Below are 53,614 nucleotides of genomic sequence, written 5' to 3'. Positions count from 1 at the left end.
AAGCTGGGCGCCACGGGCACGGAGTACCTCGTCGACTTCTACGGCCCCATGGCCGACGGGGTGAACGACGGGGACGAGAGCGACCGACTGACGGTGACCTGGGAACTGGGGGCGCCGACACCCTCGTACCCCTCGTACCCCTCACACCGGGAGATCACGGACCGCGAGACGGCCCCCGCCACCCGCACCGCCCCCGACGGCGGCACCCTGGCCTTTCGTGATCGCGCCGGCCGGCACGTCTGGTGCCGGGTCCCGCAGGACATCGTCGGCCTCCGCGCCGCCGACCCCGGCCTCGCCCTGCGCTGGCGGCGGGCCGTGCGTGAGGTCTTCACGGAGGCCTTCGCGGCGGGCTTCACGGCCACGGGGATGTCCCGTGACGGCTGGTACACGCTGACCCGGAAGGCGGCCGCGGAATGAAGCTCGAACGCGTCGAGATCGTCCATGTGGCGATCCCCCTCGTCACCCCGTTCCGTACCTCCTTCGGCACGATGACGACGAAGGACACCTTCCTCCTCCACGTCGTCACGGACGCGGCCGAGGGCTGGTCGGAGTTCGCCGCGGACCCCGAGCCGCTGTACTGCTCGGAGTTCACGGCCGGCGCGGAGCTGGTCCTGCGGGACTTCCTGCTGCCGAGGCTGGCGTCCCTCCCGGACCTCACCACCGCCCTTCTGGCGCCCGCCCTGGCGAAGATCAAGGGGCACGAGCTGGCGAAGGCGGCACTGGAGACGGCGGTCCTGGACGCCGAACTGCGGTCGTACGGCATGCCGTTGGCGAGGTATCTGGGCGCGGTACGGGAGCGGGTGCCGGCGGGCGTCTCGGTCGGCATCAAGGAGTCGATCCCCGCGCTCCTGGACGACGTCGAGCGCTACCTCGCCGAGGGTTACGTCCGTATCAAGCTGAAGATCGAACCGGGCTGGGACCTCGATCCGGTACGGGCCGTCCGCGACCGCTTCGGCGACGAACTGCCCCTCCAGGTCGACGCCAACACGGCGTACACGCTCGCCGACGCGGAGCACCTGCGGCGCCTCGACGAGTTCGGTCTGCTGTTGATCGAGGAGCCGCTGGACGAGAACAACCTGCACGCCCACGCGCAGCTCCAGAAACGCCTGCGCACCCCCGTCTGCCTGGACGAGTCCCTGCACAACGCCCGCGACACCGCGTCCGCGATCGCCATGGACGCATGCCGGGTGGTGAACGTGAAGCCCGCCCGCGTCGGCGGCTACCTGGAGGCTCGCCGCATCCACGACGTGGCCCACGCGCACGGCGTGCCGGTGTGGTGCGGCGGCATGCTGGAGACGGGAATCGGCCGCGCCCCCAACCTCGCCCTGGCCGCCCTCCCCGGCTTCACCCTCCCCGGCGACACCTCGGCGTCCAGCCGCTACTTCGCCGAGGACATCACGGAACCGTTCGTCCTGAAGGACGGCCACCTGCCGGTCCCGACGACACCGGGGATCGGTGTCGAACCGCTGCCGGAGGCGCTGCGCCGCTTCACTTCGGCTCGGCGAGACTTGTACGTGCGCCAACCGGCGCCTGGCCGGAAGTCACCGTCACGTTAGATTGATCCCGTGCTCTCTCGCCTCACACGCCCCCAGGCCCTCGCCGTCTGCGCCGCGCCCGTCGTGGCGCTGCTCGCCACGGCGGTCTTCGCGCCGCTGCCGTTCTCCCTGGCGCAGCCCGGGATGACGGCGAACGTGCTGGCGGACAACAAGGGCACCCCCGTGATCACGATCTCGGGGGCGCCGGTCCGGAAGACGACCGGACAACTGCGCATGACGACGATCGAGGCGACCAACCCGGACACGCGGGTTTCGCTGGGTGATGTCCTTTCGGCGTGGTTCGCCACGGACAAGGCGGTCATGCCGAGGGACTCCGTCTATCCGAGCGGGCAGAGCACGAAGCAGATCGAGGAGCACAACACCGCACAGATGAAGGAGTCCCAGGACGAGGCCACCCAGGCCGCGCTGGACTACCTCCACCTGAGCGACGAGAAGGTCAAGGTCACCCTCAAGCTGGCCGACGTGGGCGGGCCGAGCGCGGGGCTGCTCTTCACCCTCGGCATCATCGACAAGCTCGACGGCAACGGCAGCGGGGGCGACCTCACGGGTGGCCGCAACATCGCCGGTACGGGGACCATCGACGCCGACGGGAAGGTCGGTGCGGTGGGTGGCGTGGCGCTGAAGACGCAGGCGGCGCGGCGGGACGGGGCGACGGTGTTCCTCGTCCCGAAGGACGAGTGCTCCGACGCCAAGTCCGAACTGCCGAAGGGGCTTCGGCTGATTCCGGTCACGACGCTGAAGGGCGCGGTCTCTTCGTTGGCGGCCTTGGAGACCGGGAAGGGCTCCGTACCTAGCTGCCGGTAGGGGTTAAGACCGGCCTTGGCGTGGCCAGACGCAGGCCCAGTTCTACGAGGGTCCAGCCGACGCGGGTACGGAGGTCTCGGCGGGGGTGGATCGCGGCGGCGAGGTTGTGGGCCTCGGCCTCGGCCCGGAGTTCGGCGGCGCGGGCGTGGTGCAGGGCGAGGTGGGTCTCGGGGTGCATCGGACGGTCGCCTTTCACAGCGGGGTGCTGGGGAAGAGGTGCGTGTGGATACGGACCGTCTGCGCACCCGGGGTGTCCTCGGGCAGGGGACGGTAGCTCTCGATCAACTCGTGCATCTTCTGGATGAGTTCGCGCGCCAGCTCGGGGGTCAGCCGCCCGGTGAAGTCGCTGAGGTCGGTCGCGCTGTCCCACTCCTGCGGCCATTCGTGCTGGTTGCCGAGCCAGGTGGTGACTTCCTGGGTGTGGACGTTGGCGACCTCGAAGCGGAATACGGCGGCGGCTCCGCGCACGGTCGGGTCGGGATCCCGGAGCAGGGTGTCGTCGAACTCCACCCCTCGGTCCACCGCTTTCCACCAGCGCTCGCGCCCCTTGCCCTTCTCGGGCGCGTCCACGACGAAGCCGTGCGTGGCCAGCTGGCGCAGGTGGTAGCTGGTCGACCCGCTCGACTCGCCCAGTTTCTCCGCCAGTTGGGAAGCAGTGGCGGGACCACTACGGCGTAGCGCGACGAGCAGCTGCATACGCAGCGGATGGGCAAGTCCGCGCAGCGACCGAGCGTCGAGCAGGCGGGGGCGGCTGAGTTCGTCCGGCATACATGCAAAGGTAGCGTTGCAAAGGAACTGTTGCAATGCTTTCTTTGCAACCTCTACTTGACCAGCCCCTCCGCCTTCATCCACTCCAACGCCACCTGATGCGGATCCTCCCCGTTCACGTCCACCCTCGCGTTCAGGCTCTGCGCCACCGTGTTGTTCAGCTTCTTCGTCACCGGGTCCAGGACCTCCGCGATCGCCGGCCACTCCTTCAGGGCCTTGGAGTTGATCTCCGGCGCCGCGTTGTAGTTGGGGAAGAACTTCCTGTCGTCCTGCATCACCGCGAGGTTCATTGACTTGATGCGGCCGTCGGTCGTGAAGACCTCGCCGTAGGTGCAACTGCCCTTCTTCACCTGGGTGTAGATGATCCCGGTGTCCATCTGCGTGATGTTCTTGGCCGGCACGTCCATGCCGTACGCCTTCTCCATGCCCGGCAGCCCGTCCGCCCGGTTGGCGAACTCGCTCTCCACGCACAGCGTCACCGCACCCGGGTCCTTCTTCGCCAGCGCGGCCACGTCCGAGAGCGTCCTGGTGCCGTACTTCTTGAAGTTGGACTGGTTCATGGCCAGCGCGTAGGTGTTGTTGAGGGCCGAGGGGGACAGCCAGGTCAGGCCGTTCTTCAGGTCCGCGTCCCGGACCGCTTCCCACTGCTTGCGCGGATCGGTGATCGGTTCGCTGTTGCCCAGGTACGTGATCCAGGCCGTGCCCGTGTACTCGTACATGCCGTCCGCGTCACCGGACTTGACCGCCTCGCGGGCGCCGATCGAACCCTGGATGCCCGTGCGGTCGAGCACGTCCGCGCCGGCCGCCTGGAAGGCGATGCCCATCATCGCGCCGAGGATCAGCTGCTCCGTGAACTCCTTCGAGGTCACGGTCAGATGGGCGCCCTTCAAGGGCTCGCCCTTCCCGATCGAGCCCGGCACGACGTCGTCGACCATGGGGGAGCCGCTCTGCAGTCCGCAGGCGGAGGCCAGCAGCAGGACCGTCCCGGCGGCCGTCAGAAGGCGTCCACGTCGTCCACGTCGTCCATGTCGTCCATGTCGGCTGGGGCTCATGTTCCCACCTCCAATCCCCTTGGTCTGAGCAGGAGTTCGGCGAGCGAGGCCAGCCAGTCCACCAGCAGGGCGAGTACGACGGTGAGGATCGAGCCCAGCATCAGCACCGGCATGCGCTGCGTGGTGATCCCGGTCGTGATCAGGACGCCCAGGCCGCCACCCCCGCCGAAGGTCGCCAGCGTCGCCGTACCGACGTTGAGGACGAGGGCCGTACGGACGCCGGCGAGGATGAGGGGGACGGCGAGGGGGAGTTCCACCGTGCGCAGGACGCCCAGTGAGGACATGCCGATGCCCCGCGCCGCCTCCAGGAGCGTCGGGTCGTTGGCCTTCAGACCCGCGATGGTGTTGGACAGGACCGGCAGGACGGCGTAGGCGATCATGCCGATCAGGGCCGCCTTCGTGCCCGTGCCGAGCCAGATGACGAGGAGGGCGAGGAGACCGATCGCGGGGGTCGCCTGGCCCATGTTGGCGAACGCCATCGCCACCGGGGTCGCCTTCCGGAACGCCCTGCGGGTCAGCAGGATGCCCAGCGGGATCGCGATGATCAGTACGAAGAAGGTGGAGATCGCGGTCAGTTCGATGTGCTGCCAGAGAGCCTTGGAGACCTCACCGTTCGCGAGGGCGTTGTGGGAGATCGAGTCGAGGGTCGCCTGCTCGAACCAGAGCCAGGTCGCGAGGAGTACGGCGATCAGGACGGCCGGCAGGAAGGTCAGCTTCTGCCAGGTGACGCGCCGCCCGGCCCGCTGTGGCGGCGGAGGAGGAGCCTCCTGCTCGGCCTCGCCCTCGTCGCGGAAGGCGAGGCCCTTCACGTCGTGCTCGCCGTCCTGCCGCATACGTTCCGCCGGGGTGGTCACGCCTTCGCCTCCCCGCCGGGGCCCTCCTGCTCGGCGTGCGTCTGCCCGGCCCGGGCCTCCTCCAGCTCGTGCTGGTGCTCCATGGCCTCCAGCCGGTCGGCCTCGAGGAGTTCGTGCACGGAGTTCATGAGCGTCTCCATGTCGACGACACCCTCGTACTCCCCACGCCGTCCGGTCACCGCGACCCGCCCCGCGTTGTCCGTCAGCACCGCCTCCAGGGCGTCGCGCAGGGTCGCGTCCCTGGTCACCGTGTCGTGCACGAGTGTGCCCGCCCGGGCCAACGAGCCGCGGGCCCGCATCAGGTCGCCGCGCCTGAGCCACTTGTAGGGGCGGCCGCGCTTGTCGAGCAGCAGGATCTCGTTCGTACCGCTCCCGCGGAGCTTGTTGAAGATCTCCTGGAGCGGGTCGTCGACGGTCACCGTCGGGTAGTCGGTGATCTCCACGTCCCGTACCCGGGAGAGGTTGAGCCGCTTCAGCGCCGCGCCCGCGCCGACGAAACCGGACACGAAGTCGTCCGCCGGGTTGGTGAGGATCGCCTCGGGGGTGTCGAACTGAGCGATGTGCGAGCGTTCGCGCAGGACGGCGATACGGTCACCGAGCTTGATCGCCTCGTCGAAGTCGTGCGTGACGAACACGATCGTCTTGTGCAGCTCGTGCTGAAGCCTGATCAGTTCGTCCTGGAGATGATCACGGGTGATCGGGTCGACCGCGCCGAACGGCTCGTCCATGAGGAGGACCGGGGGATCGGCGGCCAGCGCCCGTGCCACGCCCACCCGCTGCTGCTGCCCGCCCGACAGCTGGCGCGGATAGCGGCCGTGGAACTCGCCGGGGTCGAGCCCGACGAGGTCGAGCAGCTCCTCGATCCGGTTCCTGATACGGGACTTGGACCAGCCGACCATCTTCGGGACCAGGGCGATGTTCTGGGCGACCGTCATGTGCGGGAAGAGGCCGGCCGACTGGATGGCGTAGCCGACCTTGCGGCGCAGCTTCACCGGGTCCATGTCGGTGACGTCCTCGCCGTTGATGCGGATGCGTCCACCGGACGGCTCGATCAACCTGTTGATCATCTTGAGCGTGGTCGACTTGCCGCACCCGGACGGGCCGACGAAGATGACGAGTTCGCCCGCCTTGATCTCCATGTTGACGTTGTCCACGGACGGGTTGGGGTTGCCCGGATACCGTTTGGTGAGGTTCTCCAGCTCGATCGTTGCCCCCTGGGTGCTGTCAGGCACGGATCCCCCTCGGAATGGTCAGCCGTCCGATCAGGACGTACGCGGCGTCGAAGAGCAGGGCGAGGACGATGATCCCGAGCGTGCCCGCGAGGACCTGGTTGAGCGCGTTCTTGCTGCCGAGCGAGCCGATGCCGCGGAAGATCTCATTGCCGAGCCCGGGCCCGGAGGCGTACGCGGCGATCGCGGCGATGCCCATCAGCATCTGCGTGGAGACCCGGATCCCGGTCAGGATCGGCGGCCAGGCCAGCGGCAGCTCGACCCGCAGCAGCCGCATCACCCGGGACATCCCGATGCCCTTCGCCGCGTCCACCAGCGAGGGGTCGACCCCGCGCAGCCCGACGATCGCGTTGCGCACGATCGGCAGCAGCCCGTACAGGGTCAGCGCGATCACCGTGGGCGGCACGCCCAGCCCCACGATCGGGATGAGCAGACCGATCATGGCGAGCGAGGGAATGGTCAGAATGGTCGAGGTGGCCATGGTGGCCAGGTTCCCGCCCCATTCGCTGCGGTAGGTGGCGACACCGATCAGGACGCCCAGCAGGGTCGCGACGACCATGCACTGGAACACGGCGCTCGCGTGCTGATAGGCGTCCGTGAGCAACTGCTGGTGCCGGTTGCCCAGGTACTCCCAGAAGCTCACGCGCGCTCACCTCAGGTCGACTTCGCCCTCTCGTCGTCCTCCGCCGCCTGCTCCACCAGCGGGATGATCCGCAGTGGAACGGGGTTCTCCATCACGATCGCGGTGGCGGCCCGGACAATGCCATCAAAACCGACAACCCGGTCGATGACCCGCTGGAGATCGGCGTTGGAGCGGGCCACCAGGCGGCACAGCATGTCCCCGCTGCCGGTGGTGGTGTGCAGCTCCAGCACCTCGGGCACGGTCGCCAAGTGCGCCCGCACGTCCGGTCCTTGGCCCTGCCGGATCTGGAGGGTGGCGAAGGCGGTGACGGGGTACCCGAGCGCCGCCGGATCCACCTGGGGCCCGAATCCCCGGATGACGCCATTCGACTGAAGCCGGTCGAGGCGCGCCTGCACGGTGCCCCGGGCGACCCCCAGCCGCCGGGACATCTCCAGCACCCCGATCCGCGGCTCCCGCGCCAGCAGCACGATGATCCGCCCGTCCAGCCCGTTGATCCCCACAGCAGCCTCCCGAGCCGGTGGTCATCCTGTACAGAGACCCCGTAAATCCGCGCCTTCCACTGAACATATTGTCCAGCAGATACGCAAACTATTGCGCACCTTGCCGATCCAGGAACACGCTTCCGTTATGACGCAGACCACACACCACACTCCCGACACCGCCCGGCAGGCCGACCCCTTCCCGGTCAAGGGAATGGACGCGGTCGTCTTCGCCGTGGGCAACGCCAAGCAGGCGGCGCACTACTACTCCACCGCCTTCGGCATGCAGCTGGTCGCCTACTCCGGACCGGAGAACGGCAGCCGCGAGACCGCGAGCTACGTCCTGGAGAACGGCTCCGCCCGCTTCGTCCTCACCTCGGTCGTCAAGCCCGCCACCACCTGGGGCCACTTCCTCGACCGGCATGTGGCCGAGCACGGCGACGGCGTGATCGACCTCGCCATCGAGGTCCCGGACGCCCGGGCCGCGTACGCCTACGCCCTCGAACACGGCGCCCGCTCGGTCGCCGAGCCCTACGAGCTCAAGGACGAGCACGGCACCGTCGTACTCGCCGCGATCGCCACGTACGGCGAGACCCGCCACACCCTCGTCGAGCGCACCGACTACGAAGGCCCCTACCTCCCGGGCTTCGTCGCCGCGTCCCCGATCGTCGAGCCGCCCGCGCACCGCACCTTCCAGGCCATCGACCACTGCGTCGGCAACGTCGAGCTCGGCCGGATGAACGAGTGGGTCGGCTTCTACAACAAGGTCATGGGCTTCACGAACATGAAGGAGTTCGTGGGCGACGACATCGCCACCGAGTACAGCGCGCTGATGTCGAAGGTGGTCGCCGACGGCACGCTCAAGGTCAAGTTCCCGATCAACGAGCCCGCCATCGCCAAGAAGAAGTCCCAGATCGACGAGTACCTGGAGTTCTACGGCGGCGCGGGCGTCCAGCACATCGCGCTCAACACCGGCGACATCGTGCAGACGGTACGGACCATGCGCGCGGCCGGCGTGGAGTTCCTCAACACCCCGGACTCGTACTACGACACCCTCGGCGAGTGGGTCGGCGACACCCGCGTACCCGTCGAGACCCTGCGTGAGCTGCGGATCCTCGCCGACCGCGACGAGGACGGCTACCTGCTGCAGATCTTCACCAAGCCGGTCCAGGACCGCCCGACCGTCTTCTTCGAGATCATCGAGCGGCACGGCTCGATGGGCTTCGGGAAGGGCAACTTCAAGGCCCTGTTCGAGGCGATCGAGCGGGAGCAGGCCAAGCGCGGAAACCTGTGAATCTCCGGATCTTGCAACCGGTTAACGGCAGTTGACACTCTCAAGTCCTGCGGGTGCCGAGGGGCGCCCCGGGACTGGGAGAGAGCGTGACCGCGCCGATAAACCTCGCCGTACCGTCGGACCGCTGGCTGTGGCAGAAGGCCACGCTGAAGGAATCGACGGTGCTGCAGTCGTTCGCCTTCGACGAGAAGAACAAGCACCTGTACGTCCTCCAGGTGACCGCCACCGGCCACACGGCCGGCGACCTGTGCCTCAACAGGCTGGACTACAAGGGCAACCGGCTCGGCGCCATGTACCTCAAGGGCTTCGGCCACGGCGTCAGCATGGGCATCCAGCACGACGCCGAGGACGGCTCCACCTGGATCTGGACCGAGGCCGACGCCGAGAACGGCTACGGCCAGGGCGTCACCCGCTTCCACTTCAAGGACGGCGCCGTGCGCACCGGCGCGGACGTGCGCATACGCAAGCCGATACCGGACTCCACCAACAACCAGCCCTCCGTCTGCACGGCGTCCGGGCGCATCGCGATCCGCTACCGCGACAAGGACAACAAGCCCCGCTACCGCGTCTGGGACCTCGCCCGCTTCACCGCCCGCGACTACGCCGACCCGATCGCGGACGTCGCCCAGGTCGGCGCCCACCCCGACCCGAAGATCCCCTTCCAGGGCTACGCGCTGTACCGCGACACCGTCTTCCAGATCGCCGGCACGGCCTACGACGCCAAGACCAACCCCGTCGCCGAGCGCGGCAACGCCTACGTCTCCAGCCTCGACATCACCACCGGCGAACTGCACCAGCAGGAGCGCACCGAGGCCGGCCACACCCTGGTCTACCGCGAGCCGGAGGGCATCGCCGTCCGCGGCGCCGCGGACCCGAAGGCGTACATCGGCTTCGGCTCGGGCGAGCTGGGCGCGCGCCGCTTCTCGATCTTCGTCAAGGACGGCGAGGGCGCGTAAAGGCTCCTCAACGCTCCTTCTCCGCCGGCTCCTTGCTCTCCTCGTCCGAGGGCAGCGGCTCGTCCGGCGGATCTCCCAGCGCCGCCAACGCCTCCTTGGCTAGCGGGACTTGGAGGGGTGAGAAGTACGGGTTGACGCGGAGGGCCTCCTGGAGGTGGCGGCGGGCGGGGCCGTACTGCTCCAACTCCTGCTCGATCACGCCCCGGTGATACAGGTACGGCGCACTCCGCACGCCGCCCCCGTGCGCCCGGTCCGTCGCCACCGTCGCGAAGCGCAGCGCCTCCTTGTCGTCGCCGGCGCGGTGCAGGGCCCAGCCCAGCGCGTCGGCCACTGCGATCCCCGGCTGCCGCCGCCACTCGGCCCGCAACCGCCGTACGGCGGCGGCCGGATCGCCGTGGTCCGCCTCGAAGGCGCCCAGCACCAGCTCGTCGTCGACACCCCCCGCCGCCTCCTCGCGCACCCGCGCCCGCAGCAGGTCGTACTGCACCCGGGCCGCCTGCCCCAGCCCCAGCGACTCGTACAACTCCCCGAGCTCCAGGGCGTATTGGGGGCACGGCTGCTTGGCGAGTGCCACCCGGTACGCGTTCAGCGCCTCCGTGGGCCGCCCCAGCCCCGCCAGCGCCCGCCCCTGCCCCGCCTCCGCGGCCCGCTGGTCGGGGTCGATCCGTACGGCCTCCTGGAAGTGCCGCAGCGCGTCCTCCAAGTCACCGCGTTCGAAGGACAGTTGCCCGGTCCGCTCCAGCCAGGCCGCCCGCTCGGCGGGGGACCGCGCGGCCGCGGCCGCGTCGGTCAGCGCGGCCGCCGCGTCCTCGCGCCAGCCGCGGTCCCGGTAGACGGCCCCGGCCCGCGCCAGCACGGCGGGCCCCGAGCGCAGCTCCAGCAGGCGGTCCAGCATCCGCTTCGTCGCCTTGTAGTCACCGAGCCCGGTGTAGGCGTCGATCAGCAGCGGATACGTCGTCCACCGCTTCGGCGCCGCCTTCAACGCGGCCTCACCCCAGGTCCGGGCTCCCCGGAAGTCCCGCCGGGCATTCGCCAGGGCGGCCATCCCGTCCATCGCCTCGACGTTCCCGTTGCCCCGCACCTTCAAGGACGCCCGCAACGCCCGTTCACCCCGCGGGTAGTTGCTCGCGTCCGCGGTCCGCCGCCCCTGCTCGACATAAGCCGCCCCGAGCACCGCCCACGCCCGGGCGTCCCGGGGATGCGCCCGCACGAACGCCTCGCGCTCACCGACGAGCACGGCGAGATCGGGCAGGGCGGCAGGCACCCCCGCGGCGACGGCACCGAGCGCCTGAGCCCCCGGCGCCGGAGCGACCGCCTTGTGCACGGCCCGCTCCCAGGGCCACATCGCCATCACCCCACCGAACACGGCACACCCCGCGACAGCGGCAGCGACCAACCACAGCCCGGCGGGGGACCGACGCGCCACGGCCGAGGCGCCCGAACCGGCTGAGACGCCCGAGCCGGCTGAGACGCCCGAACCGGCCGAGACGCCCGAACCGGCCGAGGCGGTCGGCGTTTCCGAGGCACCCGACGTGCCCGGGGCGCCCGACGGGCCCGGGGCCACCCGGCGACCGGCTTCCGCCCCCCGCTGCCCACCCGCCGTCGGCTTTCCCTGCCGCTCGGCCTCCGAGACCCCTTGCGCCTCGGCCGTCACGTCTCCCCGCGGCCCGACTCCGGCGTCCCCCCGCCCCCGGCCGCCACTTCCCGCTGTCGGCCCCCCGCCGCCGCGTCTCGCTTGTCCATGCCGCTCACTGTGCGCCAATACGACGACCACACCCGGCATACGTCCAGTGCCGTAGACGGGGTTCACACCGATGGCCCCGGGTGCGACGCTGTGATCATGAGCCGTATCGAAGCGCCCACCGACGAAGCCACCGGCAACCTCGTCGACCGGCTGCTGGCCGGGCTGCCCGCCGAAGCCGTCCTGACCGACCCGGACGTCACGGCCTCCTACGCCAACGACATGGCCAGCTTCTGCCCGGCTGGCGCCCCGGCCGTCGTCGTACTGCCAAGGACCGTCGAGCAGGTCCAGCACGTCATGCGCATCGCCACCGAGCTGCGCGTCCCGGTCGTCCCGCAGGGCGCCCGCACCGGTCTGTCCGGGGGCGCCAACGCCTCCGAGGGCTGCATCGTGCTGTCGCTCGTCAGGATGGACCGGATCCTGGAGATCAGCCCCGTCGACCGGATCGCCGTCGTCGAGCCCGGCGTCATCAACGCCGCCCTCTCCCGCGCGGTCAACGAGCACGGCCTCTACTACCCGCCGGACCCCTCCAGCTGGGAGATGTGCACGATCGGCGGCAACATCGGCACCGCCTCCGGCGGCCTGTGCTGCGTGAAGTACGGGGTGACGGCGGAGTACGTCCTCGGCCTTGATGTCGTCCTCGCCGACGGCCGTCTGATGTCCACCGGCCGCCGCACCGCGAAGGGCGTCGCCGGCTACGACCTCACGCGCCTCTTCGTGGGCTCCGAGGGCTCCCTCGGCATCGTCGTCAAAGCGGTCCTCGCCCTACGCCCCCGGCCCCCGCAGCAACTGGTGCTGGCCGCCGAGTTCGGCTCCGCGGCCGCCGCCTGCGACGCCGTCTGCCGGATCATGGCCGGCGGCCACGTCCCCTCGCTCCTCGAACTCATGGACCGTACGACGGTCAAGGCCGTCAACGACCTCGCGCACATGGGACTCCCGGAGACCACCGAGGCCCTGCTCCTGGCCGCCTTCGACACCCCGGACCCGGCCGCCGACCTCGCCGAGGTCGGCGCCCTGTGCGAGGCGGCCGGTGCGACGCAGGTGGTCCCGGCGGACGACTTCGCCGAGTCCGAGCTGCTCCTCCAGGCCCGGCGGCTCTCGCTGACCGCGCTGGAGGCGGTCAAGGGCACGACGATGATCGACGACGTGTGCGTGCCCCGCTCCCGGCTCGGCGACATGCTGGAGGGCGTCGACCGGATCGCCGAGAAGTACCAGCTGACCATCGGGGTGTGCGCGCACGCCGGTGACGGCAACACGCACCCCACCGTCTGCTTCGACGCGGCCGACCTCGACGAGTCCCGGCGCGCCCGCGAGTCCTTCGACGAGATCATGGCCCTCGGCCTGGAGCTCGGCGGCACCATCACCGGCGAGCACGGCGTCGGCGTACTGAAGAAGGAGTGGCTGGCGCGCGAGATCGGGCCGGTCGGGGTGGAGATGCAGCGGGAGATCAAGCGGGTCTTCGATCCGCTGGACATCCTCAACCCCGGCAAGCTGTTCTGACGGCCTCTTCCCAAGGGCCCGAGGGCCCGAGGGCTCACTGGGCGAGCAGCTGGTCGAGCGCGTCGTCGATCCCGAGCTGCTCGCCCTCAGTCCCCGGGGGCACCACCCGCAGCGTGCGCTCGAGCCAGGCGGAGACCTGGGCGGCGGGCGCCTCCAGCAGGGCGTCGCCGTCCGGTGAACTCAGCGCCATCAGGACGACGCTGCGGCCCTCCGACTTGGTCGGCCACACCCGCACGTCGCCCTGCCCGCACGGCCGGAACACCCCCTCGACCAGCAGTTCGCGGGAGAAGGTCCAGTTCACGGGCTGCTCGGAGTTGATGTGGAAGACGACATGGACGGCGTACGGGTCGTCGGTGCGGTAGCTCAGCCGGGCCGGGACCGGGATGCTGCGCTCCGGGGACAGGATGAGTTTGAGCTCCAGCTCGCGCTCCACAACGGTGTAGTGCATGGCGTGCGGTTCCTCTCTCGGGCAGGTGTACGGGGCCCGGTGAGCGGGCCTGTACACGTGAGAGGGCCGTGGGTGCCCGGGCATTACGCGGGTTCGGAGAAGTTTTTTTCGCCGCTTTCGCTTCGCATCCCCTTCGCATCCCTTTGGCTGTCCGAGCTCTTCCCGAAAGTGTGGGTCCGGTGGGACTGGCGGTGGGGATTGCGCCGGTCTGATAGATGTGGAGCCCCCGATATCCACCCCCGAGCAGATACAGGCGACGGACATGAGCGCCCCAACCCCGGCCCCCGGTGACGACAGGCCCCGCGAAGGGTATTACCCGGATCCGTCCATTCCTGGATATGTCCGGTACTGGAACGGTGCCGCGTGGGTACCGGGCACCAGCCGTCCGGCACCTTCGGACGGCGAGTCGCTCGCCCCGCCGCACGGCTCGGCGCCGTCCCTCTCGGTGGAGGAGACCGGCCCGCACTTCTTCGACGAGGACCCCGAACCGCAGTCCGCGCCCCCGTCCGAGGCCCAGCACGGCAGCCGTCCCGAGCCGGCGTCCGCGTGGGGCGCCGACCGCGCCCACCAGTCGGGCTTCGGCGGCGACCAGGACCGGCGTGTGTCCTGGGGGTCCGACCCGCGCACGGGGGCCGACGCCCAGGCGGGGGCGGACGGTCGTGCCGGGTCCGACGGCCGCGGTCCCGCCCAGCCGGACGGCCGGTCGGCCCGTACCGACGGCTCGGCGACGATCCCGCCGGCCGACAACGGCTCGCCGGACCCGCTTCCTGACGGCACGTTCGTGTTCCGGCGGCCGACGGCGGGCCCGGGGCAGGCGGCGAACTCCGGGGCGGCGGGCCGACCGGGCACCGGCGCCGCGGGCACCGCGACTCCCGGCATCCCCGGCCCCGCCACCCCCGCCCCCGCCCCCGACGAGGGCACCATGACCTTCCGCGCGCTGTCCCCGCGCACGGGTCAGCAGGGTGGGGCGCAGAGCGGGGGCACGGGGGCGCCCAACTCGCCCGGCTTCGGCGCGGGGAAGGCGGCGGCCGACCGTGCCGCGGCGCAGTCGGGCCCCGCCGTACCGGGCGCCCAGTCCGCCCCCACCGCCCTCTCCGGCCCCCAGCACCCGGCTCCCGCGGTCCCGCAGCAGCCGAGCGGCCCGCAGTCCGTGCCCGCCGCCCAGCCCCCGGCCGGCCACGCCCCCGCCGCCCAGCCCGCCGCCGCCGGCCAGTCCCCGGTCAACCAGCCCGCCGCCCCCATGTCCAGCGGCCCCGGTGGCGGTCAGCCCTCCTGGGCGCAGCAGGTGCACCGGCTGGCCGGCGCCTCCGAGGGCGAGCAGCCCGTCACGCCCTGGAAGCCTCCCGTCGAGGACATCTTCCAGGCGGCCGCGAGGAGGCAGTCCGAGGCCCGCCCCGCCGGGCTCGGGAAGCGGCTGGCCGCGCGGCTGTTGGACACCGTCGTGGTCGGCGCCGTCACCGCCGTGGTCGCCGTACCCTTCGGCACCAAGGCGGTCGACCACATCAACGACAAGATCGACGCGGCGAGGCTCAGCGGCGAGACCGTGACGGTCTGGCTGCTCGACGGCACCACCTCGGTCTGCTTCGGCATCATCCTCGCCGTCCTGCTCGTGTTCGGTGGCCTCTACGAGGTGCTGCCCACCGCCAAGTGGGGCCGCACCCTCGGCAAGAAGCTGCTCGGCCTCGAGGTCCGCGACATCGAGGGCCACGAGCCGCCGTCCTGGGGCGGAGCCGTACGCCGCTGGCTCGTCTACCTCGTCCCCGGTCTGCTCGGCATCGGCGTGGTCGGCGTTCTGTGGTGCGTCTTCGACCGCCCGTGGCGCCAGTGCTGGCACGACAAGGCCGCCCGTACGTTCGTCGCGGGATAGCCGACTACGGCATACGGCCCATCGGAATCGGTACTCCGGACGGACGTCCGCCGGATGCGGAACGGGGAGGTTCGCGGTCCACTCGGGCCATGAGCAGCGAACCCCCCGGCTCCGGCCCACAGCCGCCGGACGACGACCCGTTCAGGAAGCAGCCCCCGCCCGGAGCGCCCGGAACGCCGGGATCGGGCTCCCCCTATCCGCCCCAGGACCCTTACGGCGGCGGTTCCTACCCCAACGACCCCCTGGCGGGCATGCCCCCGCTCGCCGACAGCGGCAAGCGGACGCTCGCGCGCATCATCGACCTGATCCTCGTCGGCATCGTCGTCTGGCTGGTCACCTGGCCGCTCGGCGTGCACGAGTACAGCGTCAACGGCGACAAGGTCGAGTACGGCAAGTCCTTCGCGCAGTCGCTCGTCGCCGCCGTCCTCTACATCGGCTACGACACCTATCTGATCAGCAAGTCGGGACAGACGCTCGGCAAGAAGTGGCTCAACATGCGGGTGGCCAACCTCGACAACGGGTCCACGCCCTCCGTGCAGACCGCGCTGGCCCGCTCGGCGGTGCTGTGGATCCCGTTCGCCTTCTGCTGTGCGTGCATCTGGACCGCGATCTCGGGCGGCTGGAGCTACTTCGACCGGCCCTACAAGCAAGGCCTGCACGACAAGGCGGGAAAGACGGTGGTGGTCAGCACCAACTGACCCGGCACCGACTGACCCGCCTCACGCAGGAGTCGTGCTGCGGTCACGCAGCAGTCGACGAGCCCGTTGCCGCGACCGGCACGGGCTCCTCGGCTTTCTGGGGCTCCGCGGTGGCGGGCCCGCCCACCGCGACGACCCGCGTCCGGGGCAGCGGCACCGTCATGGCGACGAGGAGACCGAGGGCGAGCGCCGAGGCGGCGATGATCGCGATCCCCAGACCCGAACTCGTCTGTGACAGCAGCAGCATGGCGAGCGTCGAGAAGATCACGGTGCAGGAACCGTAGGCGAGCTGTGCGGCAGTCGGACGAGGCATGGCAATCGTGTCCTCGGAAGTGGGGGTCCACGGGGGTGTCGGCCTGGCTTTCCGCCGTTTCGGGGGCGTGCCGCCAGCCGACTCTAATCGCGTGCATGCCCGAGTGGAACGAACGGTAAGCGTGACCTAACCAACAGTGCCGGTGCACAGGGGGCGCACGGAGTCATGGCGTCCAACACGTGGACGTTCGAACGCGCCGGTCGGGGTGTCCGCAAAGCGAACCCCGGCTCCGCATAGTGCACTTGTTCTGTCCAAGTCAAGGTCTGTTTTTTCTTACCAACCTCTAGTCGAATTACGTCACTTGAAATACCACCTTGACCACGAGGACCTCAAGTGACCCTAAAACCCTGGACGTTCAGAGCGGCCGCGGTCGGTGTCGCGCTCGCGGCGGCCACCGCCACGTTCTCGACGTTCGCCGTGGCGCAGGCCGCCGACAGCGCCAAGACCGCCACCGTCGACCGCCACGACCCGTCGGCGGCCGAGAGCAGCACCGAGCACGACCTCGACGGGCCGCTCTCCAAGACGCAGGAGGCGCAGCGCCAAGAAGCCCTGAACCAGGTCATATCCGGCAAGAGCCAGGTCAAGGACCGCAACGGCTCGCAGGTCGTCCAGCTCGACAGCAAGAAGGGCGACAGCAAGTACGTAGAGCTGGGCCGGGAGAAGACGGACAAGATCTTCACCATCCTGGTCGAGTTCGGCGACCAGACCGATCCCCGCTACGGCGGCACGGTCGGCCCGCTGCACAACCAGATAGCCGAGCCGGACCGCACCAAGGACAACTCCACGGCCTGGCAGGCGGACTACAACCAGGCGCACTTCCAGGACCTCTACTTCGGCACCGGCAAGAACACCGAGTCGCTGAAGAAGTACTACGAGAAGCAGTCCTCGGGGCGCTACTCGGTCGAGGGCGAGGTCACCGACTGGGTCAAGGTCCCCTACAACGAGGCCCGTTACGGCAACAACGCCTGCGGCTCCACCACCTGCTCCAGCGTCTGGAACCTGGTCAAGGACGGCCTGACGTCCTGGGTCGCGGGCCAGAAGGCGGCCGGCGAGTCCGACGCCGCCATCAAGGCGGACCTCGCCCAGTACGACCAGTGGGACCGCTACGACTACGACGGCGACGGCAACTTCAACGAGCCCGACGGCTACGTCGACCACTTCCAGATCGTGCACGCCGGCGAGGACGAGTCCGCCGGCGGCGGTGCCCAGGGCACCGACGCGATCTGGGCGCACCGCTGGTACGCCTTCGGCACGGACGCCGGTTCCACCGGCCCCGACAACAACAAGCTCGGCGGCACCCAGGTCGGCGACACCGGCATCTGGGTCGGCGACTACACCATGCAGCCGGAGAACGGCGGCCTCGGCGTCTACGCCCACGAGTACGGCCACGACCTCGGCCTGCCGGACGAGTACGACACCAACGGCGGCGAGAACTCCACCGGTTTCTGGACCCTGATGTCCTCCGGCTCCTGGCTCGGCACCGGCAAGAACGCCATCGGCGACCTGCCGGGCGACATGAACGCCTGGGACAAGCTCCAGCTGGGCTGGCTCGACTACGACACCGCGAAGGCCGGCACCAAGTCCGCGCACAAGCTGGGCGTCGCCGAGTACAACACCAAGAACAAGCAGGCCCTGGTGGTCTCGCTGCCCGACAAGGCGGTCACCACGACCGTGGTCACCCCGGCGCAGGGCTCGACCCAGTGGTGGAGCGGCAGCGGCGACAACCTCAAGAACACGCTGACGCGTTCGGTCGACCTCACCGGCAAGTCCGCGGCCACCCTGAGCCTCGACGGCTGGTACGACATCGAGTCGGGCTACGACTACCTCTACGCCGAGGTGTCGACCGACGGCGGCGCCAACTGGACGCCCCTGGACGGCACAGTGGACGGCCAGGCCATCCCGCGCGACGGCAGCGACAAGCCGGCGCTCACCGGCACGGTCGACGGCTACAAGAAGCTGTCGTACCCGCTGGACACCTACGCGGGCCAGAAGATCGACCTGCGCTTCCGCTACCAGACCGACGGCGGCGTCGCGCTCAAGGGCTTCGCGGCCGACGAGATCACGGTCACCGCGGACGGCGCGACCGTCTTCTCCGACAACGCCGAGTCCGCGGACGCGAGTTGGACCGCGAGCGGCTTCTCCCGCATCGGCGCGTCCTTCACCAAGGACTACGCGCAGTACTACATCGCCGAGAACCGCCAGTACGTGTCGTACGACAAGACCCTGAAGGTCGGCCCGTACAACTTCGGCTTCTCGACGACCCGTCCGGACTGGGTGGAGCACTACCCGTACCAGAACGGCCTGTTGATCTGGAAGTGGGACCTCTCCGAGGCGGACGACAACACCAGCGTCCACCCGGGCACCGGTCTGATCCTCCCGATCGACTCCCACCCGACGCCGCTGAAGTGGTCCGACGGCACGCTGATGCGCAACCGCATCCAGGCCTACGACTCGCCGTTCAGCCTGTACCCGACGGACGGCATCACGCTGCACAAGGCGGACGTGGCCACCAAGATCAAGGGCTCGCACGGGGTGCCGGTCTTCAACGACCACACCAGCAGCTACTACGACGCCTCGAACCCGGCCGCCGGTGTGAACGTCACTGACACCAACACCAAGATCAAGATCGTCCGGGAGGCCCTGGACGGCTCGACGATCTCGCTCGAAGTCGGCCCCGCGGTGAAGTAGTCGGTATTTCCGCAGGTCAGAACCGTATCGGCGGTGACCCCCTGGCGGGTCGCCGCCGATCGTGTTTAGGTGCGTCCTGTGCCCTTCTTATTGACAGACACGTCGACAGGCGTGTCGACACCGACTCGCACGGGGGTGTGACCTGCATGGCCGCAGGAGGTTTCTGCAAGCTGCCGACCGGCAGCGTGGTGGTGGCTCTGAACCTGCCCAGACCCGCCACCGACGGCACGGGCTCGGTCCGTGTCCTCGTCCACGCCCGCAACCGCGCCCGAGCCCTGACCAGGCTGCGGAACCTGGGCATGCGAGCGGTCTACCTCCGCGGCAACGCGGCCCCGCCGACCCCGGACGAGATCACCGCGGTCCTGCACCATCCCGACGGGCTGATATGGCGTACGGCCCCTGACAACGGTGTCGTGGCGGGCCCCGAGCTGGCCCAGGAGCTGTGGCACCCCATCAGGGCCCTGAAGAGGCGGCCGACGGCCCCGGCGTGAGCCGGTGAGCCGGAGCCCGGGTCAGGCGACGACCGGCTTCCCGGAGAGCTCCACGCCCGCCTCGCGCAGCTCCTCCAGCGCCCGGTCGGTGGTCTCCCGGGCCACCCCGGCGGTCAGGTCGAGGAGCACCTGCGTACGGAAGCCCTCCCGGGCGGAGTCCAGGGCGGTGGCCCGTACGCAGTGGTCGGTGGCGATCCCGACCACGTCCACCTCGCCGACCTCCCGCGCCCGCAGCCAGTCCGCGAGCTTCACCCCGTTCTCGTCGGCGCCCTCGAAGCCGCTGTAGGCCGCCGCGTACGCCCCCTTGTCGAAGACGGCGTCGATCGCCCCGGAGGCGACGGCGGGCGCGAAGTTCGGGTGGAAGCCGACGCCCTCGGTGCCCGCGACGCAGTGCGCGGGCCAGGAGTGCCGGAAGTCGGGGTTGTCGGCGAAGTGGCCGCCGGGCGCGATGTGGTGGTCGCGGGTGGCCACCACGTGCTGGTAGCCGGAGCCGCCCGCCTGCCCGATCAGCTCGGTGACGGCGGCGGCCACATCGGCACCGCCGGCCACGGCGAGGCTGCCCCCCTCGCAGAAGTCGTTCTGCACGTCTACGACGATCAAGGCGCGGCGCATGGTGGGTTTCCTTCTCGACGAGGGGGTCGGGGGAGGGGTGCGGGCCCGGCCGTTGAACTTCCGAGCCTATTGACTTCTGCGGCGATACGGGAGGGGCATCACGGGGGCGCGTCCGACGGCACCCGCTTTAGCTACCCGAGCGCCCCACGGCGTACTCCGTCGGGATCACCGGTTCCCCGCGCGACAGCTGGGTGGCCGAAAGCGGCAGGTTGGCGCGGGCCGCCGCATGCCGGTCCCGCACGGTGTCCAGCGGTTCGCGGGCCACCACGTCGCCGCCCTTGACCAGCTCGACCAGCAGCTGGTGGTCGGCGAGCTCCGGCGGTACGGCGCCCGTGCCGACGACCTCGGCCTCCGCGACCCCGTCCGCGTCCGGGCGGCGCGCGGCCCACTTCCGGCCGCCGATGGAGGTCTTGCCGCCCGCCGCCTTCTTCGCCACCGGCACCAGCGGCGCCTCCGGGTCGGCGGACTCGGCGCGGGCGACCAGCTTGTAGACCATCGAGCAGGTCGGGTGCCCCGACCCGGTCACCAGTTGCGTCCCCACGCCGTACGCGTCCACCGGCGCCGCCGCCAGCGAGGCGATGGCGTACTCGTCGAGGTCCGAGGTCACGATGATCTTCGTCCTGCCAGCGCCCAGCTCGTCCAGCTGCTGCCGCACCCGGTGCGCGACCAGCAGCAGGTCACCGGAGTCGATGCGCACCGCGCCCAGCTCCGGACCGGCGATCTCGACGGCCGTCCGGACGGCCGCGGCGACGTCGTACGTGTCGACGAGCAGGGTCGTGTTCCGGCCGAGCGAGTTCACCTGGGCCCGGAAGGCGTCCCGCTCGTGGTCGTGGAGGAGGGTGAAGGCGTGCGCGGAGGTGCCGACGGTCGGGATGTTGTAGCGGAAACCGGCCGCCAGGTCGGAGGTCGAGGTGAAGCCGCCCACGTACGCGGCCCGCGCGGCGGCGACCGCGGCGAGCTCGTGGGTGCGCCGGGCGCCCATCTCGATCAGCGGGCGCTCCCCGGCGGCCGAGGACATCCGGGAGGCGGCCGCGGCGATCGCGGAGTCGTGGTTGAGGATCGAGAGGATCACCGTCTCCAGCAGCACGCACTCGGCGAACGACCCCTCCACCCGCATGATCGGCGAGCCCGGGAAGTACACCTCGCCCTCCGGGTAGCCCCAGATGTCGCCGGAGAAGCGGTACGAGGCGAGCCACTCCAGGGTCGGTCCGTCGACGATGTCCCGCTCCCGCAGGAAGCCCAGGACGTCCGCGTCGAACCGGAAGTTCTCCACCGCGTCCAGGACCCGCCCGGTGCCCGCGACGACGCCGTAGCGCCGCCCCTCCGGCAGCCGCCGGGTGAAGACCTCGAAGACGCTCCGCCGCTCGGCGGTGCCGCCCTTCAGCGCGGCCTGCAGCATCGTCAGCTCGTACTGGTCAGTGAAGAGCGCCGTCGAGGGAACGTCCACCGGCAGCCCAAGGTCCGCTGTGTTCATAGCACCGGATGCTACCCCACTTCGCGTCAGTGTGACGATTTATGGCGCCCGTGGCAGCATGGGCCCTGTGACGTCACCCGCTCCCCTGGAAGTCGAACGCACCGAGTCGGCGGAAGAAGTCTTCGCCGTACCCGAGCCCGACGTCCCCTGGGTCACCATCGTCCACAACGACCCGGTCAACCTCATGAGCTACGTGACCTACGTGTTCCAGACGTACTTCGGGTACACCAAGGACAAGGCCACCAAGCTCATGCTCGACGTCCACCACAAGGGCCGGGCGGTCGTCTCCAGCGGAACCCGCGAGGAGATGGAGCGCGACGTGCAGGCCATGCACGGCTACGGTCTGTGGGCCACCCTCCAGCAGGACCGGAAGTAGCTGAACTGACCTTCATGCCTGGACACTTCGAACCGCTTCCCGGCGGCGGCGCGGCCGTCGCCCTCGACGACGTCGAGATCTCCATCATCCGGTCGCTGGCCGTACAGCTCCTGGAACTCATCGGGCCCGGCCCGGGGGAGGACGCCCCCGACGACCCCCTCGCGGAACTCTTCGCCGAGGGCCCGACCGAGCCGCCCAGGGACCCGGTGCTGCGCCGCCTCTTCCCGGACGCCTACAGCGACCCCGAGGGCACCCCGGGCCCCAAGGAGGCCCAGGAGCAGCAGGAGTACTCCGCCGAGTTCCGCCGCTACACCGAGAACGACCTGCGGGCCGGCAAGCGCGACAACGCCCTCGCGGTGATCCGCTCCCTGGACTCCCTCACCCCGGCCCTCGACGGCGGCGCGGTCCTCAAGCTCTCGGTCGGCGAGTCCCGGCAGTGGCTGAACTCCCTCAACGACCTGCGCCTGGCGATCGGCTCCCGCCTGGAGATCCAGGACGAGGACGACACCGACCTCCTCTACCGGCTCCCGGACGAGGACCCCCGTAAGCCGATGGTGATGGCCTATCTCTGGCTCGGCGGGCTCCAGGAGACCCTCGTGACCACCCTTATGCCGTGAAATGCGACGGCCCTGTGTTCGCTCAGAGGACGCTCAAATCCGGATAACGATCACATCACCGCCGCGGCCTGGTCCGCCCGCGTTGAGCGTCGTATGTCCGCTTCTTCCTGTGTGATGCGCCACATGCGACCCGGGTGATCAATGTTGCGGCCGTGATAAATCTTCACGACCGCCCGGCGAACACCACCCACATGTTCGACCGGGTGCGCCACCGAGCCGGCAACCGCCGGCCAGGCACCACTCCATCAATCCGGGGGGATCGAGACCCGATCCGAGGCCGACGAGAGGCCCGGTTCGGGATGGAGAAAGGCGCATCACACACATGACCTCCGCTCAGGTCGACACAGGCTCGGGGCAGCCCTCAGAAGAGGGCTACGAGCGCGGACTCGGCAGCCGCCAGGTCCAGATGATCGCGATCGGCGGCGCCATCGGCGTCGGCCTCTTCCTGGGAGCCGGGGCGAACATCGCCAAGGCCGGACCCAGCCTCATCTTCATGTACGCCCTCGCCGGCGTGATCATCTTCTTCATCATGCGGGCCCTCGGCGAACTGCTCCTGTACCGCCCGGTCTCGGGCTCCTTCGCGGAGTACTCCCGCGAGTTCCTCGGCCCGTTCTTCGGCTACTTCACCGGCTGGACGTACTGGCTGATGTGGGTGGTCACCGGCATGGCCGAGCTGACCGCCGCCGCGATCTACGTCAACTACTGGTTCCCGCACATCCCGCAGTGGGTGACCGCCCTGGTCTTCCTGGTGATCCTGTTCGGGGTCAACCTGATCTCCGTGAAGCTCTTCGGCGAGCTGGAGTTCTGGTTCTCGATGGTCAAGGTCACCGCCCTGATCGGCATGATCGTCATCGGCCTGGGCGTACTCACCTTCGGCTTCAGCAGCGCCGGCGACACCGCCGCCGTATCGAACCTCTGGGCCTTCGACGGCTTCTTCCCCAAGGGCGTCGGCTCGTCCCTGATGACCCTCCAGGGCGTCATGTTCGCCTACCTCGCGGTCGAGCTGGTCGGCGTCACGGCCGGCGAGTCCGAGGACCCGGAGAAGACCCTCCCCAAGGCGATCAACACCCTCCCGTGGCGCATCGCCCTCTTCTACGTCGGCGCGCTCACCGTCATCCTCTGCGTCGTGAAGTGGACCGAGTTCGCCCCGGGCGTCTCGCCGTTCGTCGCGGCCTTCGCGAAGATCGGCATCCCGGCCGGCGCCGGCATCGTCAACTTCGTCGTCCTCACCGCGGCCCTGTCCTCCTGCAACTCGGGCATGTACTCCACCGGCCGCATGCTGCGGAACCTCGCCGACAGCGGTGAGGCGCCCGCCGTCTTCCGCAGGCTCTCCGCGTCGAAGACCCCGGCCCTCGGCATCACGGTCTCGGTCCTCTTCATGGGCATCGGCGTGGTCCTCAACTACGTCGTCCCGGAGAAGGCCTTCGGCTACGTCACCTCGGTGGCCACCGCGGCCGGCATCTGGACCTGGCTGATGATCCTGGTCAGCCATGTCCTCTACCGCCGCGCGGTCGACGCGGGCCGCCTGCCGGCCTCGTCCTTCCCGGCCCCGGGCGGCGCGAAGTGCTCGTACATCGCCATCGCGTTCCTGCTCTTCGTCACCGGCCTGATCGCGTACGACGCCGACTCCCGGGTCTGCCTGTACGTGATGGCGGGCTGGGCCGCCGCGCTGGGTGTGGGCTGGGCCGTACTCAAGGCCCGCAACCCGCAGATAGCGGAGCGCCGCGAGCCGGAGCTCCAGAAGGTCGGCTGATCCCACAGCCCACCATGTGGGCCGTCCCGTACCACCCATCGGTACGGGACGGCCCTTCTGCTTATCCTGACGAACATGCTGACCATCACCCAGGCCCTCGTCGACCAGATCGTCGCGCACGCGCGCAAGGACCACCCCGACGAGGCGTGCGGCGTCGTCGCGGGAGCGGCCGGCTCCGACCGGCCCGAGCGCTTCATCCCCATGCTGAACGCGGCCATGTCGCCCACGTTCTACGAGTTCGACTCCGGCGACCTGCTCAGGCTCTACCGCGAGATGGACGACCGCGACGAGGAGCCGGTGATCGTCTACCACTCGCACACCGCCACCGAGGCCTACCCCTCCCGCACCGACATCTCCTACGCCAACGAGCCCGGCGCCCACTACGTCCTGGTCTCCACCGCCGACACCGACGGCCTCGGCGACTTCCAGTTCCGCTCGTTCCGGATCGTGGAAGGCGAGGTCACGGAGGAGGAGGTCACGGTCGTAGAGGCGTACTGATCTCGCGGTTCGGTCAGAATTCATCCAGCATGCGAGATCACACTCCGGGATCCGGACCGGGAATCGATACGATGACCCCATGGTTCTGAACGACGTGAGCGAGAAGACGCCGGGCATCCTGCTCGTGGCGCGGCTGCACGTCGACCTGTGCAGGCTGAACAGCGCCATCTGTTGACGTCCCCTGCCGCCGTACGGCCGTGAGCCGCGGCGCGCGCCGTCGTGCGCCCACCGACCAGAACACTTCCCGACAGGAGCCCGCAACCATGGCCATCGAGGTCCGCATCCCCACCATCCTCCGCACCTACACCGACGGCCAGAAGGCGGTGGAGGGCACCGGGACCACGCTCGCCGAGCTCTTCGCCGACCTCGAGACCCGGCACGCGGGCGTCCAGGCCCGCATCGTGGACGGCGGTGAGCTGCGCCGGTTCGTCAACGTGTACCTGAACGACGAGGACGTCCGCTTCCTCGACGGCATCAACACCAAGCTCACCGACGGCGACAACGTCACGATCCTGCCGGCCGTGGCCGGCGGCATGGCCTGATCCTCGATGCGCTACGACTCCCCGCTGGCCGCGGTGGGCAACACCCCCTTGGTGCGCCTGCCGCGGCTGTCGCCGTCCCCCGAGGTCCGCATCTGGGCCAAGCTGGAGGACCGCAACCCGACCGGCTCGGTCAAGGACCGCCCCGCCCTGCACATGATCGAGCAGGCGGAGAAGGACGGCCGCCTCACCCCGGGCTGCACGATCCTGGAGCCCACCTCCGGCAACACCGGCATCTCCCTCGCCATGGCCGCGAAGCTCAAGGGCTACCGCATGGTCTGCGTGATGCCCGAGAACACCTCGCAGGAGCGCCGGGACCTGCTCGGCATGTGGGGCGCCGAGATCATCTCCTCCCCGGCCGCGGGCGGCTCCAACACCGCCGTACGCGTCGCCAAGGAGCTCTCCGCCGAGCACCCCGACTGGGTGATGCTCTACCAGTACGGCAACCCGGACAACGCCGGCGCCCACTACGCGACGACCGGCCCGGAGATCCTCGCCGACCTGCCGTCCATCACCCACTTCGTGGCGGGGCTGGGGACGACGGGGACGCTGATGGGCGTCGGCCGCTACCTCCGCGAGAACAAGCCGGACGTCAAGATCGTCGCCGCCGAACCGCGCTACGACGACCTGGTGTACGGCCTGCGCAACCTCGACGAGGGCTTCGTACCCGAGCTGTACGACGCCTCCGTCCTCACCACCCGCTTCTCCGTCGGCTCCGCGGACGCCGTCACCCGCACCCGCGAACTCCTCCAGCAGGAGGGCATCTTCGCGGGCGTCTCCACGGGCGCGGCCCTGCACGCGGCGATCGGCGTCGGCAACAAGGCGCTGAAGGCGGGGGAGTCCGCCGACATCGCCTTCGTGGTGGCCGACGGCGGCTGGAAGTACCTGTCGACCGGCGTGTACACGGCCGCGACCACGGAGGAAGCGATCGAGACGCTCCAGGGCCAGCTCTGGGCGTGACCTCTCAGGTCGCCAGGTGACGGACCTGGTCCCACAGGACCGGGTCCACCACACCCACCCGCCGCCGGAACTCCCATACCGGCACCTCGCGCAGCTCGTCCGTCTCCAGGAAGCTCGCGCGCCCCTGGGCGTCGCCGACCGCACCCGGCGGCAGCGGGATCACCCCGGCCCGCTCGTCGTGGTACTTGCTGGTGATCTTCGCGACCGTCGCCCGCTCCCCGTGCACGACCAGCACCAGACACGGCCGGTCCTTGGTCCCCGGCCCGTCCTCGTAGGGCACGTTCGCCCACCAGATCTCCGCCGGCTTCGGCCGCCCGCCGCCGCCCCGGGTCCTCGGCCGACCCGGCGGCCGGGTCCGCCGCCCCGCGGGCCGGCGCCCGCGCCCCCAGCCGTCGACGAGCGTCGCGACCAGCGCGAGCAGTACCACCGCCACGAGCGCCAGCCACCAGGACGTGTCCATACGAAGACGTTACCGGCGCGCGCCCGCCGTCGCGCGCCCTCTCGCGAGCATCACACGCCCCGCTTCCAGCCGAACCGGTGACACCACAGGTGAGTTCGCCCACAACAGCCCCTGGCGGAGGAGCGACGGGGGGTTTTGCGCCTTACGCTCGACGGACCGCACGAACCCCCCGTCCCCCTTCCCAGAAAAGTTTCCGCCCGCGGAGGTTTCTGTTTCATGAAGCTCACCGTCGTCGGCTGCTCGGGGTCGTTCCCGTCCGCGGAATCGGCCTGCTCGAGCTACCTCGTAGAGGCCGACGGCTTCCGGCTGCTCCTCGACATGGGCAACGGCGCCCTGGGCGAGCTGCAGCGCCACTGCGGTCTCTACGACCTCGACGCGATCTTCCTCAGCCATCTGCACGCCGACCACTGCATCGACATGTGCGTGTACTTCGTCGCGCGCTACTACCGCCACGACGGCGGCCGCTGCGACCCCATGCCGGTCTACGGCCCCGAAGGCACCGAACACCGTCTGACCACGGCCTACGCCGACACCCCCACCGCCTCCTCGATGAGCGAGGTCTTCGACTTCCACACGGTCAAGCCGTCCACGTTCGAGGTCGGCCCGTTCACCGTGCACACGGAGCGCGTGGCCCATCCCGTGGAGGCGTACGGCATCCGCGTCGAGCACGGCGGGAAGTCCCTCACCTACTCCGGTGACACCGGCGTGAGCCCCGCCCTGGACGAACTCGCCCGCGACACCGACCTGTTCCTGTGCGAGGCGGCCTTCACGCACGGCAAGGAGAACATCCCCGACCTCCACCTCAACGGCCGCGAGGCGGGCGAGACGGCGACCCGCGCGGGCGCCCGCCGCCTGCTCCTCACCCACATCCCCCCGTGGACCGACCCGCAGGTCAACCTCGTGGACGCGCGTTCGGTGTACACCGGGCCGGTGGAGCTGGCGGTGCCGAGGCAGTCGTACGAGATCTGACGCATCCATCGGACGCCTTACGACGACGACGGCCCCCGGAGCCTCATCGCTCCGGGGGCCGTCGTCATGTCGTACGACTCACGCCTTGGTGAGGTCCTCGACCTCCTCCTCGGGCTCGCGGCCCGGGGTGGGGAGGTTCCACTTGGCGATGGCGAAGCGGAAGACGAAGTAGTAGATCGCGCCGAAGACGAGACCGATCGGGATGATCAGCCAGGGCTTGGTGGCGAGGTTCCAGTTGAGGCCGTAGTCGATGGCGCCGGCCGAGAAGGTGAAGCCCGCGTGCACGCCCAGAGCCCAGGTGATCGCCATCGACAGGGCGGTGAGCAGCGCGTGGATGCCGTACAGCACCGGGGCGATGAACATGAACGAGAACTCGATCGGCTCGGTCACACCGGTCATGAACGAGGTGAGCGCGAGCGAGATCATCATGCCCATCACGGCCTTGCGGCGCTCGGGACGGGCGGAGTGGGCGATCGCGATCGCGGCGGCCGGCAGACCGAACATCATGATCGGGAAGAAGCCGGACATGAACTGACCGGCCGTCGGGTCGCCGGCGAAGAAGCGGGTCAGGTCGCCGTGGACGACGGTGCCCGTGGCGTCCTTGAAGTCGCCGATCTGGAACCAGGCCACGGAGTTCACGAACTGGTGCATGCCGATCGGGATCAGACCGCGGTTGATCAGACCGAACAGACCGGCGCCGAAGGCCCCGAGACCGGTGATCTGCTCGCCGACGTTCGAGATGCCCTCACCGATCGGCTTCCAGACCAGGCCGAAGAAGACGCCCATGAGCAGGCCGACGAAGGCCATGATGATCGGCACCAGACGGCGGCCGTTGAAGAAGCCGAGCCAGTCGACCAGCTTGGTGCGGTGGAAGCGCTGCCAGAGCACCGCGGACAGCAGACCCATGATGATGCCGCCGAGCACACCGGGGTTGTTGTAGGTCGCGGCTATGTCCGCGCCCTTCAGGATCTTCGCGTCGGTGACCGGGAACGCCTTGAGCACGTTGCTGTAGACCAGGAAGCCGACGAGCCCGGCGAGCGCGGTCGAGCCGTCCGACTTCTTGGCGAAGCCGATCGCCACACCGATACAGAACAGCAGCGGCAGGTTGTCGAAGATCGCGCCACCCGCCGTGGCGAAGACCGCCGTGACCTTGTCGGGGAGGTGCAACTTGTCCTGGACGTCCTGCTGTCCGAGACGCAGCAGGATGCCGGCCGCCGGAAGCACGGCGATCGGGAGCTGAAGGCTGCGTCCTACCTTCTGCAGGCCCTGGAACAGGCCTGATCCCCACTTCTTCGTGGGGGCCGCCGTGGGCGCGGTGGCGGTGCTCATAGACTTCCTCCATCGGGTGGTGGTCTACACCACTCAGTGGTGTAGACCTGTTGTAGCACGATGAAGGTGAGATAAGGAACCCGCGATTCCCGTGACCGCGGAGCTACTTTGGGCTACGCCTTTGTGACGTCCTCGCGCTCCTCCTCGGGCTCTCTGCCCGGGGTTTTCAGATCGAATTTCGTGATCGCGAAACGGAAGATGACGTAATAGACGGCCGCGAAGCACAAGCCGATCGGAATGATCGCCCACGGTTTCGTCGCCAGGTTCCAGTTGATGACGTAGTCGATCAGCCCGGCGCTGAAACTGAAGCCGTCGTGCACGCCCAGGCCCCAGGTCACCGCCATCGAGACACCGGTCAGCAGCGCGTGGATCGCGTACAGCAGCGGCGCGATGAACAGGAACGAGTACTCGATCGGTTCCGTGATGCCGGTGACGAACGAGGTCAGCGCGACCGAGAGCATCAGACCGCCGACTTCCTTGCGGCGGCTCGGCTTGGCGCAGTGCGTGATCGCGAGCGCGGCGGCCGGCAGCGCGAACATCATGATCGGGAAGAACCCGGACGTGAACTGACCGGCGTTCGGGTCGCCCGCCAGAAACATGTTGATGTCGCCGTGCACCAGGGTGCCGTCCGGCTTGGTGTACGTGCCGAACTGGAACCAGATGGGCACGTTCAGGAACTGATGGAGCCCGATCACCAGCAGAGCGCGGTTCGCGAGACCGAAGATGCCCGCGCCCCAGGAGCCCGCGTCGCTCAGCCAGTCGGAGAAGTTCTCCAGGCCGTCACCGATCGGCGGCCAGATCCACAGACACAGAGCCGCGAACGCGATCGCGACGAAGGCCATGATGATCGGCACGAGACGGCGGCCGTTGAAGAAGCCGAGCCAGTCCACCAGCTTCGTACGGTGATAGCGCGCCCAGAGGAAGGCTGCCATGAGTCCCATGACGATGCCGCCGAAGACGCCCGGGTTCTGGTAGGTGAAGGCGCTGACGGTTCCGTCCGTGACCTGGCAGCCCGTCGCGGTCGCCTTCGACCCGGCCGCGCAGTCCTCGGGGAACTGGCGCAGCACGTTGTAGTAGACGAGGAACCCGGCAACCGCCGCCAGCGCCGTCGACCCGTCCGACTTCTTCGCCATACCGATGGCCACGCCCACGCAGAACAGCAGCGGCAGCCCCAGCGAACCGTCCAGCAGCGCGCCGCCCGCGCCCGCCATCACCTTGGAGACATTCGTCCACCCCAGCCCGTCGTCCCCGAACACGTCCGGCTGGCCGAGCCTGTTGAGGATGCCGGCCGCCGGCAGCACCGCGATCGGCAGCTGGAGACTGCGGCCCATCTTCTGCAGGCCCTGGAACGCCGACTGCCACCGCCGGCGCGCGGGAGGTGTCTCGGTGGTGTCCGCACTCATCAGTTGGCGACCGCCTGTCAGGTGGTGTAGACCAGTTACGACGATTGGGATGCTGTGACGTCAGCTTTCGGTACGCACGGCGCAATCGCTCGTGAAGTTGGGCCAACTGTGCGTGAGGAGACCGAAATGGCCAGCAAGGCAGAGAAGATCGTCGCCGGGCTCGGCGGCATCGACAACATCGAAGAGGTCGAGGGCTGCATCACCCGCCTGCGGACCGAGGTCGTCGACGCCGGCAAGGTCGACGAGGCCGCGCTGAAGGCCGCGGGCGCGCACGGCGTCGTCAAGATGGGCACCGCCATCCAGGTCGTCATCGGCACCGACGCCGACCCCATCGCGGCGGAGATCGAAGACATGATGTGAACGTCGGGGAACCTCCGAGGTTCACCCGAGAGGGGCTCTTCCCGACGCGGGAGGGGCCCCCTCCGTCCGTACCACTAGGCTCGACGGCATGTCTCGAATCGACGGCCGCACCCCCGAACAACTCCGCCCGATCACGATCGAACGCGGCTGGAGCAAGCACGCCGAAGGCTCCGTCCTCGTCTCCTTCGGCGACACCAAGGTCTTCTGCACCGCCTCCGTGACCGAAGGCGTCCCCCGCTGGCGCAAGGGCAGCGGCGAGGGCTGGGTCACCGCCGAGTACTCCATGCTGCCCCGCGCCACCAACACCCGCGGCGACCGCGAGTCCGTCCGCGGCAAGATCGGCGGTCGTACGCACGAGATCTCCCGCCTCATCGGCCGCTCCCTGCGCGCGGTCATCGACTACAAGGCGCTCGGCGAGAACACGATCGTCCTCGACTGCGACGTCCTGCAGGCCGACGGCGGCACGCGCACGGCGGCCATCACCGGCGCGTACGTGGCACTCGCCGACGCCGTCGCCTGGGCGCAGGGCAAGAAGCTGGTCAAGGCCGGCCGCCAGCCGCTCACCGGCACGGTCTCGGCGGTCTCGGTCGGCATCGTCGGCGGCGTCCCGCTCCTGGACCTCTGCTACGAGGAGGACGTCCGCGCCGACACCGACATGAACGTCGTCTGCACCGGCGACGGCCGCTTCGTCGAGGTCCAGGGCACTGCGGAGGCGGAGCCCTTCGCCCGCGAGGAGCTGAACGCCCTGCTGGACCTCGCCGTCACCGGCTGCGCGGAACTCGCCGTCCTCCAGCGCAAGGCTCTTGATACGGTCCTCGAAAAGTAAAGGGCGCACCAAGAAAAGGCGGCCGGCGGGGCAACCCCCGACGCCTGCGGGGGCGTCCCTATGTATGCGGGCGCACGGCACACCACCGTGCGCCCGACCAGTACGGGGGGCTCTTCGGGGCCTGGACAGGGAGGAACCACAGTCATGGCCGGGAACGCGAACCGGGGCCGCCGCGGTCGCCGTATCGCCACCACTCTCGCCGCACTCGCGGCAGTCGGCCTGACGGTCGGCCTGACCGCCGGCTGCGACGCCGTCGACAAGGCCCTGGACTGCGTCCAGACCGCCGACACCATCGCCGACAGCGTCACGGCCCTCCAGCAGGCCGCCGAGAACGCGGCGAACGACCCGACCCAGCTCGACGAGTCCCTCGCCTCGATCGACAAGAACCTCGACCGGATCGGCGACAAGACGGACAACGCCGATGTCAACAAGGCGGTCGACGACCTGGACAAGGCGGTCTCCAACGTCCGTACGTCGATCAAGAACGGCGACAACACGCCGGACGTGAGCCCGGTGACGGACGCGGCGGGCGAACTGACGAAGGTGTGCACCTCGTAATCGCCGGCGGTCGGGCCCTAATACTGTGGGCCCATGACCCGCCTGATCCTCGCCACCCGTAACGCCGGAAAGATCACCGAGCTCAGGGCGATCCTCGCCGACGCAGGACTCGCCCATGAGCTGGTCGGGGCGGAGGCCTACCCGGACGTCCCCGATGTCAAGGAAACGGGAGTGACGTTCGCCGAGAACGCGCTGCTCAAGGCCCACGCCCTCGCCCGGGCGACCGGCCTCCCGGCCGTCGCCGACGACTCCGGCCTCTGCGTCGACGTCCTGAACGGCGCCCCCGGCATCTTCTCGGCCCGCTGGGCAGGCACCCACGGAGACGACAAGGCCAACCTCGCCCTCCTCCTCGCCCAGCTCGGCGACATCGCGGATGAACACCGGGGAGCGCACTTCGCGTGTGCGGCGGCGCTCGCTCTCCCGGACGGCACGGAACGGGTCGTCGAGGGGCAGCTGAGGGGCGTCCTCCGCCACACGCCGACCGGAACGAACGGCTTTGGCTACGACCCGATCCTGCAGCCGGAGGGCGAGACCCGGACGTGCGCGGAACTGACCCCGGGCGAGAAGAACGCGATCAGCCACCGGGGGAAGGCGTTCCGGGCGCTGGTGCCGGTGGTGCGGGAGCTGTTGGGCTGAGCGATCAGAAGAGGGGCCGCCCTCTGGGGCGGCCCCTCTGTGCGTGCGGCCGGTGGGACTCGAACCCACACGGGTGTGAACCCACTGGGACCTAAACCCAGCATGACTGCCAAATTCCATCACGGCCGCTCAAAAACGGTCATCACGCTCGACCGGCAGCGTTCAGTGTACGGGTAGAGCAAGTTACGCGGCGAGGGGTGCCTTCGCCTTCTGGTGACACCACGTCTCCGTCAGCGCGTGACAGTTGGGGCACAGATATCGCAGATTTTCTCGGCGGTTGTCGCGCCAGTCTCCGTTGACATGGCCGATCTGCAAGGTGATGGGCCGCCCCAGCCACTCACCCTTGTTGCCGCAGGTCTCGCATGCGTAGGGCACCCCGATCTCGGCCGGCGCCCGGTGAAGCTGAGATCTGTTGGTCCGTCCCGCATTCGAGGGCAGGACGATCAGCACTCGGTGCGAGGTGGGCTCAGGGGCAGGGCGCTCTGGCTTGGCCCACGTCCTGCGCTTGAAGTGCCGCGTGTCCAGGCCGAGTTGAGACGCTGCGCGTCGAATGCGTCGGTGGTTGGTGTCGTTCACATCCAAGCCGAGGCCTCGCATCACATCGGCGTAGCTCGTGGAGTTCTCGACAAGTTCACGAAGTTTGTCCTCGGGCATCGATGCGCGCTGATGGGAGAAGTGTCCGGTGTCGATACCCTGGCCGCGCAGCATACGGCTCAGGGTCGTCCGCGAGCGGCTGTCGTCCGCTAAACCCAGGGCACGAGCCAGGCCTCGGACGCTGGTCGCCGTCGCCGCGGCTGCCTTGAGTTCCTCGGTGGTGAAGGGAAGGTCCAGGTCGGGCCTGTCGATGCCGGGGAAGTGACTGATGTCGATGCCCGCCGCGTGAATGCGACGACGGATGTTGTGACAGGGCGCCGGTGGCCGACGTGGCGCCTACTTGCGCCACGGGCTGTGCTTGGCGAAGTGGCTCGTGTCCAGTCCGTGCCCGGCGACCTTCTCCTGGAGGACACGCCGCTGGCCGCCGCTCCTCTTGAGTCCAAGTCGTCGCATCAGGTCCGTCCAGTTGCGGGCCTCGGTCACCGCTTGTGTGAGTCGCTCTTTGTCGTACGGATTCGACTTGTTCGCCATGCGCTTGCCCCTCCGATCCGGCCGCATGTTCGCAGCTCGTACGGAGTAACGAACGACTCGTCGGGCAGTCACGCCCGAAACGTAAAGCGGCCCGCACCGGATCACGCCGGTGCGGGCCGCTCGATCGGCGGGAAAACGGGGTCTCAGATGCCCAGGTCCTTGATGATCTTTGCCACGTGGCCTGTCGCCCGGACGTTGTAGAGGGCCCGTTCGACCTTGCCCTCCTCGTCCACCACGATCGTCGAGCGGATGACGCCCATGTAGGTCTTGCCGTAGTTCTTCTTCTCGCCGTACGCGCCGTATGCCTCCGTGACCCTCTTGTCGGGGTCGGCGGCGAGGGTGACCTTCAGGGACTCCTTCTCGCGGAACCTGGCCAGCTTCTCGGGGGCGTCGGGGGAGATGCCGATGACGTCGTAGCCGGCGCCGGCCAGGACGTCGAGGTTGTCCGTGAAGTCGCAGGCCTGCTTGGTGCAGCCGGGGGTGAGGGCCGCCGGGTAGAAGTAGACGATGACCTTGCGGCCCTTGTGGGCCGAGAGGGACACGTCGTTGCCGTCGGCATCCGGGAGGGTGAAGTCGGGGGCCACGTCCCCGGGCTGGAGTCGCTCGCTCATCGGACCAGCGTAACCGGGGGTCCTGACAGTGCGGGCGCGGCGGGAACTGACAGACTGTCCAGAACAGCAACGGCGACTTCGGAGGCCCCACCGTGGCGGACACGTCGGACACCAGAACCCCGGCGCAGATCGAGGCGGACATCAGGCGCCGCCGTGACGTGCTGGCCGAGACCCTCGACGAGATCGGGGTGCGGGTGCACCCGAAGACGATCGTCGGGGACGCCAAGGCCAAGGTCGTGTCCAATATCGATCACACGCTGGGCCGGGCCTACGTCGGTGTCAACAAGGCCGTGAGCGATGTGAAGGCGCAGTTCGTGGACGAGGAGGGCGCGCCGCGGATGGAGCGGATCGTGCCCGTCGCGCTCGTCGTGGTCGGGCTCGTGGGGCTGGTCGCCTTCGGTACCCGGCGGCGCAGGAGCTGAAGGAGAGCTGTAGGTTCGTGGGCGTGAGCGCCAACAGAAACCAGCACAGCGGCAGCCAGCACGACAAGCTGCCCATCCGGATGCTGCACGACCGGGTTCTGGTCAAGCAGGACTCCGGGGAGGGCGAGCGGCGGTCCGGCGGGGGCATCCTGATTCCCGCCACCGCGGCCGTCGGGCGGCGGCTGGCCTGGGCCGAGGTCGTCGCCGTCGGGCAGAACGTACGTACCGTCGAACCCGGCGACCGCGTCCTGTACGACCCGGAGGACCGCGCCGAGGTCGAGGTGCGGGGTGTGGCGTACGTGCTGATGCGCGAGCGGGATCTGCACGCCGTGGCCGCCGACCGCTTCGAGGGGTCCGAGGACACGACCGGCCTGTATCTGTAGAACAGCGCCGAAGAGGGGCTGGTGACCGTCGTCACCAGCCCTTTTGCCGTCCAATCGGCCTCTTACTCTCTTCGGCTGGTCGACTGCGGGCCCGCTGTGCCCGCGGTCGTCCCCCCGGTGTCCGTGCCGGTCGTGCCGCCGGTCGTGCCCCCTGTCGTGTCGCCGGTCGTTCCGGTCGACGTATCGCCCGTGGTCGTGCCGGTCGACGTGTCCCCGGTCGTGCCGGTCGTCGTGGTGCCGCCCGTGGTGGTGTCACCCGTCGTGCCGCCGGTCGTCGTACCGCCCGTCGTGGTGGTCGCGCCGCCGGTCGTCGTGGTGCCGCCGTTGTCCTGGCCCTGGGTCTGGCCCTGGTTGTCGTCGCCGCCCGTGGTCGCGCCGCCGTTGTCCTGGCCGCCGTTGTCCGGCCGGGTCGGCTCGACGCTCGGCGGCGAGGTCTGCTCGGCGCCCGCCTGGAGCTGAAGGTCGAAGTCGGTGACCGGCTTCCCCTTCAGCGCGGCCTTGGTGTACTGCGCCCAGATCTGGGCCGGCGGGCCACCGCCGTTGACGCGCTGCAGGCCCATCGCGCCGTACAGCGGCTCGTGCTGGGCGGTGTCCGGGTTCTGGCCCATGACGGAGACGACGGTCGCGAGCTCCGGGGTGTAGCCGGCGAACCAGGCGGCCTTGTCGTCCTCCGCGGTGCCGGTCTTGCCGGCGGCGGGGCGGCCCGCGTCCTGGGCGGCGGTCGCGGTGCCGTTCTCGACGACGCTCTGCAGGATCGAGGTCGTGGTGTCGGCGGCCTCCTGGCTGACGGCCCGGGTGGTCGTGTCCTTCGGCAGCGTGACCGGCTGACCGTCCTTGGTCATCGACGCGATCATCGTGTACGTGTGCCGCTCACCGTGGTTGGCGAGGGTGGCGTAGGTCTCCGCCATGTCGAGGACGCTCGCGGTGTTCACACCGAGCGCGATGGACGGGGTCGCGGTCAGGTCGGGGGTGTCGGCGGGGATGCCGAGGTCGATGGCGGTCTGCTTCACCTTCGCCGGGCCGACGTCCACCGCCATCTGCGCGTACACCGCGTTGACGGACTTGTCGGTGGCGCTGCGCACGGTGATGTCGCCGTAGGAGACGTCGTCCTCGTTCGCGGGGGCGTAGGTGCCGCCGCTCCAGCCCTGCACGGGGCGCTTGTTGGTGCCGTCGTAGTACGTGTTCGGCGTGATGATCTCGCCGTCCTGCGTCTCCGAGTGGTTCTGGACCGCCGAGGCGAACACGATGGGCTTGGTGATGGAGCCGGTCTGGAAGTCGCCGCGGGTCGCGCCGTTCGTGTACTGCTTGACGTAGTCGATGCCGCCGTACATCGCGACGACCTTGCCGGTCTTCGGGTCGACGGAGGCGCCGCCCGCGCGGACGTAGTTGTCGACCTTGCGGCTCTTCTTGTTCAGCTTGTCCATCACCTGGTCGTTCACCGCCTTCACGAAGGCGTCCTGCTTCTTCCTGTCCAGGGTGGTGGTGATGCGGTAGCCGCCGTGCGCGAGCTCGTCCGCGGTGACGATCTTGTTCTCGGCGAGGTAGCTCTCGATCGCCTTGACGATGTAGCCGCGCTGCCCGGACATGCCGGTGGAGGCGGTCTGCTCCTTCGGCATCGGGAACTTCAGCCCGGTCCGCTCGGCCTCGGTCAGCCAGCCCTTCTTGACCATGCCGTCCAGGACGTAGTTCCAGCGGGCCACGGCCGCCGACTTGTTCTCGGGGTGGGCGACGACGTCGTACTCACTGGGCGCGTTGACCAGCGCGGCGAGGTAGGCGGCGTGGGCCGGGTCGAGGTCGGTGGCGTCCATGCCGTAGTAGGCCTGGGCGGCGGCCTGGATGCCGTAGGCGTTGCGGCCGAAGTAGCTGGTGTTGAGGTAGCCCTCGAGGATCTCGTCCTTGGACTTCTCGCGGTCCAGCTTGATCGAGATGAAGAACTCCTTCACCTTGCGGGTGACGGTCTGTTCCTGCGCCAGGTAGTAGTTCTTGACGTACTGCTGGGTGATCGTGGAGCCGGACTGCTTGCCCTTGCCGGTCGCGGTGTTCCAGCCGGCCCGCAGCATCGCCTTGGGGTCGATCGCGGACTCGGAGTAGAAGTCGCGGTCCTCGGCGGCCAGTACGGCGTGCTGGGCGTCCTTGGAGACCTGGGCGAGGGTGACGTTCTCCCGGTTGACCTCGCCGTCGCGGGCGATCTGGGTGCCGTCCGAGTACAGGTAGACGTTGGCCTGCTTGGTGGCGAGCGCGTTGGCCGGCGGGATCTTCACCATCGAGTAGCCGAGGAAGAACAGGCCGATCAGCAGCAGTATGCCGATGACCGAGGTGCCCAGCACCATGCGCCAGGTCGGGATCACCCGGCGCCAGCCCGTGCGCTTGGGCCGCTTCGGCTTCTTGCCGCCGGGTTCCTGAGGTCCGCCCGGCACCGCGGGCCCCTGCGGTTCCCTCGGCGTCCAGCCCTGCGGCTGGGCGGCCTGCTGCGGCTGCGGCTCGTCACTCATGGTGTGCGCGGACTCCTGTGGTGCGGTGCGTCGTATGTCCCGGAGGACCGGTACGTCTCCGGCGCTTACGGCGCCTTCGTTCCCGGAGGTTACTCATGCCTCCTTTGATGAAGACTGTCCCATCCGCCGATCAGTTCCCCGACCACGGCACGCGTGTTCCTGTGAGCTCGGGCACTGCGGCCGGCCGCGGTGGGCGCGGGCGCGGAAGGGGCCGAAAAACCGGAGGCGCGCCCGCCCCGACCGCGCATAGGCTTCTGCGCTTCGGTGTCGGCGGGCCGAGGAGGGCTGTGGTGTGGGCGCGGGACGGTTGTACGTCGCCGTCGCGGCGGGTGGATTCAGGCGGTACGCGACCTATCGGGCGGCGACGGCGGCGGGGGTGTTCACCAACACCGTCTTCGGCGTGATCCTCGTGTACACGTATCTGGCGCTGTGGGACGAGCGACCGCATCTCGGCGGGTACGACCAGGCGCAGGCCGTCACCTATGTGTGGCTCGGGCAGTGTCTGTACGCGACCCTCGCGATCCAGGGCGGCGGCGCCGAGAAGGACCTGATGGAGCGCATCCGCACGGGCGAGATCGCGGTCGACCTCTACCGGCCCGCCGACCTCCAACTGTGGTGGCTGGCCAGTGACCTGGGCCGCTCGCTGTTCCAGCTCCTCGGCCGGGGCGTGGTCCCCTTCGCGTTCGGCGCGCTGTTCTTCCCGATGGCGCTGCCGACGGAGGCCGGCCCCTGGGCGGCCTGTCTGGTCGCGCTGCTGCTGGCGATGCTGGTGAGCTTCGCGATCCGCTATCTGGCCGCGCTGAGCGCGTTCTGGCTGATGGACGGGATGGGCGTCTCGCAGGCCGTGATGATCACGGGCGTGTTCTTCTCGGGCATAGTGCTGCCGCTGAACGCCTTCCCGGGCGGCCTCGGCGACCTCGTGCGGGTGCTGCCGTGGGCCGCGCAGATCCAGATGCCCGCGGACGTGCTGATGGGCGAGATCGACCCGTGGCGGGCCTTCGCCTTCCAGGCGGTGTGGGCGGTGCTGCTGCTGGCGGCGGGCCGGCTGCTCCAGTCGGCGGCGACCCGGCGGGTGGTGGTCCAGGGTGGGTGAGCGGAGCAGACTCGCCGAGGGGCTGCGCGCCTACTGGCTGATCGCCGGGATGTGGGTGCGGTCCGCCATGACGTACCGCACCTCCTTCGTCGTCACCATGTGCGGAAACGGACTGATGACCGCCATGGACTTCGCCGCGATCCTGCTCATGTTCGCGCAGATCGACTCGCTGGGCGGCTGGTCGCTGCCCGAAGTCGCCTTCCTGTACGGCCTGTCGGCGACCTCGTTCGGCCTCGCCGACCTGGTGCTCGGCTCGATGGACGTGCTGGGCGCCCGGATCCGCGACGGCTCCTTCGACACACTCCTCGTACGGCCCGCGCCGGTGCTCGCCCAGATCGGCGCCGACCGCTTCGCCGTGCGCCGCCTGGGCCGGATCCTGCAGGGCGCGGTGGTCCTCGGCTGGGCGCTGGCCGCGATCGACGTCGACTGGACGGCGGCGAAGATGCTGCTCGTGCCGGTCATGGTGGTCAGCGGGGCGGCGATCTTCTGCGCGCTGTTCGTGGCGGGCGCGGCCTTCCAGATCCTGGCGCAGGACGCGTCCGAGGTGCAGAACGCGTTCACCTACGGCGGTACGACGCTGTTGCAGTACCCGCCGACCGTGTTCGGCAAGGACCTGGTGCGCGGGGTGACGTTCATGCTCCCGCTCGCCTTCGTCAACTGGGTTCCGGCGTCGTATGTGTTGGGGCGGCCGTACCCCTTGGACCTGCCGGACTGGGCGGCCTTCGCCCCGCCGCTGGTGGCCGCGGCGTGCTGCGCGCTGGCCGGGCTCGCGTGGCGGGCGGGGCTCGGGGCCTATCGGAGTACGGGGAGCTGAGAGTGACAGAGCAGGCGTTCATCGAACTGGACCGGGTGGAGAAGGTCTTCGAGGTCCGCAAGAAGGCGGGCTTCCTGAAACGGGAGCGGCGGCAGGTACGGGCGGTCGACTCGCTCTCCTTCACCGTGGCGCGCGGAGAGATGGTCGGCTACATCGGGCCGAACGGCGCCGGGAAGTCGACGACGATCAAGATGCTGACGGGAATTCTGACGCCGAGCGGCGGCCGGCTGCGGGTCGCGGGCATCGACCCGTCGCGCGAGCGGACGCGGCTCGCGCATCGAATTGGGGTCGTCTTCGGGCAACGTACAACCCTCTGGTGGGACCTGCCGCTGATCGACTCGTACAAGCTGATGCACCGCATGTACCGCATCCCGGACGCCCGTTACCGCGAGAACCTGGAGCGGTGTGTCGAACTGCTGGAACTGGGCGAGTTGTTGGACGTTCCGGTACGGCAGCTGTCCCTGGGGCAGCGGATGCGCGGCGACATCGCGGCGGCCCTGCTGCACGAACCCGAGGTGCTGTACCTGGACGAGCCGACGATCGGGCTCGATGTGATCTCGAAGGCCAAGGTGCGGGGTTTTCTGCGGGAGTTGAACGCCGAGCGGGGGACCACTGTGCTGCTGACCACGCATGACCTCCAGGACATCGAGCAGTTGTGCTCGCGCGTGATGGTCATCGACCATGGGCGGCTCATGTACGACGGTGCGCTCGCCGGGCTGCACGAGGTGGGGGAGAGCGAGCGGACGCTGGTGGTGGACCTGGAGCGGGAGCTGCCGCCGATCGACGCGGCGCCCGCGCGGGTGGTGAAGGTGGAGGGCCCCAGGCAGTGGCTGGCGTTCCCGGCGGGCGAGTCGGCGGCGGCGCTGGTGGCTCGGGTCGCGGCGGAGTATCCGCTGGTGGATCTGTCGGTGCGGGAGCCGGACATCGAGGCGGTGATCGCGAAAATGTACGGGGGTTCCGTTCCGGGGCAGGCCGAGAAAGCGGTCTCGTAGCCTCCCGCCGGGGGAACTCGTAGGCTGCTGTACATGACCGACGACGCAGACGCAGTCCCGGAACTTCGCGCATCCGACGCCGACCGTGAACGAGTCGCCGAGGTCCTGCGGGACGCCCTCGCCGAAGGGCGCCTCGACATGGAGGAGTTCGAGGAGCGGCTGGAGGCCACCTACAAGGCCCGGACGTACGGCGAGCTGACACCGATCACCCGGGACCTGCCGGGCGCCGGGGTCGCCGTACCGCCCATCTCGTTGGTCAAGGAGCCGGTGCCCAGCGGGAGTTGGGCGGGCCGGATCACCGGCGGCGAGGGCACGTCCTCGTGGGCCGTCGCGGTGATGTCGGGGTTCCAGCGCAAAGGGCGGTGGACCGTGCCGAAGCAGTTCAACTGCTTCGCGTTCTGGGGCGGCGGGGAGATCGACCTGCGTGAGGCGAACTTCGCCGACCACGAGGTCGAGATCAACTGTGTCGCGATCATGGGTGGGATGAACATCATCGTGCCGCCCGGGGTCGAGGTCGTGGTGCGCGGCATCGGGATCATGGGCGGGTTCGACCACAGCGAGGAGGGCGTGCCGCCGGAGCCGGGTGCGCCGCGGGTGATCGTGAACGGGTTCGCCTTCTGGGGCGGGGTCGGGGTGGAGCGCAAGCTCACCAAGGAGGAGCGGCGGCGCCTCAAGGAGGAGCGGCGGCAGGGGAAGCTGGACCGGAAGACGTCGATGCGGGAGCTCCAGGAGGACTACCGCGAGGAGATGAAGGACGCCCACCGCCGCATGCTCGAAGGGCACCGGGACCTGCTGCGGGAACGGCACGACGACCGCCGGGAACGGCACGAGGAGCGGCGGGAGCGGCAGCGGGAGCGGCGGGACAGGCGTCGTTACGACGAGTACTGAGACGGCTGCTGAGACGACTGCTGAGACGACTGCTGAGACGAGTACTGAGACGACTGCTGAGTCGTTACGGCGTTCGCGGCGACCTACAGCTCCGCCGGTGCCGAGCCCTTCAGGTCCTTGAGGTCGAAGGCCTCCGCCATCCTCGCGTAGCCCTTGTCGCTGGGGTGGAGATGGTCGCCCGAGTCGTAGTCCGCGCGCAGCTTGCGGGGGTTGTACGGGTCCCGTAGCGCCTTGTCGAAGTCGACCACCGCGTCGTAGACCCGGCCGGAGCGGATCTCGGCGTTGACCTGTTCGCGCACCGCCTCGCGCGCCGAGCTGTAGCCGCGGTGGCCCTGGAACGGCATCAGGGTCGCGCCGATGACCTTGATCCCGCGGGCGTGGGCCTGGCGGACCAGTGTGCGCAGGCCGGCGACGATCCTGTCGGGGTCGGCGAGCCGCGGGTTGCGCAGGATGTCGTTGACGCCGAGGTCGACGATCACGACCTTGACGTTGGTGCGGGACAGGACGTCGCGGGCGTAACGGCTCAGGCCGCTCTGGTTGTCGGCGGGGCGTCCGAGGCCGTTCGCGAGGACCTGGTTGCCGCTGATGCCCTGGTTGACGACGCTGTAGCGGGGCAGGTCCCGGCCGGACTCGACGGCCGTGCGCAGCCGCTGCGAAAGGACGTCCGTCCAGCGGCGGTTGGCGCCCTGCGTGGAGGTGATCCCGTCGGTGAGCGAGTCGCCGAACGCGACCACCGTGCCGTCGGCGTCGCGGCTGAGCACGTCCACGGCGGTGACGTACCGCCAGAACGGTGTCTGCTCGCTGAACCCGGTGCCGGTCACGTCCTCGGTGAGGTCGCCCTGGGCGACGTAGGAGATCTGCTGCGCGTGCGGGTGGTAGGTGACCGGGCCGGACGCGGTGGGGGAGTACGTGGTGACCAGGACGTCGCTGCCCTGCGGGACGACGACGCGGACCGCGTCGCTCAGGATCTGCCGGCCGGCCGGGACGACGACCGTGGTGTTGCCGTCGAAGGTCAGCCGCCGCATGGTGTCGGCGGTCGCGGCCGCCGTGTCCGAGGCGGCCGCCACGGCGATCGACGCGTGGGTGATGGTCAGCGCGGACTGGCCGTAGAGGTTCGAGAGGGTGATACGGGCGCTGGTGCCGCCCACGCTCATGTGCACGACGTTGCGGACCGAGCGGCCCGCCATTCCGGTCGTCTCGGTGCCGGGCTCGGCGCCGGCCGGGGACGCGGACCAGGCGCCGACCCAGATGCCGGTGGAGGCGGGGGCGGCGGGGTTGCGCGCGGCGCCGCCCTTGCCGATGGCGTTCGTGCTGGTGGTGCCGTCGTCGGCTGCGACGCCGACGTATATGGCGGCCGAAAGGCCCACGATCAGGGCGATGATCGCGGATAGCAGGGCATAACCATGCCGTCTGGTCATGCGGTGCGTTCTCCTCGGGTGGATGGGAGCCCGAGGCTCCGAAGTGATCATCCCAATGATGCGTCATGGGATGCGGGGTAGTTGGACAGGACCCCCCCGTCCGAGCAGACGCCGGGAACTCTTGTTCCGTTCCAGGAGTCGGTCAGGAAGGGACAATATGTGCAGGGGATCACGAACGGGTGGAGTGGATGGAACGTACGGATCCGCATAAGGCTGGTGTCGTTTCGGCCGCGCGTGCGATGACCACCTTCAGCGCCGCAGACCTGGAGAAGCAGCGCGGGGTGCGGCGGATGAAGCTCATCGCGGCCGGGCTGCTGCTGTTCGTGGCACTGGTGTATGTGCTGGCCAAGTGGGCTTCGAACTCGGGTGCGGGTGCCTGGGCGGGGTACGTGGCGGCCGCCGCCGAGGCCGGGATGGTCGGCGCGCTCGCCGACTGGTTCGCGGTGACGGCGCTGTTCCGGCGGCCGCTGGGGCTGCCGATTCCGCACACCGCGATCATTCCGACGAAGAAGGACCAGCTGGGGGTGTCGCTGGGGGAGTTCGTCGGCGAGAACTTCCTGTCCGAGGATGTCGTACGGCAGCGGTTGCGGGCGGTGGGCATCGGGAGCCGGCTGGGGGCGTGGCTGGCCGAGCCCGAGCATGCGGACCGGGTGACCGCGGAGCTGTCGGCGGCGCTGCGGGGCGCGCTGACCGTGCTGCGGGACTCGGACGTCCAGGCGGTGGTGGGGGAGGCGATCACCCGGCGGGCCGACGCGCAGGAGATCGCGCCCGGCATAGGGAAGATGCTGGAGAAGATCGTCGCTGATGGTGGGCATCGGCGGGTTGTCGATCTTGTCGTGACGCGTGCGCACGACTGGCTGGTGCTGCACGACGACGAGATCATGAACGCCGTGCAGGGCGGGGCGCCGGGGTGGACGCCGCGGTTCGTGGACAAGAAGGTCGGCGAGCGGGTGTACCGGGAGCTGCTGCGGTTCGTGACCGAGATGCGGGACATGCCGACGCATCCGGCGCGGGGGGCGCTGGACCGGTTCCTTCGGGACTTCGCTTCGGATCTTCAGTCGGACACGGACACGCGGGTGCGGGTGGAGCGGCTGAAGGGTGAGGTACTGGGGCGGGGCGAGGTGCAGGACCTGATCGCGTCGGCCTGGACGTCCGTGCGGTCGATGATCGTGTCTGCGGCGGAGGACGAGCGGAGTGAGCTGCGGTTGCGGGTGCGGGCTTCGCTGCTGTCGCTGGGGGCGCGGATGGCTGTCGACCCGAAGTTGCAGGGGAAGGTCGACGGCTGGGTGGAGGGGGCGGCGGTGTACGTCGTCACCACGTATCGGGGGGAGATCACCTCGCTGATCACGGACACGGTGGCGGGGTGGGACGCCGAGCACACGACTCGGAAGATCGAGGCGCATATTGGGCGTGATCTGCAGTTCATCCGGATCAACGGCACGGTGGTGGGGTCGTTGGCGGGGCTGTTGATCTATACCGTTTCGCGGGTCTTGGGCGCGTGAGGGTGCGCGGCCGTTCGTGGGTGGGTCGGGGTCGGGGCGGTACGGCGAACCCGCCGCCGACGGTACTGCTGTGTCTTGAGGGGGGAACGAGCCCAACGGACCACGTAAGCGGCGGGTTGCGCCGTACCGCCCCGACCCGCTCCGGTGCGTTCGCGGCTGCGGGTGCGTGGGGGCGGCCCATCCCGATCCGCTTCGGCCCATCCCGACCCGCTCCGGCGCGTGTATGCCGCTCAGGGGCGCGGGGAACTGCGCGACCAGCCACGATGCACCTGCAGCCGCTCTACGACCCCTCGTGGCACCCTGCGTTGCGACGGGCCCCTACTCCGCCGCACCGCCCTGGCGCATCCGGTCCCGGCGGCGCAGCAGAAGCAGGCCTCCGGCGACCGTGGTGATTCCGGCCGCGGCTGCCCAACCGACCGTGTCACTGGAACCCGTGGCCGCAAGGTCGGCACCGCTGCTGCCGGATGACGGCGACGCGGACGGGGATATGGGGGTGCTGCCCGCTGACTGCGGCTTGGGGTCCGCGCCCGTGGGCGTCGGTGAAGCAGCAGCCGTCGGTGTCGTTGACCTGTTCCGGGTGAACGCCAGTGTGCCGAAGCCCAGTTGGTCGTAGCCGCCGCTGTTGGGGCCGTAGTCTCCGCCGCCTCCCTCGGGGGCCGACTTGGCGGCGATCTGGGTGAGGTAGGAGGCGGAGAGGGCTCGGCGTTTGGTGTAGTGGTTGGCGATCATCGCCCAGACGGGGCGGGTCATGGCAGGGTCGACGGCGGCCGCGGCGGTGGCCGTCTCCGAGCCGGACCAGCCGCCGATCGCGCCCTTGCGGCGGGTGTTCGGCGTGTAGTCGACCTGCCCGCCCATGCTCCACTTGGCCACGTACTGGGCGCCTTTGAGGAAGCGGCTGTCGTCGTAGCCGTAGAGATCGATGCCCTGGTTCCACGCCATCTCGCAGAACGTGCCCATGAGGCCGACCCCGAGGAGCGCGTGGCCCTGGTCGCGGCCGGCTTCCAGCCACTCGGCCAGTCCGTCGTCGTGGAGGACCGGGATCGCGTTCTTGATCGAGCCGAGTCCCTCGCCGTTCTTGAAGTAGTCGACCGCGTGGGCGACTTGGGCCTTGTCGTCGCAGAAGATGCCGGTGGCGAGGACGCAGGCCATCGCGCAGAGGTCCCAGTTGGTCCAGTAGTTGGTGACGACGGCGTTGTTGTGGTGGACGAGGAAGTCGTCGCTGAGCGGGGCGAAGACCTTGCTGAGCATCTCCTGGAAGCGGGCGAGGTCGAAGTCGCCGTGGTCGCGGACGAGTTCGGCGGCGTTGGCGAACTGGTAGCCGTAGAGGCCGGCGGCCAGGAAGCGGTCGGCGCTGCCGGCGACGGCTGTGAGCTTGGCCGACCAGGCGTTGAGGATCGCGACCGCCGTGTCGGCGTGGGCGCTGTCGCCGCCGACGTGGTAGCGCAGGGCGTTCTGGTAGGCGGCGTGGACGTCGTTGTAGAGGGTGGCGTAGTTCTGGGGGCTGCCCGCGCCGCGGTAGACGGTGGCCTGGGGGTTGGGCGTCCAGCCTGCCTGCGCGTGGCGGTTGGCGGTCAGCTTGGCGTAACCGGCGGTGTAGGGAGCGGCGTTCGCCTTCACCTTGGTGGCCATGCGGGCGAGATCGGTACGGGTGTGCAGCAGGCCGGGGTGCGCGAAGGCGCCGCTCGCCGCCTGCGCGGGCGTGGCAACGGCGGCGACCCCGACGCCGACGGCTCCGGCTGCCGCGCAGGTGGCCTTGAGGACGGTGCGGCGGCTGATCTGTCGAGTCTGCCGAGTCTGTCGAGTCACATGCATGGCATGGAGACGCCCACGTCCGACGCCGATAACGAAAACCACGTGACCCTCGTCAGCGCGACGTACGACAACCGTACGGCCCAGGACATCTGGACCATCCAACTTGCCACCCCCGTACCGCCGTTGCGCAAGCGGCAGACCCCGCTCGCGTCTCAGGCGTGCCGGTCCGCGACCGCCCAGGACGCCAGCGCCACCGCGCCCGCCACCCCGAACACGGCCGGCCAGGCGCCCACTTTCTTCGCGAGCGGGTGCGACCCGGCGAAGGCGGCGACGTACGTGGCCGTCAGTGCGCCCGCGGCCTTTCCTCCCGCCTGCTGCCGCCACTGCTGCGCGGCCGCCGCCCCCGCGACGGCGAGCACGGCCCCGCCCAGCTGCCGCTTCTTCGTCCAGCGAGCCACGCCGTACCCACCGACGAGCCCACCCGCCGCGACCACCGCACTGGGAACCTTGGCCATGCCTGCCTCCTACCGCCCGCTTTGACTGATGTGCCCGAGGCTAGCTGTGTGGCGGACGACCGGAGCAAACCTGAGCCGAGGGTTGTCAGGTTCCGTGGACCCCCGTCCCCCTGAATTCACTCGCCCCGGCCGGCCGGGTGCCTGCTGCTCGTCCGACGCGCATGCTCGTCGATGAGCGCGAACGTCGCCTCCGGCTGTTCGACGTGCGGCAGGTGGCCCGCCTTCGGTACGAGTTCGAGGTGGCCGTCCGCGAAGGCGTCCGCGTACGCCGCCCCGTAAGCCGGCGTGACGATGCGGTCGCTCTCGCCCCAGACGAGGAGAGCGGGTTGGCGTACCCGGCCGAGGCGTCGCAGGAGCTTCGGGTCGTGCATGTACGGGTCGCCGGCCAGGGCGCGCATCGTGGTCATGTTGGCCTGGCGGCGGGCGAGTTCGTCGGCGGGGAGGGTGGCGGGGTCGGCGTAGAAGCGGTCCGGGTCGTGCCAGGAGTGCTCGGCCGCGGCGCGGGGGTCGAGGGCGAAGAAGTCGGCGATCGGTTCGGAGTCGACGTGCACGCCGACGGCGTTGATCAGGACCAGCCCGGTGATGCGCTGCTCGGTGTCCCGTACGGCCATCTCCGCGGCGATCCAGCCACCGAGGGAGGAGCCGACGACGAGTACGTCGTGCAGGTCGCGGTCCTGGAGGAGGTGGAGGTAGGCCAGGGCCAGGTCGTCGATGCCGGTGCACCAGTCGGGGCGCGGGGTGCCGTCCCAGCCGGGGTGGACCGGGGCGATGACGTCGGCGCCGGTCTCGGAGAGGTGGCGGGCGAGTCCGGCGACGGTGGCGGGGCCGCCTCCGCCGTGCAGGACGAGGACGGGGCGGAGGGGGTGCGGGTGGAGGGGCTTCGAGTGGAGGGGCTGGGTGGTGTTGGTGTCCGTGGGAGTCATGGCCCCACTGTAACTAAGGATGTTTATATAAGCTAGCTTAGTTAGTGGGGTAGGCTTGCCCCATGCGCGATGACCTGCGAGTTCAGCTCCAACTTCTCGGTCGAGCGGTCAAGCAGACCCAGTACCGCCAACACCGTGCACTGGACACCGCGTTGACGGCCGTCGGCACGACCTTGGCCCAGTGGGACGCGTTGCGTGCGATCAGCCGTACGCCCGGAGCGTCGGCGCGCGAGCTCGCGTCCGCCACCTTCCAGACGGAACAGGCCTTCGGGGGGCTTGTGGGCCGGCTCGCGGCACAGGGGTTGGTCGAACGGCGGCCGGGGCGAGGCCGCCGTATCGAACACCACCTCACCGTGGTGGGCGAGCGCACCCTCGCGGCCGGTCACGAGGTCGCCGACGAGGTGCTGGCGGAGTGTTTCTCGCCGTTGGACGAGGAGGGCCGCCGGGCACTGCTGGAACTGCTCGAACGCCTTGCCCCGAGCAGTGATTGAGGCTCTGCCCGCATGCGTGACGACTGCGGGCCCGGGGCTGAATCCCGGGCCCGCGTCATGTCACGAGGACAGCCACTCCGTGGCGTTCAGCGCGAGGGCCGCGTTGGTGGCGCCGGTGTCGTTCCAGCCGTCGTAGAGCGTGTTGCCGGACTGGCCCGTGCCGTCGTCGATCGGCGAACTGTCGCCCCAGAAGGCGACCTTGCCGCTGCCGTACGTGCTGGTCAGGAAGAAGGCGCCGGTGTTGCCCGAGTAACCGGAGCGGTAGAGCAGACCCTTGACGGCCGAGTTGTCGGCGGGGGCGAGGGTGGCCGTGGTGCCGTTGGCGATGAGGCTCTTGGTGACCGTGCCGAAGGAGCCGTGCAGGACCGGGTCGCTGCTGTCGGTGATCGCCTTCGGGTAGCCCGAGCTGATGTTCAGCGAGTCGATCGAGAAGCCGAACGGGTCGTCGCTGTCCACGCTGTTGTTGGTCATCAGGTCGTTGAGGATCTCGACTGCGTCGTAGCCGTCGCTGTTGCGGTCGGCGCCGGTGTGGTCGGAGATCATGAACAGACCGCCGCCGTTCTTGACGAAGTTCATGATCGCGGTCTTCTCGGCCGTCGTGAACTTCGTGTTGGGCTCCGGCAGTACCAGCGTGTCGAATTTCGACAGGTCGGTCGCGGACGAGCCGCCGTAAGTCAGCGCGCTGGTCGCGGTCTTGAGGCTGTAGTCGCCGGTCTGCTGCAACGCCACGCCCCACGAGGAAAGCGCGCCCGTCCAGTCCGTCTCGTCGCTCGGCGAGGAGTCCTCGCCGAGCGGGTCGGGCTTGCTGGTGGAGATGATCCAGTCCGCGTTGCCCGCCTCCTCGGCGTGGCCGTCGTCGAACAGGACGCGGTGTGTGGTGGCAGCGGCGGCGGGCGTGGCCGTGGCGGTCGCCTGGGCGACGGCGCCGGTGGCCAGCAGGCCGAAGGCGGTGAGGGCGGTGAGGGGGGCGGTGAGTCGACGACAGGACTTGCCGGGACCGGACATCCGGTTGACCTCCATGAGGGGGGACTCCATGAGTGGGGGAACTCCATGTGGGGGGCGGGAGGTGGGGGATGGAGCTGGAGCGGCGGTGCGGGTGCCGAATCTTCGCGCGTAGAACGGCAATTGGGCGAGCGCCGTTCGACACAAGGGAGGACGGTATAGGGAAGATCGCGGACGGCGGGAGGGCGTTCCGGGGCTTCACGTAGATCTCTTACCTGGCCCAAGTCCGTTTGGATGGAGGGGAGTTGGGGCAGCGGCAATGGCCTTTTCTACGGCGTTAACGCGGATGTTCGGCGTGCGGTACCCGATCGTTTCCGCACCGATGGGCGGTTCGGCCGGCGGCGCCCTCGCGGCGGCCGTGTCCAGGGGCGGCGGACTCGGGCTGCTCGGAGCGGGGGACGGCAACCGGGAGTTGCTCGCCCGCGAACTGCCCCTGGTGGCGGACTGCGGCAGGCCGTGGGGCGTCGGCTTCCTGACCTGGGCCACCGAAGTCGCCGCCGTGGAACGGGTGTTGGAGCACCGCCCCGACGCCGTGATGCTGTCCTTCGGCGATCCGACGCCGTACGTCGAGCGCATCCGCGCGGCGGCCGGTACGTCGTATACGAAGGTCATCCTCCAGGTCACCGACCTGGACGAGGCCCGACAGGCGCTGGACCTCGGCGCCGATGTCATCGTGGCGCAGGGGACGGAGAGCGGTGGGCACGGCGCCCGACGCGGGATGTCCACGCTGCCGTTCGTGCCGCTCGTGGTGGATCTCGTGGCATCGGCATCGGCATCGGTACCGGTACCGGTGCTGGCGGCGGGCGGGGTCGGCGACGGGCGGGGAGTGGCTGCCGCGCTGGCGCTGGGCGCCGCCGGAGCGCTGCTCGGCACCCGCTTCCAGGCCACGTCCGAGTCCCTGGCGGACCCCTCGATCGTCAAGGCGATCGTGGAGGGGCGGGGCCGGGACACGGAACGCAACAGCGTCCTCGACATCGCCCGGGGGGCCACGGCGTGGTCGTCGTCGAAGTACACGGCGCGCACGCTCGGCCATGCGTACCTTGATCGATGGCGAGGCAGGGAGGCGGAGCTGGCCGCGTCTGCCGAGGCCCAACAGGCCTACCAGGACGACGTGTTGCGGGGCGCGGTGCCGCCGCTGCCCGTGTGGGCGGGCGAGGCCGTCGACCTCGTGACCGACCTGCCACCGGCGGCGGAGCTGGTGGCGAGGCTGGCGGCGGAGGCCGAGGAGGCGTTGGGACGGGCGGTGGGACGATGATGTGCGTGTAGACGTACGGGCAGATGTACGGGCAGACGTACGCGCATCGGAGCAGCCGCGGAGCCTACTGGCCGGACATGGCCTCGCGCAGCGCCTTCGCGGTCACGCTCGGGTCGTAGCCGTCGGGAACGCCGGGCGCGAGGACGATGTCGCCCGCGATGTGGCGCGACCGCAGCGGCGCGATCTCCTGATACGCGGGCGAGTCCCACCAGCCCCGGGCCTCCTCCATCCCCGGAAACCCGATCACCACGACATGCCCCGGCCAACTGCCTTCCTTCACCTCATGCGGCGAACCGTGCACGAGGAAACGCCCGCCGTACGGCTCGAAGGTGGAGGTGATGCGCTCGATGTACTCGGCGATCTCGGCGTGCGGTGCGGCCTCTTGGAGGTGGGCTATGGCGTAGGCGGTCATGGTGTCCCTCCGGCTCGGGGTGGGTCGGGCTCCGTGCTCTGCATACGTCGACGATCGTGGCAGGCAGGCGCGGTTGGGGTCGATTACCCGGCAGGTAATCCCCCTGAGCCCCTGAGCGCCCCTGAGCACCCGAAGGGAGCCGCACCGATGGGCGTTACGCTCCTGTCCCATGCCGCAGACGCGCCTGGACACAGCCCGTATCCGGGCCGCCCGCAGCCTCATCGACCCGGTGTTCCTCGACACTCCGCTGTACCGCTGCGAGGCACTGGAACCTGAGCTCGGCTGCGCGGTGAGCATCAAACTCGAAACGGCGAACCCGGTACGCAGTTTCAAGGCCCGCGGCACCGAGCTGGTCGCGAGCCGACTCGCTGCGAGCGGCGCGCAGTCCGCGGTGTGCGCCAGTGCCGGCAACCTCGGCCAGGCCCTCGCCTGGTCCGCCCGCGGCCGCTCCCTCGACATCACGGTCGTGGCCTCCCGCTTCGCGACCCGTGCCAAGCTCGACCGCATCCGAGCGCTCGGCGCCCGGCTCGAACTGGTAGACGGGGACCACGAGTTGGCCCGAGAACGAGCCGCGGCCATCTCCCGTCACGACGGCATTCGCCTGGTCGAGGACAGCCTGGACATCGAGACCTGCGAGGGCGCGGCGACCATCGGCCTGGAACTGCTGGACGCCACCCGAGCGGAGGCGGAGGCGGACGCAGTGACGCCGCCGCCCTTCGACACGGTCCTCATCGCCCTGGGCGGCGGCGCATTGGCAACGGGAGTGGGCCACATCCTGAAGTCCCTCGCCCCAGAGGTCGAGTTGATCTGCGTCCAACCCCTCGGCGCCCCGGCTCTCACCCACTCCTTCCACCAACGCCGAGTCATCACCACCCCCACGACCAACACCATCGCCGACGGAGTCGCCGGCCGCTTCCCCATCCCGGCCGTCCTGAACGACCTCCTCGCCGTCGCCGACGACGCGGTCCTGGTCGAGGAGCCGTCGATCATCACGGGGATGCGGCTGCTCCACGACCACGCGGGCTTGGTCGTCGAACCGTCGGCGGCACTCGGCATCGCGGCGATCCTGGAGAACCGGGAGCGGTTCGCGGGGAGGCGGGTGGTGACGGTGGTGTGTGGGAGCAACGTGGATGTGGATGCGTATCGGGGGTGGGTGGGGACGGCTGGCGTGCGCGGGTCCTGACGCCCTTGCTACGGTCGCGTCCATGACGCTCTCGGTCTCCACGGGTCAGGTTGTCGACCTACGTGTACAGCCGGTTGACGAGGTTCTTGACCGCGTCGAGCGGTCGCTCCAAGTGGGGCTGCTCCCGGACACGATGGTGCGCAAGCGCCGATCCGTGGGGGCCAGAACAGACCGCGACACCTGGGTTCGGATTGAGCGGCGCCTGTTCGACAAGATTTCCGACCAGGGGTGGAACGGGACGGAGAGTGCCGCTCGTCTGAAGGGCATCGCCCAGCCCGAATGGCACGGGTGTGTGGTCTGGCGGGCCGCGGACGGGCCGGTGCTGTGGCGGGCCGACGAAACCGAGCTTCTGCCAGGGTCTCTTGTCGGAAGCGCCATCTTGGGTGAAGCCCCGGAGCTGCCGGATGGCTGGTGGGAGGCGTTGAACGCGTCGTTGGACGCGCTTGCGGCCCAGAGCACGAGCCGCATCGCCACACCGGACACCGACACCATCACCCAGGCTCTCGTCACTGAGTCCATCCGCAGTGTTTTCTCCGGCGATTTCGATACGACCATCGAGCAGTGGGTGCCGGCCCACGCGGACCTGAACTGGGCCAACATGACCGCCCCGGTGTTCAGTCTCTTCGACTGGGAGGACTGGGGTAACGCGCCGCTGGGTCTGGACTCGGCCTCGCTGTGGGCGAGTTCGCTTGCTGTCCCGGCTCTGGCCGATCGCGTACGGCGCGAGCGCCGGTCGGACTTCGAGAGCCGGGACGGCAAGCTGATGACGCTGTTCGCCTGCTCGAAGATCCTCGGCCCGTACGCGCACCCGGAAGACCCTCGGCGTGAACCCGCCCGGCGCATGGCCGAACAGCTCATCAAGGAACTTCAGACCGGCTGATCGCGTGAACGGTCGCGCAGGAGACTCCGGTACTCCTGGACCGTTCGTTCGTCGACCTCGCCGACCAGTTCGCGCAGATGGGCGGGCTCAAGCGCGCCCACTTGGGGCTGTTGCGATCAGAGGCGTAACCGCGACGCGTCTCCAAACGCCAAGAGGTACGAGATCGAGGCGAACGACTGGAGCGCGGAACCCTCCCTCCCGGCCGCGTGCTCGCTCACCGGACGGGACAGGTCAGGCCCGGCCTCGAACGGTTCGGAGAGCATGTCACCACCGCCAGCGACAGATACGACGGCCGCTCAAGGTAGAAGCCGAGCGATACGTCCCCGCCCGAATCCAACCTCAGCGCAGTCGAGTCAACCAGCGAGGAAATACGCGCGAGTTGGCGATCCTCCTCGATGCCGAACCGGGCCATGTACTCGACCATACGCTCCCCCAACCACACGGCCGCCTCCTTGGGCTCGCCCCATGTCCCGCGAACCAGGGAGCCCGGTTTGACGAGCCAGTACGCCGTCTCCAGCGGTGGAAGGTCCGAGATCGGGAACCCTGCCGCCATCTCGCGATAGCGCTGTACGAGTTCCGGTCGGCTACCGGCAGCAGGAGGCTCCGCATGCGGTGGACGCCGTAACGCCTCCTCGTCGAATCGCGGCTTCGGACCTGTCCAGAGATAACCGTGGTGGTGCACCAGTCGTCCCCATCCGGCGTCAAGAATC

General features: G+C 69.5%; 58 protein-coding genes, 1 tRNA gene and 1 pseudogene (1 of these 60 cut by a window edge). 33 read left to right on the top strand and 27 right to left on the bottom strand.

The genetic code is table 11. The features are described from left to right. The 3 genes in view from ACQEWB_RS19120 to ACQEWB_RS19110 are tightly spaced (at most 9 nt apart) and all read left to right on the top strand, a layout consistent with a single transcriptional unit that may run on beyond the window. Positions 1–417, top strand: the 3' portion of a protein-coding gene (locus tag ACQEWB_RS19120; protein WP_432832528.1) for a chorismate synthase. The gene continues 378 nt to the left of window position 1, outside the view; 417 of the gene's 795 nt are visible here — the last part of the coding sequence; its start codon lies beyond the left edge, outside the window; its stop codon occupies positions 415–417. Beyond that, a complete protein-coding gene (menC, locus tag ACQEWB_RS19115) occupies positions 414–1,556 on the top strand; it encodes an o-succinylbenzoate synthase (protein ID WP_432832526.1) in 1,143 nt (380 codons plus the stop codon). Before ACQEWB_RS19120 ends, menC begins: the two co-directional genes overlap by 4 nt. Before the next feature lie 9 nt (positions 1,557–1,565). Then, positions 1,566–2,360 carry a YlbL family protein gene (locus ACQEWB_RS19110; protein ID WP_432832524.1) on the top strand — a complete coding sequence of 265 codons (795 nt, stop codon included), beginning with the start codon at positions 1,566–1,568 and terminating at the stop codon, positions 2,358–2,360. Here the strand turns inward: ACQEWB_RS19110 and ACQEWB_RS19105 are convergent. Genes ACQEWB_RS19105 through ACQEWB_RS19075 form a run of 7 tightly spaced genes read right to left on the bottom strand, consistent with a single transcriptional unit; the run spans position 2,347 to position 7,406 of the window. After that, positions 2,347–2,538 (bottom strand): hypothetical protein, encoded by a 192-nt coding sequence (locus tag ACQEWB_RS19105; RefSeq protein WP_432832522.1) that lies wholly within the window; start codon positions 2,536–2,538, stop codon positions 2,347–2,349. The genes ACQEWB_RS19110 and ACQEWB_RS19105 overlap by 14 nt on opposite strands. Before the next feature lie 14 nt (positions 2,539–2,552). Then, the gene (locus tag ACQEWB_RS19100; protein ID WP_432832519.1) at positions 2,553–3,128 is read right to left on the bottom strand and encodes an ArsR/SmtB family transcription factor; all 576 of its coding nucleotides are present in this window, start codon (positions 3,126–3,128) and stop codon (positions 2,553–2,555) included. 53 nt (positions 3,129–3,181) lie between these two features. After that, positions 3,182–4,180 (bottom strand): glycine betaine ABC transporter substrate-binding protein, encoded by a 999-nt coding sequence (locus ACQEWB_RS19095; protein ID WP_432832517.1) that lies wholly within the window; start codon positions 4,178–4,180, stop codon positions 3,182–3,184. Next, positions 4,177–5,013 carry an ABC transporter permease gene (locus ACQEWB_RS19090; protein ID WP_432843885.1) on the bottom strand — a complete coding sequence of 279 codons (837 nt, stop codon included), beginning with the start codon at positions 5,011–5,013 and terminating at the stop codon, positions 4,177–4,179. The genes ACQEWB_RS19095 and ACQEWB_RS19090 overlap by 4 nt, the downstream gene beginning before the upstream one ends. A gap of 17 nt (positions 5,014–5,030) precedes the next feature. Beyond that, positions 5,031–6,266 carry a betaine/proline/choline family ABC transporter ATP-binding protein gene (locus ACQEWB_RS19085; protein WP_432832515.1) on the bottom strand — a complete coding sequence of 412 codons (1,236 nt, stop codon included), beginning with the start codon at positions 6,264–6,266 and terminating at the stop codon, positions 5,031–5,033. Beyond that, entirely contained in the window at positions 6,259–6,906 is a 648-nt protein-coding gene (locus ACQEWB_RS19080) for an ABC transporter permease (protein ID WP_432832513.1), read from the bottom strand. The genes ACQEWB_RS19085 and ACQEWB_RS19080 overlap by 8 nt, the downstream gene beginning before the upstream one ends. An 11-nt stretch (positions 6,907–6,917) precedes the next feature. Then, the gene (locus ACQEWB_RS19075) at positions 6,918–7,406 is read right to left on the bottom strand and encodes an Lrp/AsnC family transcriptional regulator (RefSeq protein WP_432832511.1); all 489 of its coding nucleotides are present in this window, start codon (positions 7,404–7,406) and stop codon (positions 6,918–6,920) included. A gap of 127 nt (positions 7,407–7,533) precedes the next feature. Here ACQEWB_RS19075 and hppD point away from each other — a divergent pair, with 127 nt between their 5' ends. Together hppD and ACQEWB_RS19065 are read left to right on the top strand one after the other, a co-directional pair. Beyond that, positions 7,534–8,679, top strand: coding sequence for a 4-hydroxyphenylpyruvate dioxygenase (hppD, locus tag ACQEWB_RS19070; protein ID WP_432832509.1), 1,146 nt, complete (start codon positions 7,534–7,536; stop codon positions 8,677–8,679). 86 nt (positions 8,680–8,765) lie between these two features. Continuing rightward, positions 8,766–9,635 (top strand): Teichoic acid biosynthesis protein C (Precursor), encoded by an 870-nt coding sequence (locus tag ACQEWB_RS19065; protein WP_432832507.1) that lies wholly within the window; start codon positions 8,766–8,768, stop codon positions 9,633–9,635. A gap of 7 nt (positions 9,636–9,642) precedes the next feature. Here ACQEWB_RS19065 and ACQEWB_RS19060 read toward each other — a convergent pair whose 3' ends face one another. Then, positions 9,643–11,061, bottom strand: coding sequence for a tetratricopeptide repeat protein (locus ACQEWB_RS19060; protein ID WP_432843883.1), 1,419 nt, complete (start codon positions 11,059–11,061; stop codon positions 9,643–9,645). Between the two features lie 408 nt (positions 11,062–11,469). Between ACQEWB_RS19060 and ACQEWB_RS19055 the strand changes: the two genes are divergently transcribed. Continuing rightward, a complete protein-coding gene (locus ACQEWB_RS19055) occupies positions 11,470–12,876 on the top strand; it encodes an FAD-binding oxidoreductase (RefSeq protein ID WP_432832505.1) in 1,407 nt (468 codons plus the stop codon). A 34-nt stretch (positions 12,877–12,910) separates the two neighbouring features. On the opposite strand, the gene ACQEWB_RS19050 is transcribed toward ACQEWB_RS19055, so the two are convergent. Further along, positions 12,911–13,324 (bottom strand): SsgA family sporulation/cell division regulator, encoded by a 414-nt coding sequence (locus ACQEWB_RS19050; RefSeq protein WP_432832503.1) that lies wholly within the window; start codon positions 13,322–13,324, stop codon positions 12,911–12,913. Between the two features lie 262 nt (positions 13,325–13,586). On the opposite strand from ACQEWB_RS19050, the gene ACQEWB_RS19045 reads away from it, so the two are divergent. Next, positions 13,587–15,191 (top strand): RDD family protein, encoded by a 1,605-nt coding sequence (locus ACQEWB_RS19045; RefSeq protein ID WP_432832501.1) that lies wholly within the window; start codon positions 13,587–13,589, stop codon positions 15,189–15,191. 89 nt (positions 15,192–15,280) lie between these two features. Beyond that, on the top strand, positions 15,281–15,889 hold the full coding sequence (locus ACQEWB_RS19040) for an RDD family protein (RefSeq protein WP_432832499.1): 609 nt from the start codon (positions 15,281–15,283) through the stop codon (positions 15,887–15,889). Positions 15,890–15,932: 43 nt separating this feature from the next. On the opposite strand, the gene ACQEWB_RS19035 is transcribed toward ACQEWB_RS19040, so the two are convergent. After that, positions 15,933–16,202, bottom strand: coding sequence for a hypothetical protein (locus ACQEWB_RS19035; protein ID WP_432832497.1), 270 nt, complete (start codon positions 16,200–16,202; stop codon positions 15,933–15,935). Positions 16,203–16,535: 333 nt separating this feature from the next. On the opposite strand from ACQEWB_RS19035, the gene ACQEWB_RS19030 reads away from it, so the two are divergent. Both ACQEWB_RS19030 and ACQEWB_RS19025 read left to right on the top strand, forming a co-directional pair. Then, on the top strand, positions 16,536–18,890 hold the full coding sequence (locus ACQEWB_RS19030) for an immune inhibitor A domain-containing protein (protein ID WP_432832495.1): 2,355 nt from the start codon (positions 16,536–16,538) through the stop codon (positions 18,888–18,890). A gap of 146 nt (positions 18,891–19,036) precedes the next feature. Further along, on the top strand, positions 19,037–19,381 hold the full coding sequence (locus tag ACQEWB_RS19025) for a hypothetical protein (RefSeq protein ID WP_432832493.1): 345 nt from the start codon (positions 19,037–19,039) through the stop codon (positions 19,379–19,381). A gap of 21 nt (positions 19,382–19,402) precedes the next feature. On the opposite strand, the gene ACQEWB_RS19020 is transcribed toward ACQEWB_RS19025, so the two are convergent. Both ACQEWB_RS19020 and ACQEWB_RS19015 read right to left on the bottom strand, forming a co-directional pair. Continuing rightward, positions 19,403–19,993 carry an isochorismatase family protein gene (locus ACQEWB_RS19020; protein ID WP_432832491.1) on the bottom strand — a complete coding sequence of 197 codons (591 nt, stop codon included), beginning with the start codon at positions 19,991–19,993 and terminating at the stop codon, positions 19,403–19,405. A 127-nt stretch (positions 19,994–20,120) separates the two neighbouring features. After that, positions 20,121–21,467, bottom strand: a complete 1,347-nt coding sequence (locus tag ACQEWB_RS19015) for a nicotinate phosphoribosyltransferase (protein WP_432832489.1) — start codon at positions 21,465–21,467, stop codon at positions 20,121–20,123. Positions 21,468–21,525: 58 nt separating this feature from the next. Between ACQEWB_RS19015 and clpS the strand changes: the two genes are divergently transcribed. The 7 genes from clpS (at position 21,526) to ACQEWB_RS18980 (ending at position 26,210) form a co-directional block, all read left to right on the top strand. Next, entirely contained in the window at positions 21,526–21,843 is a 318-nt protein-coding gene (clpS, locus tag ACQEWB_RS19010) for an ATP-dependent Clp protease adapter ClpS (protein ID WP_432832487.1), read from the top strand. 14 nt (positions 21,844–21,857) lie between these two features. Then, entirely contained in the window at positions 21,858–22,460 is a 603-nt protein-coding gene (locus ACQEWB_RS19005) for a DUF2017 domain-containing protein (protein ID WP_432832485.1), read from the top strand. Positions 22,461–22,782: 322 nt separating this feature from the next. Continuing rightward, positions 22,783–24,213: an amino acid permease gene (locus tag ACQEWB_RS19000; protein ID WP_432832483.1), complete on the top strand. Its 1,431-nt coding sequence runs from the start codon at positions 22,783–22,785 to the stop codon at positions 24,211–24,213. Between the two features lie 75 nt (positions 24,214–24,288). After that, positions 24,289–24,711 carry a Mov34/MPN/PAD-1 family protein gene (locus ACQEWB_RS18995; protein ID WP_432832481.1) on the top strand — a complete coding sequence of 141 codons (423 nt, stop codon included), beginning with the start codon at positions 24,289–24,291 and terminating at the stop codon, positions 24,709–24,711. A gap of 79 nt (positions 24,712–24,790) precedes the next feature. After that, positions 24,791–24,886 (top strand): putative leader peptide, encoded by a 96-nt coding sequence (locus ACQEWB_RS18990; protein ID WP_020940333.1) that lies wholly within the window; start codon positions 24,791–24,793, stop codon positions 24,884–24,886. Positions 24,887–24,974: 88 nt separating this feature from the next. Then, the gene (locus ACQEWB_RS18985; protein WP_432832479.1) at positions 24,975–25,253 is read left to right on the top strand and encodes a MoaD/ThiS family protein; all 279 of its coding nucleotides are present in this window, start codon (positions 24,975–24,977) and stop codon (positions 25,251–25,253) included. Positions 25,254–25,259: 6 nt separating this feature from the next. Continuing rightward, positions 25,260–26,210 (top strand): PLP-dependent cysteine synthase family protein, encoded by a 951-nt coding sequence (locus ACQEWB_RS18980; protein ID WP_432832477.1) that lies wholly within the window; start codon positions 25,260–25,262, stop codon positions 26,208–26,210. Positions 26,211–26,214: 4 nt separating this feature from the next. On the opposite strand, the gene ACQEWB_RS18975 is transcribed toward ACQEWB_RS18980, so the two are convergent. Continuing rightward, complete coding sequence (locus ACQEWB_RS18975) at positions 26,215–26,670, bottom strand: type II toxin-antitoxin system PemK/MazF family toxin (protein WP_432832475.1); 456 nt, start codon at positions 26,668–26,670, stop codon at positions 26,215–26,217. Between the two features lie 216 nt (positions 26,671–26,886). Between ACQEWB_RS18975 and ACQEWB_RS18970 the strand changes: the two genes are divergently transcribed. After that, positions 26,887–27,639, top strand: a complete 753-nt coding sequence (locus ACQEWB_RS18970; RefSeq protein WP_432832473.1) for an MBL fold metallo-hydrolase — start codon at positions 26,887–26,889, stop codon at positions 27,637–27,639. A gap of 78 nt (positions 27,640–27,717) precedes the next feature. Here the strand turns inward: ACQEWB_RS18970 and ACQEWB_RS18965 are convergent, their stop codons facing one another. After that, a complete protein-coding gene (locus ACQEWB_RS18965; RefSeq protein WP_432832471.1) occupies positions 27,718–28,968 on the bottom strand; it encodes a PTS transporter subunit EIIC in 1,251 nt (416 codons plus the stop codon). A 113-nt stretch (positions 28,969–29,081) separates the two neighbouring features. After that, positions 29,082–30,371, bottom strand: a complete 1,290-nt coding sequence (locus tag ACQEWB_RS18960) for a PTS transporter subunit EIIC (protein ID WP_432832469.1) — start codon at positions 30,369–30,371, stop codon at positions 29,082–29,084. 126 nt (positions 30,372–30,497) lie between these two features. On the opposite strand from ACQEWB_RS18960, the gene ACQEWB_RS18955 reads away from it, so the two are divergent. The 4 genes from ACQEWB_RS18955 (at position 30,498) to rdgB (ending at position 32,751) form a co-directional block, all read left to right on the top strand. Continuing rightward, positions 30,498–30,731 (top strand): glucose PTS transporter subunit EIIB, encoded by a 234-nt coding sequence (locus ACQEWB_RS18955; protein WP_016438052.1) that lies wholly within the window; start codon positions 30,498–30,500, stop codon positions 30,729–30,731. A gap of 88 nt (positions 30,732–30,819) precedes the next feature. After that, positions 30,820–31,557: a ribonuclease PH gene (gene rph, locus ACQEWB_RS18950; RefSeq protein WP_432832466.1), complete on the top strand. Its 738-nt coding sequence runs from the start codon at positions 30,820–30,822 to the stop codon at positions 31,555–31,557. Between the two features lie 144 nt (positions 31,558–31,701). Next, positions 31,702–32,115: a hypothetical protein gene (locus ACQEWB_RS18945; RefSeq protein WP_432832464.1), complete on the top strand. Its 414-nt coding sequence runs from the start codon at positions 31,702–31,704 to the stop codon at positions 32,113–32,115. A 33-nt stretch (positions 32,116–32,148) separates the two neighbouring features. Further along, the gene (gene rdgB, locus ACQEWB_RS18940) at positions 32,149–32,751 is read left to right on the top strand and encodes an RdgB/HAM1 family non-canonical purine NTP pyrophosphatase (protein WP_432832462.1); all 603 of its coding nucleotides are present in this window, start codon (positions 32,149–32,151) and stop codon (positions 32,749–32,751) included. A gap of 44 nt (positions 32,752–32,795) precedes the next feature. Here the strand turns inward: rdgB and ACQEWB_RS18935 are convergent. The 4 genes from ACQEWB_RS18935 to bcp form a co-directional block, all read right to left on the bottom strand. Then, a tRNA-Leu gene (locus ACQEWB_RS18935) sits at positions 32,796–32,880 on the bottom strand. A gap of 54 nt (positions 32,881–32,934) precedes the next feature. Further along, positions 32,935–33,459, bottom strand: a complete 525-nt coding sequence (locus ACQEWB_RS18930) for an HNH endonuclease (RefSeq protein ID WP_432832460.1) — start codon at positions 33,457–33,459, stop codon at positions 32,935–32,937. 222 nt (positions 33,460–33,681) lie between these two features. Continuing rightward, positions 33,682–33,876 carry a hypothetical protein gene (locus tag ACQEWB_RS18925; RefSeq protein ID WP_432832458.1) on the bottom strand — a complete coding sequence of 65 codons (195 nt, stop codon included), beginning with the start codon at positions 33,874–33,876 and terminating at the stop codon, positions 33,682–33,684. A 143-nt stretch (positions 33,877–34,019) separates the two neighbouring features. After that, complete coding sequence (gene bcp, locus ACQEWB_RS18920; protein WP_432832456.1) at positions 34,020–34,487, bottom strand: thioredoxin-dependent thiol peroxidase; 468 nt, start codon at positions 34,485–34,487, stop codon at positions 34,020–34,022. Between the two features lie 92 nt (positions 34,488–34,579). Between bcp and ACQEWB_RS18915 the strand changes: the two genes are divergently transcribed. Further along, positions 34,580–34,909, top strand: a complete 330-nt coding sequence (locus ACQEWB_RS18915) for a DUF3618 domain-containing protein (protein WP_432832454.1) — start codon at positions 34,580–34,582, stop codon at positions 34,907–34,909. An 80-nt stretch (positions 34,910–34,989) separates the two neighbouring features. Further along, positions 34,990–35,292 carry a GroES family chaperonin gene (locus ACQEWB_RS18910; RefSeq protein ID WP_432843881.1) on the top strand — a complete coding sequence of 101 codons (303 nt, stop codon included), beginning with the start codon at positions 34,990–34,992 and terminating at the stop codon, positions 35,290–35,292. 62 nt (positions 35,293–35,354) lie between these two features. On the opposite strand, the gene ACQEWB_RS18905 is transcribed toward ACQEWB_RS18910, so the two are convergent. Beyond that, positions 35,355–37,784 (bottom strand): transglycosylase domain-containing protein, encoded by a 2,430-nt coding sequence (locus ACQEWB_RS18905; protein WP_432832452.1) that lies wholly within the window; start codon positions 37,782–37,784, stop codon positions 35,355–35,357. 292 nt (positions 37,785–38,076) lie between these two features. Between ACQEWB_RS18905 and ACQEWB_RS18900 the strand changes: the two genes are divergently transcribed. From ACQEWB_RS18900 to ACQEWB_RS18885, 4 genes are read left to right on the top strand one after another with little or no spacing between them, the layout of a single operon-like run. Continuing rightward, positions 38,077–38,877 carry an ABC transporter permease gene (locus ACQEWB_RS18900; protein WP_432832450.1) on the top strand — a complete coding sequence of 267 codons (801 nt, stop codon included), beginning with the start codon at positions 38,077–38,079 and terminating at the stop codon, positions 38,875–38,877. Continuing rightward, the gene (locus ACQEWB_RS18895; protein ID WP_432832448.1) at positions 38,870–39,691 is read left to right on the top strand and encodes an ABC transporter permease; all 822 of its coding nucleotides are present in this window, start codon (positions 38,870–38,872) and stop codon (positions 39,689–39,691) included. The genes ACQEWB_RS18900 and ACQEWB_RS18895 overlap by 8 nt, the downstream gene beginning before the upstream one ends. A gap of 2 nt (positions 39,692–39,693) precedes the next feature. Then, on the top strand, positions 39,694–40,683 hold the full coding sequence (locus tag ACQEWB_RS18890) for an ABC transporter ATP-binding protein (RefSeq protein WP_432832446.1): 990 nt from the start codon (positions 39,694–39,696) through the stop codon (positions 40,681–40,683). A gap of 33 nt (positions 40,684–40,716) precedes the next feature. Continuing rightward, entirely contained in the window at positions 40,717–41,571 is an 855-nt protein-coding gene (locus ACQEWB_RS18885) for a DUF1707 SHOCT-like domain-containing protein (RefSeq protein WP_432832444.1), read from the top strand. A gap of 83 nt (positions 41,572–41,654) precedes the next feature. Here ACQEWB_RS18885 and ACQEWB_RS18880 read toward each other — a convergent pair whose 3' ends face one another. After that, complete coding sequence (locus ACQEWB_RS18880; protein WP_432832442.1) at positions 41,655–42,989, bottom strand: SGNH/GDSL hydrolase family protein; 1,335 nt, start codon at positions 42,987–42,989, stop codon at positions 41,655–41,657. Between the two features lie 188 nt (positions 42,990–43,177). On the opposite strand from ACQEWB_RS18880, the gene ACQEWB_RS18875 reads away from it, so the two are divergent. Beyond that, on the top strand, positions 43,178–44,491 hold the full coding sequence (locus ACQEWB_RS18875) for a DUF445 domain-containing protein (RefSeq protein WP_432832440.1): 1,314 nt from the start codon (positions 43,178–43,180) through the stop codon (positions 44,489–44,491). Between the two features lie 318 nt (positions 44,492–44,809). On the opposite strand, the gene ACQEWB_RS18870 is transcribed toward ACQEWB_RS18875, so the two are convergent. The 3 genes from ACQEWB_RS18870 to ACQEWB_RS18860 all read right to left on the bottom strand — a co-directional run bounded on the left by ACQEWB_RS18870 (position 44,810) and on the right by ACQEWB_RS18860 (position 47,681). Continuing rightward, positions 44,810–46,303 carry an alginate lyase family protein gene (locus ACQEWB_RS18870; RefSeq protein ID WP_432832438.1) on the bottom strand — a complete coding sequence of 498 codons (1,494 nt, stop codon included), beginning with the start codon at positions 46,301–46,303 and terminating at the stop codon, positions 44,810–44,812. 152 nt (positions 46,304–46,455) lie between these two features. Further along, positions 46,456–46,758, bottom strand: a complete 303-nt coding sequence (locus ACQEWB_RS18865) for a hypothetical protein (protein WP_432832436.1) — start codon at positions 46,756–46,758, stop codon at positions 46,456–46,458. Between the two features lie 116 nt (positions 46,759–46,874). Beyond that, complete coding sequence (locus ACQEWB_RS18860) at positions 46,875–47,681, bottom strand: alpha/beta fold hydrolase (protein ID WP_432832434.1); 807 nt, start codon at positions 47,679–47,681, stop codon at positions 46,875–46,877. A gap of 62 nt (positions 47,682–47,743) precedes the next feature. On the opposite strand from ACQEWB_RS18860, the gene ACQEWB_RS18855 reads away from it, so the two are divergent. Further along, positions 47,744–48,172: a MarR family winged helix-turn-helix transcriptional regulator gene (locus ACQEWB_RS18855; RefSeq protein WP_432832432.1), complete on the top strand. Its 429-nt coding sequence runs from the start codon at positions 47,744–47,746 to the stop codon at positions 48,170–48,172. A gap of 66 nt (positions 48,173–48,238) precedes the next feature. Here ACQEWB_RS18855 and ACQEWB_RS18850 read toward each other — a convergent pair. Next, positions 48,239–49,177: pseudogene (locus ACQEWB_RS18850) on the bottom strand (hydrolase); the annotation flags it as partial. Positions 49,178–49,433: 256 nt separating this feature from the next. Here ACQEWB_RS18850 and ACQEWB_RS18845 point away from each other — a divergent pair. Continuing rightward, on the top strand, positions 49,434–50,429 hold the full coding sequence (locus ACQEWB_RS18845; RefSeq protein ID WP_432832430.1) for a nitronate monooxygenase: 996 nt from the start codon (positions 49,434–49,436) through the stop codon (positions 50,427–50,429). A 64-nt stretch (positions 50,430–50,493) separates the two neighbouring features. Here the strand turns inward: ACQEWB_RS18845 and ACQEWB_RS18840 are convergent, their stop codons facing one another. Beyond that, positions 50,494–50,841 carry a DUF1330 domain-containing protein gene (locus ACQEWB_RS18840; protein ID WP_432832428.1) on the bottom strand — a complete coding sequence of 116 codons (348 nt, stop codon included), beginning with the start codon at positions 50,839–50,841 and terminating at the stop codon, positions 50,494–50,496. Between the two features lie 169 nt (positions 50,842–51,010). Between ACQEWB_RS18840 and ACQEWB_RS18835 the strand changes: the two genes are divergently transcribed. Together ACQEWB_RS18835 and ACQEWB_RS18830 are read left to right on the top strand one after the other, a co-directional pair. Beyond that, positions 51,011–52,024 carry a threonine ammonia-lyase gene (locus ACQEWB_RS18835; protein ID WP_432832426.1) on the top strand — a complete coding sequence of 338 codons (1,014 nt, stop codon included), beginning with the start codon at positions 51,011–51,013 and terminating at the stop codon, positions 52,022–52,024. 22 nt (positions 52,025–52,046) lie between these two features. After that, complete coding sequence (locus ACQEWB_RS18830; RefSeq protein ID WP_432832424.1) at positions 52,047–52,904, top strand: hypothetical protein; 858 nt, start codon at positions 52,047–52,049, stop codon at positions 52,902–52,904. Positions 52,905–53,118: 214 nt separating this feature from the next. On the opposite strand, the gene ACQEWB_RS18825 is transcribed toward ACQEWB_RS18830, so the two are convergent. Beyond that, positions 53,119–53,586 carry a hypothetical protein gene (locus ACQEWB_RS18825; RefSeq protein WP_432832422.1) on the bottom strand — a complete coding sequence of 156 codons (468 nt, stop codon included), beginning with the start codon at positions 53,584–53,586 and terminating at the stop codon, positions 53,119–53,121. Between the last annotated feature and the right edge of the window lie 28 nt (positions 53,587–53,614).

The organism is Streptomyces sp. CA-249302 (genome assembly GCF_050936785.1).
In the GTDB taxonomy this organism is placed as follows: domain Bacteria; phylum Actinomycetota; class Actinomycetes; order Streptomycetales; family Streptomycetaceae; genus Streptomyces.
This window is presented reverse-complemented; position numbering and strand designations above follow the sequence as displayed.

Bases quoted from the DNA above. Each gene is read 5' to 3' on its own strand.
- menC (WP_432832526.1), top strand. From the start codon at position 414: ATGAAGCTCGAACGCGTCGAGATCGTCCATGTGGCGATCCCCCTCGTC.
- ACQEWB_RS19105 (WP_432832522.1), bottom strand. From the start codon at position 2,538: ATGCACCCCGAGACCCACCTCGCCCTGCACCACGCCCGCGCCGCCGAA.
- ACQEWB_RS19100 (WP_432832519.1), bottom strand. From the start codon at position 3,128: ATGCCGGACGAACTCAGCCGCCCCCGCCTGCTCGACGCTCGGTCGCTG.
- ACQEWB_RS19095 (WP_432832517.1), bottom strand. From the start codon at position 4,180: ATGAGCCCCAGCCGACATGGACGACATGGACGACGTGGACGACGTGGA.
- ACQEWB_RS19090 (WP_432843885.1), bottom strand. From the start codon at position 5,013: ATGCGGCAGGACGGCGAGCACGACGTGAAGGGCCTCGCCTTCCGCGAC.
- hppD (WP_432832509.1), top strand. From the start codon at position 7,534: ATGACGCAGACCACACACCACACTCCCGACACCGCCCGGCAGGCCGAC.
- ACQEWB_RS19050 (WP_432832503.1), bottom strand. From the start codon at position 13,324: ATGCACTACACCGTTGTGGAGCGCGAGCTGGAGCTCAAACTCATCCTG.
- ACQEWB_RS19045 (WP_432832501.1), top strand. From the start codon at position 13,587: ATGAGCGCCCCAACCCCGGCCCCCGGTGACGACAGGCCCCGCGAAGGG.
- ACQEWB_RS19040 (WP_432832499.1), top strand. From the start codon at position 15,281: ATGAGCAGCGAACCCCCCGGCTCCGGCCCACAGCCGCCGGACGACGAC.
- ACQEWB_RS19035 (WP_432832497.1), bottom strand. From the start codon at position 16,202: ATGCCTCGTCCGACTGCCGCACAGCTCGCCTACGGTTCCTGCACCGTG.
- ACQEWB_RS19025 (WP_432832493.1), top strand. From the start codon at position 19,037: ATGGCCGCAGGAGGTTTCTGCAAGCTGCCGACCGGCAGCGTGGTGGTG.
- ACQEWB_RS19020 (WP_432832491.1), bottom strand. From the start codon at position 19,993: ATGCGCCGCGCCTTGATCGTCGTAGACGTGCAGAACGACTTCTGCGAG.
- ACQEWB_RS19015 (WP_432832489.1), bottom strand. From the start codon at position 21,467: ATGAACACAGCGGACCTTGGGCTGCCGGTGGACGTTCCCTCGACGGCG.
- clpS (WP_432832487.1), top strand. From the start codon at position 21,526: ATGGGCCCTGTGACGTCACCCGCTCCCCTGGAAGTCGAACGCACCGAG.
- ACQEWB_RS19005 (WP_432832485.1), top strand. From the start codon at position 21,858: ATGCCTGGACACTTCGAACCGCTTCCCGGCGGCGGCGCGGCCGTCGCC.
- ACQEWB_RS19000 (WP_432832483.1), top strand. From the start codon at position 22,783: ATGACCTCCGCTCAGGTCGACACAGGCTCGGGGCAGCCCTCAGAAGAG.
- ACQEWB_RS18995 (WP_432832481.1), top strand. From the start codon at position 24,289: ATGCTGACCATCACCCAGGCCCTCGTCGACCAGATCGTCGCGCACGCG.
- ACQEWB_RS18990 (WP_020940333.1), top strand. From the start codon at position 24,791: ATGGTTCTGAACGACGTGAGCGAGAAGACGCCGGGCATCCTGCTCGTG.
- ACQEWB_RS18985 (WP_432832479.1), top strand. From the start codon at position 24,975: ATGGCCATCGAGGTCCGCATCCCCACCATCCTCCGCACCTACACCGAC.
- ACQEWB_RS18980 (WP_432832477.1), top strand. From the start codon at position 25,260: ATGCGCTACGACTCCCCGCTGGCCGCGGTGGGCAACACCCCCTTGGTG.
- ACQEWB_RS18975 (WP_432832475.1), bottom strand. From the start codon at position 26,670: ATGGACACGTCCTGGTGGCTGGCGCTCGTGGCGGTGGTACTGCTCGCG.
- ACQEWB_RS18970 (WP_432832473.1), top strand. From the start codon at position 26,887: ATGAAGCTCACCGTCGTCGGCTGCTCGGGGTCGTTCCCGTCCGCGGAA.
- ACQEWB_RS18965 (WP_432832471.1), bottom strand. From the start codon at position 28,968: ATGAGCACCGCCACCGCGCCCACGGCGGCCCCCACGAAGAAGTGGGGA.
- ACQEWB_RS18960 (WP_432832469.1), bottom strand. From the start codon at position 30,371: ATGAGTGCGGACACCACCGAGACACCTCCCGCGCGCCGGCGGTGGCAG.
- ACQEWB_RS18955 (WP_016438052.1), top strand. From the start codon at position 30,498: ATGGCCAGCAAGGCAGAGAAGATCGTCGCCGGGCTCGGCGGCATCGAC.
- rph (WP_432832466.1), top strand. From the start codon at position 30,820: ATGTCTCGAATCGACGGCCGCACCCCCGAACAACTCCGCCCGATCACG.
- ACQEWB_RS18945 (WP_432832464.1), top strand. From the start codon at position 31,702: ATGGCCGGGAACGCGAACCGGGGCCGCCGCGGTCGCCGTATCGCCACC.
- rdgB (WP_432832462.1), top strand. From the start codon at position 32,149: ATGACCCGCCTGATCCTCGCCACCCGTAACGCCGGAAAGATCACCGAG.
- ACQEWB_RS18930 (WP_432832460.1), bottom strand. From the start codon at position 33,459: ATGCTGCGCGGCCAGGGTATCGACACCGGACACTTCTCCCATCAGCGC.
- ACQEWB_RS18925 (WP_432832458.1), bottom strand. From the start codon at position 33,876: ATGGCGAACAAGTCGAATCCGTACGACAAAGAGCGACTCACACAAGCG.
- bcp (WP_432832456.1), bottom strand. From the start codon at position 34,487: ATGAGCGAGCGACTCCAGCCCGGGGACGTGGCCCCCGACTTCACCCTC.
- ACQEWB_RS18910 (WP_432843881.1), top strand. From the start codon at position 34,990: ATGCTGCACGACCGGGTTCTGGTCAAGCAGGACTCCGGGGAGGGCGAG.
- ACQEWB_RS18905 (WP_432832452.1), bottom strand. From the start codon at position 37,784: ATGAGTGACGAGCCGCAGCCGCAGCAGGCCGCCCAGCCGCAGGGCTGG.
- ACQEWB_RS18885 (WP_432832444.1), top strand. From the start codon at position 40,717: ATGACCGACGACGCAGACGCAGTCCCGGAACTTCGCGCATCCGACGCC.
- ACQEWB_RS18880 (WP_432832442.1), bottom strand. From the start codon at position 42,989: ATGACCAGACGGCATGGTTATGCCCTGCTATCCGCGATCATCGCCCTG.
- ACQEWB_RS18875 (WP_432832440.1), top strand. From the start codon at position 43,178: ATGGAACGTACGGATCCGCATAAGGCTGGTGTCGTTTCGGCCGCGCGT.
- ACQEWB_RS18870 (WP_432832438.1), bottom strand. From the start codon at position 46,303: ATGCATGTGACTCGACAGACTCGGCAGACTCGACAGATCAGCCGCCGC.
- ACQEWB_RS18865 (WP_432832436.1), bottom strand. From the start codon at position 46,758: ATGGCCAAGGTTCCCAGTGCGGTGGTCGCGGCGGGTGGGCTCGTCGGT.
- ACQEWB_RS18860 (WP_432832434.1), bottom strand. From the start codon at position 47,681: ATGACTCCCACGGACACCAACACCACCCAGCCCCTCCACTCGAAGCCC.
- ACQEWB_RS18855 (WP_432832432.1), top strand. From the start codon at position 47,744: ATGCGCGATGACCTGCGAGTTCAGCTCCAACTTCTCGGTCGAGCGGTC.
- ACQEWB_RS18845 (WP_432832430.1), top strand. From the start codon at position 49,434: ATGGCCTTTTCTACGGCGTTAACGCGGATGTTCGGCGTGCGGTACCCG.
- ACQEWB_RS18840 (WP_432832428.1), bottom strand. From the start codon at position 50,841: ATGACCGCCTACGCCATAGCCCACCTCCAAGAGGCCGCACCGCACGCC.
- ACQEWB_RS18835 (WP_432832426.1), top strand. From the start codon at position 51,011: ATGCCGCAGACGCGCCTGGACACAGCCCGTATCCGGGCCGCCCGCAGC.
- ACQEWB_RS18830 (WP_432832424.1), top strand. From the start codon at position 52,047: ATGACGCTCTCGGTCTCCACGGGTCAGGTTGTCGACCTACGTGTACAG.